Origin of the sequence: Thermomonas mangrovi (assembly GCF_028201335.1) — a bacterium.
Taxonomy (GTDB): domain Bacteria; phylum Pseudomonadota; class Gammaproteobacteria; order Xanthomonadales; family Xanthomonadaceae; genus Thermomonas; species Thermomonas mangrovi.
Genome location: NZ_JAPEVV010000008.1, coordinates 1 through 56,783, shown reverse-complemented (window position 1 = coordinate 56,783; position 56,783 = coordinate 1). Strand labels below are relative to the sequence as shown.

Below are 56,783 nucleotides of genomic sequence, written 5' to 3'. Positions count from 1 at the left end.
CTTCACCCACCTGTCGGCGTTGAAGCAGGACCAGGACGAAGTCCGCGAGGTCTACTACCACGCGCTGCTCAGCGGCTTCGTCGGCCAGTACTACTACGAGACCGGCGACACCGGCGAGCTGGGCAAGCTCAAGGAACTGCACGGCCGCCAGTTGCCGGTCGCGCCCGCGCCGATCCACACCCTGCGCGAGGAGAAGATCACGCCGCAGCCCTACGCGGTCGCCGATCCTTCCGGCCCGCGCCTGCCGCGCCAGTGGGACCGGCTGCTGCTGCGCATCGGCGCGCTGGTGGCGGTGCTGATCCCGTTGCTGTACCTGGCCTACCTGTTGCTCGCCGCGCCCAAGCCCAACATCCAGGTGCCGGTGGAGGAAGCGCTGGCCGCCTTCCCCTGCGCCGACCTCAAGATCGACGCGGTCGACGAGGATGCCGGCAGCGTGTCGGTCTCCGGCTACGTCTCGCGCGCCGACGACCTCGCCGCGGTGAAGCAGCGGATCGAAGCGGTGGACGGCGTGAAGCAGGCCAAGGCCGACGTGCAGTTGCGGATCTGGCCGCACTGCGAGGTGGTGAAGGTGCTGGCGCCGTACAAGGCGCGCAATGCGGATGCCGGCTTCGGCCTGGCGATCACCCCCAGCACCGGCCATTCCGACCGCTTCATCGAGGGTGAGAACGTCATCGTCAAGCTGCGCCAGGCCGGCTACGAAGGCTACCTGTACGTCGACTACTTCACGGTCAACGGTGATGTCGCCCACATCTACCCGAACACCGGCGAACCCGACAGCGGGCGCGTCCTGCGCGCGGCCGAGGAGTTCGAAGTCGGGGCGACGCCGGCGCGCACCTGGACTGTATGCCCGCCGTTCGGGCAGGAGCTGATCACGGTGATCGCCTCGCCGACGCCGCTGTTCCAGGAGGCGCCGGAGGAGATCCAGGCCGCGCAGGACTACCTGCCGCTGCTCAAGCGCACCCTGGACGCACAACGCGGCAACGCCAAGGTGGTCGCCTCCTACTTGTTCATGCAGACCGAGCCCGAGTCCGACCCGGCGAAGAAGCCGACCGCGCTCGCCGCCTGCCAAGCGCCCGCGCCGGCTGCAGACGCCGCCACCGCCGAGCCCGCCATGGAGCCCGCCCCATGAACCCGCTGGATTTCGTCGAACGCCTGTTCTCGAGCATCGGTTCGATCTTCTCGCGGATCGGTTCGCTGTACGCGCAGGGCGCGGACACCGCGAAGAAGCCCTGGTTGCGGCGCATCGTGGTCACCCTGGTGTTGCTGGTCGTCGTGGCCGGGCTCGTGTTCCTCGCGCTGGCGCTGCTGCCGCTGCTGCCGATGCGCTTCTGGCAGGTGCTGGGCCTGTGCGTGGTCGCGCTGGTGGTGCTGTGGTGGTTCATGGCCGGGCAACGCAAGGCTTCGCTGAAGGGGCGCACGCGCAAGCGGATCGGCGACCTCGGCCCAGGCAATGCCGAGGATGAACGCGAGCCGGTCGCACGGATGGCGGCCGCCATCGCAGAGGCCAAGCGCACGATCGCGCGCTCGCCCGACATCGACAAGGGCCGCACGCCGCTGTACCGGATCCCGTGGATGTTGTTCGTGGGCGATGCCGCCGCCAACGTCGACGGGTTGCTCCGCGCCGCCGCCGAGGTCTCGCCGTTCCCGGCCGCGGACAAGGCGGCGTTGGCGGCCGACGATGTCTGGCGCTGGTGGTTCTTCAAGTCGATGATCGCCATCGAGATGCATCCGCGCGTGGTCTGCGACGCCAATGCCCGGCTCGATCGCGGGCTCTGGTACCAGGCGCTGATGAAGCTCGCCGACGAGCGCGAGAAGCTGCCCTTGAACGGGATCGTGGTCGCGGTGTCGGCGCAGGCCCTGCTGGGTCCTGCGGATGCCCTGCGCGAAACCGCCACCCGCCTGCGCCGGCTGGTCGACGAGGCGATGGAGCACCTGCAGGTGCGGATGCCGGTTTACTTCGTGGTCACCGGGCTGGAACGCTTGCCCGGCCATGCGCAGGTGCGCGCGACGCTGCCGGCCGAGGCCTTCTCCCAAGCGCTGGGCCACCGGTTCGCCGCGGATGAAGTGGTCAGCGCGGCCAGTGGCGGACGCGTGGCCGAGGTGTTCGAACCGATCGCCGAACGCCTGCATGCGCTGCGCATGACCGCGTTGCGCGCCCAGGCGACGCCCACCCAGCGTCGCGCGGTCTTCGAGTTCGTCGAATCGCTGCGCCAGTGCGGCCCGGGGCTGGCCCTGTTCGTCGCGCAGATGCTGGAGGACAACCCGTTCCAGCGCACCCCGCGCTGGCGCGGCCTGTACTTCGCGGGCGGGGCGGAACCCGCGCATCCGGGTGGCGCTTTCGTCGCGGACCTGTTCACCCGCTTCCTGCCGGCCGACCAGCCCCTGGCCGGGGCCAGCCTGCGCGGCAACGCGGGTCGCATGGCCGTGGCTGGCCTTGGCGTGCTCGCCATGCTGGGCCTGTCGGCATCCCTGGCCTACGGCCTGAAGGCGGCGCGTCGCGATGATGGCGCGTTGCTCGCGCAGACCCGCAGCGCCTGCGCCGAGGTCGCCGACCGCACCAGCAGCGGGCGGATCGAGTGGGTGGCCGGGTGCGGTCGCACCATCGAGGCGCTGGAAGCGGCCGCCAGCGACACCCTGCTCAGTTTCGGCATCCGCCGCGCCGATGCCGACATCGCGGCGCTGCAGAAGCGCATAACCGACGATTTCGCCAACCTGATCCTCGCGCCCGAGGACCAGATGCTGGCCACCGACATCGAGCAACGCCGCGCCGGCATCGAACATGTCCTCGCGATCACCCAGCGCCTGCGCCTGCTGGACGAATGCCGCGACGGCGCCGCCGACTGCCGTGCGCGGGAACTGCCGAATAACGTGAGCTTCGATGCGCGCTCGCGCCTGTTCGCGCCGTTCGCCAGTCCCGACCACGACACCCGCCGTGATCGCGAGAACGCCGAGGCCTTGTTCGCCACCTACCTGGGCTACCTGCGCTGGCAAAAAAAAAACGTCCTTGATGCCGAACATGCCCGGCTGGAAGGCCTGCTGACGCGCTTGCTGGCCAACTACAGCCCGCGTGCCGCCGACTTGCGCGCGTGGGCGGACGCCCGCGGGCAGGGCATGGACCTGGGCAGCTACTGGTTGCCGGCGGGATCGGTGGTGGGCACCGACGGCGGCGAGCAGGCCGCGATTTCCGGTGCCTACACGCGTGGTGCCTGGGAGGGCATCGTGCAGCCGATGCTCGCGACCCTCCGCGCGCGTGCGCCGGACAGGCAGGCGCGCTTCGACGAATTGCGCACCGGCTACTTCCGCGACTACTTCGCGCAATGGGCGAAGTTCCAGGCGCGGTTCCAGGAGGGGCGGACGCTCTGGCGCGGCCGTTATCCCGAGTTGCTGGCCCGCGCCGGCGGGGCCGAGGATCCGTACGCACGTTTTTTTCGTGATGCCCAGCGCGACCTGTACGAGCTGCCGATCGACTGGCCGCTCGCCTCGCGCTGGGCGGCGACATGGGCGCAGATGAAGGCCAAGTGGCACTCCTCGTGGCGTCCGTTCGGCCGCTTCGTGGCGGATTCGTTCCGCTTCGGCGGCGACCGGGTCACTCCGCCGTCCTGGCTGCTGGCGATGCACGACACCCAGGCCCGGGTGCTGGCGGCGCAGCAGGCCGACTACGCCCGCGCCTACCTGCGCCTGCAGGCCGAGGGCTCCGGCGAGGACGCCTACCAGCTTGCGTCCGACCTGTTCGCCAGCAAGGGCAAGGCCGACCAGCCGCCGGCCAGCGAGTACACCGCGCTGATCGCGTCGGTGGACAAGCCCGGCGAGCGGTTCGCCACCGCGTTCAAGGGGGACGACCTCGCCGCATGGTCGATCGTGCAGGGGCCATCGCGCCTGTTGCTGTTCCTCACCGTGCACCGCGCCGGCGAGTTCGTGCAGGCCCGCTGGCGCGAAAGCGTGGTGAAGCCGCTCGCCGCGCTGCCACCGGAGCAGCAGGTGGAGGCGTTGTACGGGCCGCAGGGCAAGCTCGGCGCCTTCGCCAACGATTGGCTCAAGCCCTTCATCACCGAGAAGGAGCGGCTGCCGGTCAAGGTCGCCGGGGTGTCGATGCCGCTGACCGCCGCCTACCAGGGCATGGTCGCCTCGGAGCGCAAGTTCCTGCCGGTGCTCTCGGACGGCCCGCCGTTCCTGGCCGGCAGCTTCACCCTGACCCGGCCCAGCGAACTCGGGGCGCTGGACGAGGCCGAGGGCGGCACGGTGCTGGAGGTCGATTGCCGCGAACGCGTGTTCCGCGCCAGCTCCGCTGGCGAATCGCTGGCCGACGCGACCGCGCAGGTGTTCTGGTCGGCGAGCAGTTGCACCCAGGCGCGCATCCGCATCGCGATCGCGCCGCCGCCTGCTGCAGGCGAGGAAGCCGTGCAGGAATTCGATCCCGCGACCAGCGAGATGCAGCCAGCGGCCCCGGCCGCGGCGCCGATCAGCCTGACCGCGATCTACGACGGCCCCGAGGGATTCGCGCGCCTGATCGAGGATTTCGCATCGGGCGCGCACGCGTTCTCGCTGGAGGACTTCCGCGCCAGCTACAGCCCCGCGCAGTGGACCGAATTGCGCCAGCGCCTGGCCGAAGCCGGCTTCCGCGGCGCACGTGTCCACCTGCAGGTCCAGCTGTCCGACCAGATGCGGCAATTCCTCGGCGCCAGCACCGCGCGTGCCGAGGTCCCCAACGTGATCCTCGAGTGACCGACCCAGGAGCCTCGCCATGGCCATCGACGTCAATGAACTGCTTGCCCCCATCCCGGGTGGCGATCCGGCCGGCAGCGATGCCAGCTTCTCCGACCAGTTCGACCGCATCCGCGAAGCGCGGCGCGCGGACGACCCCAACCTGCCGCAAGGCGACTGGCAGACCGAACCGAAGGTGGCCGACTGGCGCGAGGCGCAAAGCCTCGCCGAGGACGTGCTGGTGCGCACCAGCAAGGACCTGCAGGCGGCGGTCTGGCTGGGCGAGGCGGCGATCTTCCGGCATGGGCTCGAAGGGGCACGCGACGGCTTCGACCTGCTGCACGGCCTGCTGGAGCAGTACTGGGACGGCCTGTATCCGCGCGCCGACGACGGAGACCTGGAAGAGCGTGCCGGCAAGCTGGCCTGGTTCGCGACCTGGGGGGCGCGCGCGCTGCAGCAGATGATGCTCAACGACGATCCGCAGGCGCCGCTCACCCTGGCCGGGTGGATCGATTCCCGCGACGTCGACAACCTCGGCCGGCAGAACGCCGAGGCCTACCAGGCCGCGCTGGACGAAGGACGCATCAATGGCGAGGCCTTCGATGCGCGCATGCTGGCGACGCCGGACGGCGTGGTCCGCGAGCGGATCGACATGGTCCAGGCGGCGCGCGAGGCGTTCGCGCGCTTCAGCGCCACCGCCGATGCGCGGATGGGTCGGGACGCGCCCAACCTCTCCGGCATCGACGATGCGCTCAAGAAGATCCAGCAGGTCTACGCCAAGGTCGGCGCCGCCAAGGGGATCGGCGGCGTGGCGGTGGAGCAGGCGGCAGGTGCCGAGGTCGGCCAGGTGGGCGGCAGCGTGGGCCATGCCGCGGGCATGGGCACGGCACCTGACCTGTCCGCGGGGTCGCTTGCTTCCAAGGAGGCCGCCCTGGCTTCGCTGGCGCAGATCGCGGCCTTCTTCCGCCGCACCGAACCGCACAGCCCCGTGGCCTACCTGCTCGAGCGGGCGGTGGCGTGGGCCAACATGCCGCTGGAGGACTGGCTCGCGGAAGTCGTGCGCGACCAGGGGACCCTGTCCTCGATCCGCGAGCGCGTCGGCCTGGCGCCCAGCTACTGAGCCGGGCCCGCGATGCGCGCGCGCCAGCCCACGTCGAACGGCATATGCCCAAGTCTGGCCGTCCGTCGGATGTTGCGCCGCAGGCGCCGTTCCTAGACTCGTTTCCATCCGCCGGACCGCGCTCCGGCCATCCACCGGGCGCCGCCCGACCACACGCAAGACGGGGAACCTCATGGCCAAGAAGGAAAGCACCCAGCACAAGCTCGACCGCGTGCGCGCCCCGCGCGTGCAACTGACCTACGACGTCGAGGTCGGCGACGCGATCGAGAAGAAGGAACTGCCGTTCGTCGCAGGCGTGGTCGGAAACTTCAGCGGCCAGCCCGCCGAGCCGCTTGCCAAGATGAAGGACCGCAAGTTCGTCAACGTCGACAAGGACAACTTCGACGACGTGCTCAAGGGCATGAAGCCGCGCGTGCAGATGCAGGTCGACAACAAGCTGGCCGACGACGGTTCCAAGCTGGGCGTCGAGTTGAACTTCCGCAGCCTGGAGGATTTCTCGCCGGAGCGGGTTGCCAACCAGATCGACCCGCTGCGCAAGTTGCTGGAGGCGCGGCAGAAGCTCGCCGACCTGCGCAACAAGGCGGCCGGCAACGACAAGTTCGAGGACCTGCTGAACGAGGTCCTGCAGAACACCGACAAGATCGCCCAGCTCAGCAAGGAAGTCGGGCCCAAGTCCGACGAATGAACGGCCGGTTGATCCGCGCCTGACCTGCAGACCACGACGACCAGACCAAGCGAGCTAAACACCATGGCCAATACCGAAACCCAGGCGGCGGGCGCCGCCACTGCCGAAGCCGTCGAAGGCGGATTGCTCGACCAGATCCTCACCCAGAGCAAGATCGCCCGCTCCGACAGCGAGCGCACCCGCGCCCGCGACCTGATCGCCGAGCTGGTCGCCCAGGTCAGCGACGGCGCGATGACCGTGTCGCAGGATGCGATCGCCGCGCTCGACGCGCGCATCGCCGAGATCGACCGCGTGCTCTCCGAGCAGCTCTCGGCGGTGATGCATGCGCCCGAGTTCCAGCAGCTGGAAGGCAGCTGGCGCGGCCTGAAGTACATGGTCGACAACTCCGAGACCAGCACCTCGCTGAAGATCAAGGTCTTCAACACGACCAAGAAGGAACTGGTCAAGGACTTCAAGAACGCCTCCGACTTCGACCAGAGCACCTTGTTCAAGAAGCTCTACGAAGAGGAATACGGCACCTTCGGCGGCGCGCCCTTCGCCACCCTGATCGGCGACTTCGAGTTCGGCCGGCACCCGGAGGACATGTACCTGCTCGAGGAAATCTCGCACGTGTGCGCCGCGGCGCACGCGCCGTTCCTGAGCGCCGCGTCGCCGGAACTGCTCGGCTTCGACGACTTCACCGAACTGTCCGGCCCGCGCGACCTGGCCAAGATCTTCGACACCGTCGAATACGCGAAATGGAAGAGCTTCCGCGCGTCGGAAGACTCGCGCTACGTCGGGCTCGCGATGCCGCACGTGCTGGGCCGCCTCCCGTACGGCCCTGACACCGCCCCCGTCGAGGCGTTCAACTTCGTCGAACGCACCGACGGCAGCGACCACAACAAGTACCTGTGGATGAACGCCGCGTATGCGCTGGGCACCAAGGTCACCGACGCCTTCGCCAAGTACGGCTGGTGCGCGGCGATCCGCGGCGTCGAGGGAGGCGGCCTGGTCGAGGGCCTGCCCACCCATACCTTCGCCACCGACGACGGCGAGGTCGCGCTGAAGTGCCCCACCGAGATCGCGATCACCGATCGCCGCGAGAAGGAACTCGCCGACCTCGGCATGATCCCGCTGGTGCATTGCAAGGGCACCGACTACGCGGCGTTCTTCTCCACCCAGTCCGCGCAGAAGGCCAAGGAATACAACACCGACGCCGCCAACGCGAACGCGCGCCTGTCCTCGCAGCTGCAGTACATCTTCGCGGTCAGCCGCATCGCGCATTACCTGAAGTCGATGATGCGCGACAAGATCGGCAGCTTCGCGTCCAAGTCCAGCGTCGAGCTGTTCCTCAACAACTGGATCTCGCAGTACGTGCTGCTGGACGACAACGCTTCGCAGGAGGCCAAGGCCCAGTACCCGCTGCGCGAGGCGCGGATCGAGGTCGCCGAGGTCCCCGGCAAGCCCGGTGCGTACAAGTCCGTGGCCTTCCTGCGCCCGCATTACCAGCTGGACGAACTGAGCGTGTCGCTGCGCCTGGTCGCCGAACTGCCCAAGTCGGCCCGCTGAGACCCGAATCCCTTTCCACACTGAGGAGAAACCATCGTGGCATCCGATTACCTGCTCGAGATCGACGGCATCAAGGGCGAATCCACCGACGAGAAGCACAAGGACAAGCTGGAGATCGATTCGTTCTCCTGGGGCGTCTCCAACTCCGGCAGCATGGGGCGCGGCGGCGGCGGCGGCACCGGCAAGGCCGAGTTCCAGGACGTGCACTTCACCAAGCAGACCGACAAGTCCAGCCCCTTGCTGATGAAGGCGGCGGCCAGCGGCGAGCACATCAAGAAGGCGGTGCTGACGGCCCGCAAGGCCGGCGGCAAGGGTGGGCAGGTGGATTACCTGAAGATCACCCTGGAAGACGTCATGGTCAGTTCGTTCCAGAGCGCGGGCAATGCGGGCAACAGCTCGATCCCGAACGACTCCTTCTCGCTCAACTTCACCAAGATCAAGTACGAGTACATGCCGCAGAAGGCGGACGGCAGCCTGGAAGGCGCGGTTCCCGCCCAGTACGACCGTTCGCTCAACAAGGCGACCTGAGCTTGCGTGACCGGCGACTGGCTCGCCCGCATGCCGGGCGGGCCAGCGCCACTGTCAGGAGGGGGTTCCGTCCATGCGCAGCCTGATGGATCGCCTGGTGGACGCGCCGCTCGCGGAGGATGGCGGCCGGCGTCCCGCCCTGCAGGACATCCGCAACGGCGTGTCCCGCGACCTCGAGCACCTCCTCAACACACGGTCCGAGGCGGCCCGCCTGATCCCCGAGGCGTTCAAGGAATGCCGGGGATCCTCGCTGACCTACGGCATCCTCGATTTCTCGTCCTACAGCCTGCTGAGCCCGCACGATCGCGACCGCATCCGCCGGTCGCTGGAGCAGGCGATCGCGTTGCATGAATCGCGCCTCACCCGTGTCCGCGTGGCCCTGGAGCCGCAGCGCGAACTGGATCGCGCGCTGCGCTTCCGCATCGATGCGCTGATGGAGCTGGGGGAACTCGGCGAGAAGGTGCAGTTCGACGCGGTGCTGCAGCTCAACACGCAGACCTACGTGGTCCGCTGAGCCGCGCCTGCCTCAGGCCACCAGCAGCGCCATCCGCGCGGTCTGGCGCAATCCGTCTTCCAGCATCCCGTCGAGCCGGGCCTCCCACCAGGCGGCATCGTGCGCGCTCGCGTCGGCCGCAGGCGCAGATGCCTCGCGTTCGACCATGCGCGCCGCGAGGTCGCGGCGCAGGGCGGCGCGATCGCGTTTGCCATCCAGCAGTCGGATCAACTCGATCGCCAGCACGCTGTCCACGCGTACCATCGACGGGCGCAGGCTGGTGAGCAGGTCGGATCCGGATTCCACCTGCATCCGCGCAAGCGCATTGACCTTGGGCTTGGCGCCGGCTTCGGTCGCGAAATCAGGCGGATCGCAGTGCAGGGTCAGCAAGCCCAGCTCGAACGCCGATAGCCAGGCGTGCGCCAACGCCTGCGCGTCCGCCTCGATGGAATGCGGGCTCCGGCTGGCCTCGCGTGCGGCAGCCAGCACGTCCTCGAAGCCGGGCGCCCCGGGGAACGCGTTGCCGATGATCGCCAACGCGGCCTTGATCACCGGATGGTCGGTGGTCAGCGCGGCGCCATCGCCGCTGGTGAAACAGGCGGCCACGCCTTGTGCGAGGTCGAGCGTGCCGCCGTCGGCCGCATCGATGCGGAGGTGGCCCACGGCGTGCAGCCCGCGCACCATCGCGCTGTCGGGCGCTTCGCGCATCGACGCTTCGGCATGGCAGAGCAGGGTCTGGCGGAACCGACGGCCCTTCAGGTAGTCCAGGTATTGCTCGCGCTGCAGGCGATCGCCGTTCGCGCGTGCCGCGAACCGTTCGCGGGCGCCTGGCGCCAGCCCGGCATCGCTCGCCTCGTGATAGTCGGCCTCGGCGAGATACCGTAGCCCGCTTGCCGCTGCATGCGCCGCGAAGTTGGTGATCGAGAACGGCTGGTTGATGTCGGCCAGATCGTCGTGGAACAGCACCGACATCTCGGTGCGGCGGAGCAGGTCGCGTGCCTCGCTGCGGATGATCTCGCCATAGAGCTTCGAACCCGCGACATCGGTGTCGAGGCATTCCAGCAAGGCGCATGCCGCCGCGATGCGTTCCCGTGGATCCTCGATGCCGCGGGTGTGGTGGCCCAGCATGTCCCACATCAGCCGCCGGAGGTGGCAGCCGGGCAGGGCGTTGTAGCTCACGTAGGCGATGCCATGCGCCGACAGCGCCTGCCGGCACAGCGCGAGCAGGCGCTCGCGCACGCAATCCGGGACCCACGAGTAGAACCCATGGGCGACGATGTAATCGAAGGGCGATGGACCCGGATCCCATTCGGCCAGGTCGGCCGCGACCAGCTGCAGGTTGTCCAGCCCGAGGGTTCGCCGCATGGCTTCCCCGCGCGCGATCGCCGCCCGCGACAGGTCGATGCCGACGAAGCGGCTACGCGGGTAGGCCATCGCCAGGGTAAGCAACTGCAGGCCATCGCCGCAGCCGACTTCCAGCAGGCGGCAGGCCGCGGGAGATGCGGAAGCCAGCCCGTGCAGCCGACCGATCGCGGCCAGGCGCGAGGGGTGCGCCTGCGGGTGCACGTGCGAGGGATATTCGAGCAGGTCGTAGCTGAAGGCGTCGGTCATGCGATGGGCATCAATGCGGCGCGGCGCGGTTGGCGAACACGGCGGCCAGCATCGCCTCGCGCAGCTTCTGCGGCGACACCGGCTTGAACAGCACCGGGATCCGGTGCGCGGCGATCTCGCCGATGCGGTCGCTGCGGGTTTCGCCGGTGACCAGCAGGCGCGCGAAGCCGGGGGCCGCCGGGTCCTGCCCGTGGTGCCGCGCCACCGCGCGCAGCACGTCCACGCCGCTGCGGCCCTCGCGCAGGCGCAGGTCGCTGATCACCAGGTCGGGCGGCTCGATCCAGCCCGCGATGGCCGCGAGTGCGCCGGCCTCGTCGGCCGCCGCTCGGATGTCGCAGCCCCATTCGGCCAGCAGGGCGCGCAGGCCTTCGAGGATGCTGGGTTCATCGTCGACCACCAGCACCCGCAAGCCGCTGACATCGAGCGGCAGGTCGGCGTCCGGCGGGTGCCGCGCGGGGGCATCCGGCGCCGCGGCGGGCAGCGTCAACGAGATGCAGGTCCCGCGGCCCGGGCGGGAACCGAGCGTGATCCGGCAACCCAACAAGTCGCCAAGCTTGCGCACGGTGGCCAAGCCCAGGCCCAGGCCGCGTTGGCGCTCGCCATCGCCCGGCGTCGGCGACGCCACCTGGTAGAACTCCTCGAACACCTTCGGCTGGTGTTCGGACGCGATGCCGCGGCCGCTGTCCCAGACATCGATGCGAACCTCCCCCGAGTCCTGGTGGCGGACGCCGAGCAGCACGCCCCCGGCATCGGTGTAGCGCAGCGCATTGCTGACCAGGTTGTTGAGGATCCGGGTGAGCATGGTGCGGTCGGTGCGCACCCAGGCGTCGGTCTTGCGGACCACCAGGCGCAGCCCGCTTGACTCGGCGAGCATGCGGAAGTTGCGGCTGACGTCGTCGAACACGTCGTCGACGTGGACGTCGCCGATCGCCGGATGGACCGCGCCAGTCTCGAGCCGGGACAGGTCCAGCAGCTCCGAGAACAGGTGGTCCAGCGACGCCACGCACTCCTCGATGCGCATGACCTGCGCCAGCTTGGCGGGATCGGATTCGCTGGCGCGCAGGGCCGACGAGAACAGGGTGAGCGCGTACAGCGGCTGGCGCAGGTCGTGGCTGGCGGCGGCCAAGAACCGCGCCCGCGACTGGCTGGCGGCCTCGAGCCTCGCATTCTTGTCGGCCAGCTCCACCATCGTCCTGCCGAGCGCGCTTTCCATCCGGTTGCGGCTGCGCGCCAACGCCTGCGAGGCGTCGTTGACGCCGCGCTGCAGGCGGCCCAGGAGCGGCCCTTCGTCGACATCGAGGCGCACCTGCTCGCCGCGGCCGAGCCGCTCGATGGCCTCGGTCAGCTGCACGATCGGGCGCGCGGCGCGGTGCGCGATCGCCAAGCCGGATGCCGCCACCAGCAACAGTCCGGCGAACAGGAAGCCGGCGATGCGCCACAGGGCCGCGCTGCGTTCCGGGCTGCCCGCGGGATCGTCCAGACAGGCTTCGTAGGCGAGCAGCCCGAACAGCACGAGCACCACCAGCGCCATCGGCAGCACCAGGCGCAGCGCGAGCGGGCGCAACACGGCCATGCCGAGCGTGGCGGGGCGACCGCCTTCGATGGGAGCGACTGGATCCTGCACGTACCACCCGGGCATGGTTCGTACCCGGGAAACGCGGCGCCCGACGCGGACAGGACACACGGCGGCGAAAACGAAAAAACCGCCCGGAGGCGGTTTTTCGCGGATCGATTGGTCGGGGAGACAGGATTTGAACCTGCGACTTCTACGTCCCGAACGTAGCGCTCTACCAGGCTGAGCTACACCCCGACGGCAGAGCAGCGCATTCTAGGGGGCGGCGGCGTTCCGGGCAAGTGGGGGCGGGCGCCCGGCCCGCGCCGGCGGTTAAACTGGCGGCTTCCCGCGCCGGAGTCCCCGCCTTGATCAAGCCTCGCACCCCGCCCGGGGTCATGGAGCTGTTGCCCCGCGACCAGATCGCGTTCCAGCGCATGCTGGACGCCATCCGCCGGACCTTCGAGGGCTTCGGTTTCCTGCCGGTGGAGACGCCGGTGATGGAGCTGTCCGAGATCCTGCTGACCAAGTCCGGGGGCGAGACCGAGCGCCAGGTCTATTTCGTGCAGTCGACCGGCGCGCTGGAGAAGCGCGACGAGGGCCTGCCCGAGCTCGCCCTGCGCTTCGACCTCACCGTGCCGCTGGCGCGCTACGTGGCGGAGCACGAGCACGAGCTCGCCTTCCCGTTCCGCCGCTACCAGATGCAGCGCGTGTACCGCGGCGAGCGCGCGCAGCGCGGGCGCTTCCGCGAGTTCTACCAATGCGACATCGACGTGATCGGCAAGGACGCGCTGTCGCCGCGCTTCGACGCCGAGGTGCCGGCGGTGATCGCCGCGGTGTTCGAGCGCCTGGCGATCGGCGACTTCACCATCCAGCTCAACCACCGCAAGCTGCTGCGCGGCTACTTCGAGGGGCAGGGCATCGAGGGCGAGGCGCAGTTCGCGGTCCTGCGCGAACTGGACAAGCTCGACAAGCGCGGCGAGGAGGCGGTGCGCGCGACCCTGGCCGGTGACGGGTTCGGCCTGGCCGATGCGGTCGTCGACCGGCTGATGGCGTTCTCGAAGGTGCGTTCGCAGGGGCACGACGATGCGCTGGCGAAGCTCGATGCGCTGGGCGCGGGCACCGCGCTGTTCGAGGAAGGTCGCGCGGAACTGCGGGCGATCCTGCAGCAGCTGCGTGCGCTGGGCGTCGACGAGGCCCGCTACGCCCTGAACCTGTCGATCGCGCGCGGGCTGGACTACTACACCGGCGTGGTCTACGAGACCACGCTCGATGCCTACCCGCAGATCGGCTCGATCTGCTCCGGCGGGCGCTACGACAACCTCGCCAGCCACTACACCAAGTCGAAGCTGCCGGGCGTCGGCATCTCGATCGGCCTGACCCGCCTGTTCTACCAGCTGCGCGAGGCCGGCCTGGTGGGCACCGCCGCGAGTTCGGTGGACGTGCTGGTCGCGCTGCTCGACGAGGCCGGCCTGGAGCATGCGCTCGCGCTGTCCCAGCGCCTGCGCGCGGCGGGCCTCAACGTGGAAACGCAACTCGAGGCGCGCAAGCTGGGCAAGCAGCTGCAGTACGCCGACAAAGCCGGGATCCGCTTCGTCGCCATCCGCGGCGAGGACGAGGCGGCGCGCGGCGTGGTCGCGGTGAAGGACCTGCAGCGCGGCGACCAGTTCGAGGTCGCCGATGGGGACCTGCCCGAGGCGCTGGCGCGGGCCCGCACGTTCCGCGAGGGCACCTTGGCATGAGCACCGACATCCTGCTGGACGGACAGTCGCTCGACCGTGCGCAACTGGTCGCGGTCGCGCGTGGCGCCACGGTGCGGCTCGATACCGGCGCCTTGCAACGGGTGGCCGCGGCCGCCGATTTCCTCGCCGCCCAGGTCGCCCGCGAGGAGCCGATCTACGGCGTCTCCACCGGCTTCGGCAGCAACGCCGACAAGCTGCTCGGCGCGCACCCGCTGCGTGACGAATTGCCGGGCGCGGCGCGCTCCGGGCGCTCGCCGCACATCGAACTGCAGGACAACCTGATCGTCACCCACGCCGTCTGCGTCGGCGAGCCGTTCGCGCCGGAGGTGGTGCGGGCGATGCTCTGCATCCGCATCAACACCCTGCTGCGCGGGCATTCCGGCATCCGCGTGCAGACCGTGCAGGCGCTGGCGGACATGCTCAATGCGGGCATCGTGCCGGTGGTGCCGCAGCTGGGCTCGGTCGGTGCCTCCGGCGACCTGGCGCCGTTGTCGCACCTGGCCATCGTCCTGCTGGGCGGCGGCGAAGCCTTCGTCGATGGCGAGCGCGTGCCCGGCCGCGACGCGCTCGCGCGCAAGGGACTGGCGCCGGTCGCGCTGTCGTACAAGGAAGGCCTGGCGCTGAACAACGGCACCGCGCAGATGCTGGCCACCGGCGTGCTGGCGGTGCAGGCGCTGGACGACCTGCTGGACACCGCCGACCTCGCCGCGGCGATGACGCTCGATGCGTTCGCCGGCCGGCTCGGCGCGTTCGCCCCCGAGGTGCACGCGCTGCGCCCGCATCCCGGCCAGGTCGGTACCGCCGCGCACCTGCTGCGCCTGCTGGATGGCTCCACCCTGGCCGACATCCCGTACCACCTGGTGCCGCGCTTCCGGCCGTGGTTGCCGGGCAGCTGGGACGATCCGGCGGCACGCGCGCTGACCTTCGACATCGGCTGGGACTGGGTGCCGTTCGGGCAACGCCACGGCCGCGAGAAGTTCTACCGCCGCTTCCGCCCGTTCCGCGGCGGCAAGAAGCACCAGCCGCAGGACAGCTATTCGCTGCGCTGCATCCCGCAGGTGCACGGCGCAGTGCGAGATGCGCTGGCCCAGGCCAAGCGCGTGCTCGACATCGAGCTGAACGCGGTCACCGACAACCCGCTGGTCTTCCCCGACAAGCAGGCGGAACACGTCGAGGAACAAGTGATCTCCGCGGGGCATTTCCACGGCATGCCGCTGGCGCTGGCGATGAGTTACCTCAAGGCCGCGATCCCGGTGCTGGCCTCGATCAGCGAGCGCCGCCTCAACAAGCTGGTGGACCCCGCCACCAACGACGGGTTGCCGGCGTTCCTGATCGGCAACGAGGACGGCACCGAGTCCGGGCACATGATCGTGCAGTACACCGCGGCGGCGATCGTCAACGACCTCGCCAGCCGCGCGATGCCGGCCTCGGTGTATTCGGTGCCCACTTCGGCCAACGCCGAGGACCATGTCTCGATGGGCGCCAACGAGGCGCGCCACGTGCTGGCGATGGCGCAGGACCTGGGCAAGGTGCTGGGCCTGGAGCTGTACACCGCCGCGCAGGCGCTGGACCTGCGCCGCGACATGATCAACGCCGCGCGCGAACTCGCCGGCCGCAGCGATGCCGATGCCTTCGCGGCGAAGGTGCAGGGCGGCCCGCTGCCGGACGCCGCCGAGCGCGCGGGCTTCCTCGCCGAAGTGGAAGGCCTGCGCGCCGAACTCGCGGCCTCGCCCGCGTTCCGCCCGGGGTGGGCGGTGGCGGCGGCGCATGCGGCGATCCGCGCGCGCATCCCGTTCCTCGACCGCGACCGCGCGATGGACGGAGAGGTCGCGGCCGCGGTGCGGATGGTGGCCGATGGCAGCGTGCTGGCGGCGGCGCGGGCGGTGATGCAGTAGCGACGGGGCGGCCTCGAGACGGGGCTGCGCCGCGCGGCGGCGCGCCATCCACGGCGCGCTTGGATCGGCTCAGGCCGCGCTGACCGAATGCCGCACGCAGTTGCGGCCATCGTCCTTGGCGCGGTAGAGCGCCTCGTCGGCGATGCGGATGATCTCCTCCGGTGCGTCGCCGCGGTCGCCGTCGATGGTGTGCAAGCCGATGCTGGCGCTGAGCCGGATCTGCATGCCGCCGGACTCCACCGGCAGCTGGTGGATGCGCAGGCGGATCGCCTCGGCGACCTGCAAGGCCTCCCGCGCGTCCAGCCCGGGCAGGACCACCACGAATTCCTCGCCGCCGAAGCGTGCGACCACGCCCCCGCGCGGTCCGGCGACTTCCTCGATCCGGCGCGCGGCATGGTTGAGGCAGTCGTCGCCGGCCAGGTGGCCGTGGTTATCGTTGATCCGCTTGAAATGGTCGAGGTCGAGCAGCAGCAGCGCCAACGGCCCGCCGCTGCCCTGGCGGGCGGCCAGCGCCTGCTCGAAGGCTTCGCGGAAGTGGCGGCGGTTGTACACGCCGGTGAGCGGGTCGCGGCGGCTGTATTCGCGCAATTGCACGTTCGCCTCGCCCAGTTGCGCCATCGCCGTGCGCAGCTGGCGGGTTCGGTCGATGACGCTGCGTTCCAGCTTCTCGTTGGTCTCCTGCACGATGCGGATGTTCTCGTTGCGCAGGCCGGCATAGCGCGAGCCCAGCGCCAGCGAGAGCAGCAGCATCTCCAGCGCGGAGCCGATCTGCACGCCGTTGAGGGTCCAGAAGTTGCGCGGGACGATGCCGAACGCCAGCAGGGTGAAGGCCGCGGTGCCGGCCAGGAACAGCGACCACGCGAGCAGGAACAGGCGCGCGGGCCGGTACCCCCGGCGAAGCATCACGATGGTGGCGACGATGATCCACAGCACGCCGAGCAGGACCATGCGCGAGGCCAGCGGCGTCGAGGTGCTGTAGGGCAGCCAGAACGAGGCGATGCCGAGCAGCACGAAGAAGCCGATCAGGGCCAGGCTGACCCGGTTGCCGGCAGGCCAGCGCTCGCGCAGCTCCAGGAAGCTGCGCGAGAACTGCTGCATGCCGATCAGCGCCAGGCAGATCGACAGCGGGACCGCGGCGTCGGCCATCCACGGCCAGTTCGGCCAGAAGTACTCGAAGCCGTAGCCATTGAGGGTGAACAGCACCAGCCCGAACGCGCCGGTGTGCAGCAGGTACCAGAAGTAGCCGCCGTCCCGCAGCATCACCCACAGCACGAAGTTGTAGAACAGCAACGCCAGCACGATGCCGTAGTACAGGCCGGTCGAGAACTGGGCGTCGCGCATCAGCTCGGCGAAGGCCTTCGGCGTGTACAGCACCAGCGGCACCTGCATCGAGCTTTCGCTCTGCACGCGGAACAGCACCTCCACCCGTTGGCCGGGCGGCAGGTCGAGGCGGAAGTTCGGGTAGCGGTAGCGGATGAAGCGGCTGTTGAACGGCGCGTGGTCGCCGCTCGACTCGTGTTCGATGCGCCCATCGGGATAGCGCAGGTAGAGGTCGACCTGGTCGCTGAGCGCGTATTCCTGCACCAGCAGCCAGCGCGGCTCCGCGGCGTCGCGGTTCACCAGCGGCAGGTAGAACCAGTAGGCACCGTCCTGGAAGCCGAAGGTGGGCGTGCCGTCGGGCAGCGGCTGGAATTCGCCGGCCTCCGCGCGGCGGAAGGCTTCGGTGGCGCCGTCGGCGGCACCGGCATCGTGGCGGTAGGCGATGCGCGGGCTGAGCGGGATCGAACTGGTTTCCGCGTCCAGCACCAGCGGCGCGACCGTCGCCGCCGCGGCCACGCCCGCGCCGGCGCACCACAGCGCCAGTCCCGCGAGCCAACTCCACCAATGGGCACGTGCTCCCCGCAACGTCGCCATCCCTTGCCCCGTTGCGCCCGATTCTAGAGCAGTTGGTCCCGCCCGGTGCTGGCACAATTGCCGGCCCGGAGGTGTGCATGCGGAAGCTGGCGGTCCTGGCGTTGCTCGTGGGCATGGCGTGGAGCGGTTCGGTCGATGCCGCCTGCGTCCCCGTGTTCGTGGAGGCGGGCGTGGCGATGCCGCGCGCCGGCGGCGACGGCCAGCCCGGCTGCCTGGACCTGCGGCGGGTCGCGGGCGGGATCGGCCGGGCGGACGCCGCCGAGGTGCTGGTGTTCGCCGATCCGCAGCCGCAGTCGCCGGAGGATGTCGACTACTACCGGCGCGACATCGTGGCGCCGCTGGTGGGGCGCCACCGCGCGCGGCTGGGCCTGTCGCTGGGCGACATCGTCGACGACGCGCCCGCGCTGTTCCCGGCGATGCGCGAGGCCACCGCGCGGCTGGGCGTGCCCTGGCTGCACGTGCCCGGCAACCACGACATCGATCCCGACGCGACCACCGACGAGGCCTCGCTGGGCGCGTACCACCGCGAGATCGGCCCGGACACGTACGCGCGCATGACCCGGCTGGCGACCTTCATCGGCCTGGACGACGTCATTTCGACGCCGGGGCGCAAGCCGGCCTACATCGGCGGCCTGCGCGAGGACCAGTTCGCCTTCCTCGCGCGCCTGTTGCCCAGCCTGCCGCGCGATCGCCTGCTGGTGCTGGCGGTGCACATCCCGCTGTTCGACGAGGCCGACAAGGACAGCTTCCGCGACGCGGACCGTGCGCGCCTGTTCGCCTTGCTGGCGCCGTTCCCGCACGTGCTGGTGCTGAGCGGCCACAGCCACACCCAGCGCCATGTCTACCATGGCGCCGCCGAGGGCTGGACCGGTGCCCGGCCGCTGCACGAATACAACGTGGGCGCCGCCTGCGGTGCCTACTGGTCGGGGGTGAAGGACGCCGAGGGCATCCCCGATTCGACGATGGCCGATGGCACGCCCAACGGCTACGCCGTGCTCGGCCTGGCCGGCGCCGGTCGCTACACCCTGGCCTGGCACAACGCCCGCGACCCGGACGACCGCCAGATCGGGCTGCACGCCCCGCGCGTGCTGCGGCGTGGCGCGTATCCGGCCTGGGGCGTGTTCGCCAACGTGTACATGGGCGACGACGCGACCCGGGTGGAGTTCCGGGTCGATGGCGGCGAATGGCGGCCGATGGCGCAGGTGCGCCGCCCCGATCCGCGCCTGTTGGTGGAGAACGCCCGCGACGACGAGGCGACGGCCCTGCGCGGCTACGACCGTTCGCCGGAAGCCGAGCCGTCGATGCACCTGTGGCGCGCGCCGCTGCCGACCATGCTGGCGCTGGGCGAACACCTCGTCGAAGTGCGCGCCTTCGATCGCTGGCGCGGCGAACAGCGTGCCGTTACCCGCTACCGGCTGGACGACGCGCAGCCCTGAGGTCGCGGTCCCGCGTCGCGCTCAGGGACGGATGTCGGCGAAGCTGGTGGCCCGGGCGTGGCCGTTGGCAGCATCGCCGGTGCGCGGCTGCGGGTAGTCCTCGAGGCGGTCCAGCAGCACCGTGCGCATCCCGGCCTCGCGCGCGGCATCGAGCTCGGCGACCACGTCGGAGAGGAACACCACGTCGCCGACGCTGCGGTCGAGGCGGTCGGCGATCAGGCGGTAACTGTCGGCGTCGCGCTTGTGCCCGACTTCGGTGTCGAAGAAGCCGCGGAACAGCGGGGTCAGGTCGCCGGCTTCGGTATGCGCGAACAGCAGCTTCTGCGCCGGCACCGAACCCGACGAATACACCGCCAGCCCGTGGCCCGCGGCGTGCCAGGCATGCAGCGCGGGCACCACGTCGGGGTAGAGCGGGGCGGTGAAGTCGCGGTGCCGGTAACCGGCTTCCCAGACCATGCCCTGCAGCGCCTTGAGCGCGGTGTGCTTGCGGTCCTGGTCGATCCAGCCCTGCAGCGTCTCGACGATGACTTCATCCTGGCAGATCCCGCCTTCCTCGGCGGCGACCTGGTCCAGCCAGCGCCGCACGCCTGGCTCCTGGCCATGCGCCGCGACGAAGGCCGGCAACGCGCGGCGCGCATACGGGAACAGCACGTCGCGCACGAAGGAGATGCTGGAGGTAGTCCCTTCGATGTCGGTGAGGATGGTCGTTTTCATGGTGCCTGCGTGGTCAGGATGCCGTCCGTGGCGCCGCATCATCGCACCACGATCGCCGGCCCGGCCATCCATGGCCCGGCGTTCGCCGGCGCGCGCGGCAGTGCCGCGCAGCGCGCCGCCTCACCCTTCGATGTCGGTGAGGATGGTCGCTTTCATCAGGCCGGGCGCGCCTGGCCGACTTCGTAGCGCGGGAACGCACGCGCGATGTCGGTGCCGGTGAAGTGGCCCACCCACCCGTCCGGCTCGGTGAAGAAGCGGATCGCGACGAAACTGGGCTCCGGCCCCATGTCGAACCAGTGGGTCATGCCGTCGGGCACCGAGACCAGGTCGCCGGCCTCGCACAGCAGTTCGTAGACCTTGTCGCCGACGTGCAGGGTGAACAGGCCCGAGCCGGCCACGAAGAAGCGCACCTCGTCTTCCTTGTGGAAATGCTCGTCGAGGAACTTGGCGCGCATCGCCTCCTTCTGCGGGTGGTCCGGCGCGATGCTGACCACGTCCACGCTGCGGAAGCCGCGGGCCTCGACCAGGCGGTCGATGTCGCTGCGGTAGGCGGCCATGATCGCCTCCGGCGGATCGCCGGGGACGACCGGGTGCGCAGGCACCCACTGCTCCAGCTGGACGCCGATCGCCGACAGGGCCTCGGCCATGCGCGCCGGGTCGCGGGTGGCCAGCAGCGGGGCGTCGGGGGCGTGGTCGTCGAAGATGCGCAGGCGGCTCATGGCAGGTCCTCAGCGGGCGCCCATGCGGCGCAGTTCAAGCTCGCAGCCGAGCATGAATTCGAAGGCGTCGAGGTGGCGGCGGGCCTCGGCGATGTCGCGGCCCCAGGCGTACAGGCCGTGGCCGGCGATCAGGTAGCCCCAGGTGTTGGGCTGGGTCAGCACCGCGTCGACGCTGGCGGTGAGCGTGTCCATGTCCTGCGAGTTCGGCACCACCGGCAGGTCGAGTTCGGCCTCGTGGGTGGTGTGGCCGCGCAGGGCCTTGAACAGTTCGTAGCCGCGCAGGCGCACCCGGCCCTGGTCGGCATACAGCAGGCCGGCGATGGTCTGGGTGGGCGAGTGGGTGTGCAGCACCGCGCCGACGTCCGGGAAGCGGCGGTACAGGTGGGTGTGCAGGGCGGCTTCCGCCGACGGGCGGTGGTGGGTGGCGACCGGGTTGTTGGCCATGTCCACCACCATGATGTCGGCTTCGGTCAGCCGGCCCTTGTCCTTGCCGGAGATGGTGATCGCGGCGTGCTCCGGGCCCATCCGCATCGAGAAGTTGCCGGCGGTGGCCGGCGTCCAGCCCTGCGCCGCGAGCTCGCGGGTGTGCTGGATGATCTGGGCGGCGCAGCCGGCGTACAGGGTGTGGTCGAAGGCGGGGGTCTGCATGCCGCGCAGTGTAGCGGCAGCGGCGCGTGGCCTACATGACGAAGTCGCCCGGATTCATGCCGGGTTGCCGGGTTCAGTCGTCCGAGCGCTGCTGGCCGTAGGTGCGGAATTTCTCGACGACGCGGGCCATCTCGTCGGCCGGCAGGTCGCGGGTCTCGCCCAGGCTGCGCGCCAGCATGTACTGGCGGGCGAGGTTCTCGACCTCCTCGGCCAGCGCGTAGGCCTCGGACAGGGTCTTGCCGGTCGCGACCTGGCCATGGTTCGCCATCAGGCAGGCGCGATAGCCGCCACCGAGCGCGTCCAGCACGTTCGCCGACAACGCCGGCGTGCCGAAGGTGGCGTAGGGCGCGCACGGGATGCGGTCGCCGCCGGCCACCGCCACCATGTAGTGGAAGGCGGGGATGCCGCGGCCCAGGCAAGCCAGCGCGGTGGCGTGGGTGGAATGGACGTGGACCACCGCATTGCAGGCGGGGAAGGCGTTGAGGATGTCGACATGGAAGCGCCATTCACTGGACGGGATCAGCTGCCCGGGCGGACAGGTGCCGTCGGCCTCCAGGTAGACGATGTCCTCCGGCTGCAGGCGGTCGTAGGCGCGGCCGGTCGGGGTGATCAGCAGGCCGCCGCCCCAGCGCAGGCTGGCGTTGCCGGACTTGTGCAGCGACAGCCCGCTGGCGTTCATGCCGATGCAGGTGTCGATCAGCGATTGCCGGGCGGCGCGTTCGTGGTCTTGCATGGGGCGGGCCGTCGGGGAAAGGCGCGTAGGATAGCCGGCGGGGACCGTCGGACCGGTTCCTGGCCCGGGCGGTGCATCCGCGCCGGACTTGTCGCATACTGGAGGGGGTATCACCCCGTCACTAGCCGAGACCTTGCCATGACCTTCGATCCCACCCGCCGTCGCTTCATCACCGTGGCTGCCGCCGCGGCCGCCGCCGCCCCGCTGGCGTTGCGCAGCCTGCCGGCCCAGGCCGCCGACCTGCCCAAGCTTGCGCCGACCGACACCAGCGCCAAGGCGCTGGCCTACACCGAGAACGGCGCCGCCGTCAAGCACCCCGCGCACAAGGCCGGTAGCGACTGTGCTAACTGCAACTTCTTCAAGGGTGCGAAGGGCGCGGCCTATGGCCCGTGCCAGCTGTTCCCGAAGAACAGCGTCGCCGCCAAGGGCTGGTGCAGCGCCTGGGCGAAGAAGGCCTGAGCCACCGCGGCGCACGCCCCACCGTGCGTCGACCGGCATGACGTGAACCAAGCGGCGCCCTCCAGGGCGCCGTTTTTTGTTGCCCGTTTGCCGCGCAAAGAAAAACCCGGCTTGCGCCGGGTTTTTCGTGTCGCATCGGACGTGGTCCGTCAGGCTTGCGGGCCTTCGTGGAACGGCGGTTCCGGATCCATCTTCGGTCCGCCGTGCGCGCCACCGCGGGCCAGTTCGCTGTTGCGGTAGCCATACAGGGCGTACACCACCAGGCCGATGAGCGCCCAGCCGAAGAACATCGCCAAGGTATACAGCGACAGGTTCAGGAACAGCAGCAGGCAGCCGGCGATCGCCAGCGGGCCGACCAGCCAGACCGCCGGCGTGCGGAACGGGCGATGGCGGTGCGGGTCGCGCTTGCGCAGGATCATCACGCCGGCGGCGACCGCCATGAACGCGAACAGGGTGCCGGAGTTCGAGATGTCGGCGAGGATGCCCACCGGGAACATCGCCGCGAACAGGGCGACGAACACGCCGGTGATCATCGTGACCACGTGCGGGGTGTGGTACTTCGGGTGCACCCGCGAGAGCACTTCCGGAAGCAGGCCGTCGCGCGACATGGTGAAGAAGATGCGGGTCTGGCCGTAGATCATCATCAGGATCACCGACGGCAACGCCAGCGCCGCCGCCAGGCCGATCAGGTTGCCCAGCCCGGCGAAGCCCATCATCTTCAGCACGTGCGCCAGCGGCTCCTTGCTGCACACCAGGGCGTCGGGGTTGGTCGCGGCGCAGGCCGCGGCGAGTTCTGGGGTGCCGGGGTGGATGGCCATGCCGTTGGCATCGAGCATCGGCTGCGAGCCGACCGCGCCGACCGCGCCGTAGCCCACCAGCATGTAGAACACGGTGCAGACCAGCAGCGAGCCGATCAGGCCGATCGGGATGTTGCGGTTCGGGTTCTTGGTTTCCTCGGCGGCGGTGGAGACCGCGTCGAAGCCGACGTAGGCGAAGAAGATCGACGCCGCCGCACCCAGCACGCCGATGCCGCCCAGCGGGCTGCCCCAGCCGGTCGGGAAGAACGGCTCGAAGTTGGCGTCCTTGGCCGCCGGCACTGCGACGATGATGAAGCCGGTCAGCGCGGCGACCTTGATCAGCACCAGGATAGCGTTGACCTTGGCCGACTTCGAGGTGCCGATCACCAGCAGCCAGGTGACCACCAGCGCGATCAGGAAGGCCAGCAGGTTGAACGCGCCGCCATCCATCGGGCCGGTCTTGAGCGCTGCCGGCAAGTCCATCCCGGCACTGGCCAGCAGGCCGTTCATGTACCCCGACCAGCCGACCGAGACCGCGCCCGCGGCGACCGCGTATTCCAGCACCAGTGCCCAGCCGACGATCCACGCCAGCGCCTCGCCCATCACGCCGTAGGTGTAGGTATAGGCGGAGCCCGACACCGGCACCATCGAGGCCAGTTCCGAATAGGCCAGGGCGGCCAGCGCACAGACGATGGCGGCGATGACGAAGGCCACCATCATCGCGGGCCCGGCCTTCTGCCCGGCTTCCGCGGTCAGCACGAAGATGCCCGTGCCGATGATCGCGCCGATGCCGAGCATCGTCAGTTGGAAGGCGCCGAGCTGGCGCTTCAGCGCCTTCTTCTCGGCCGTCTCGAGGATCTTGTCGAGCGGCTTGACTCGCTGGAACAGCATCAGGATCTCCCCATCGTGTGGTGCGTGGACGGCTTCGCCGGGGCGTGCCGCAAGCCAGCGACCTTAAACGCCGGGGCCAGCCCGCACAAGCGCCAAGCGCCACGCGGCGGGCGATAATCCGCGTCCCCTCGCATGCGGCGACGCAACATGAATCGGCTCGACCAGGACCTTGCGGCGGCCTTCGCCGGCTATGCGGCACGGCATCCCGACGAGGCCGCCACCGCGGCGCTGTTCGTCGATTTGCTCGGCGATGCGGACGACCCGTTCCGCCGCGAGCGCCTCGCCGGCCATTTCACCGCCTCGTGCTGGCTGGTGGACGCGGCCGGCCAGCGCGTGCTGCTGACCCACCATCGCAAGCTGGGCCTGTGGCTGCAGCTGGGCGGGCATGCCGATGGCGAACGCGACCTCGCGGTCGCCGCGATGCAGGAGGCGGCGGAGGAATCCGGCCTGTCCGGGCTGCGCCTGGAGCCCGGGATCTTCGACCTCGACCGCCACTGGATCCCCGAGCACAAGGGCGTGCCCGCGCACTGGCATTACGACGTGCGCTACGTGGTTCGCGCCGGCAGCGACGAAGCCTACGTGGTCAGCGAGGAATCGCACGACCTGGCCTGGCGCGCGATCGACGCGCTCGCCGACGACCCCGGCGCCGATGCCTCGGTGCGGCGCATGGCCGGCAAGTGGCTGGCGCGCGGGGGCTGACCCGCCGCCGCCTCAATACAGGACGCGGGTCCGCAGGGTGCCGGGGATCGCGGCCAGTGCCGCGCGCAGTTCGGTGGCCTGGGCATCGTTGGCGCTGACGTCGATCACCACGTAGCCCACGTTGGCATCGGTGCGCAGGAACTGGCCGTCGATGTTGATGCCGCGCTCGCCGAAGATCTCGTTGATCTTGGACAGCACGCCCGGCACGTTGCGGTGGATGTGCAGCAGCCGGTGGCTGCCGGCGTGCTCGGGCAGGGTGACCTCGGGGAAGTTCACCGCGCTCAGCGTGCTGCCGTTGTCGCTGTAGCGCACCAGCTTGGCCGCGACCTCGATGCCGATGTTGTCCTGCGCCTCCAGCGTGCTGCCGCCCACGTGCGGGGTCAGGATCACGTTGTCGATGCCGAGCAGCGGCGAGGCCAGCGGGTCGTCGTTGCCCTGCGGCTCCACCGGGAACACGTCGACCGCGGCGCCGCCCAGGCGGCCGTCGCGCAACGCGGCGGCCAGCGCGTCGATGTCGACCACGGTGCCGCGCGCGGCGTTGATCAGGTGCGCGCCGGGCTTCATCTTCGCCAGCTGCGGCGCGCCGATCATCCACTGGGTCGCCGGCGTCTCCGGTACGTGCAGGGTGACCACGTCGGCGCTGGACAGGAGCTCGTCGAGGTCGCGCGCGGCGCGTGCATTGCCCAGCGCGAGCTTGGTCTCGATGTCGTGGAACAGCACCTGCATGCCGAGCGCTTCGGCGAGCACGCCGACCTGGGTGCCGATGTGGCCGTAACCCACGATGCCGAGGACCTTGCCGCGCGCTTCGTGGCTGCCCGCCGCGGATTTGCTCCAGCCGCCGCGATGGCACTGCGCCGACTTCTGCGGGATCCCGCGCAACAGCATGATCGCCTCGGCCAGCACCAGCTCGGCGACCGAGCGCGTGTTGGAGTAGGGCGCGTTGAACACCGGGATGCCGGCGAGCTCGGCCGCCAGCAGGTCGACCTGGTTGGTGCCGATGCAGAAGCAGCCCACCGCGAGCAGGCGCCGCGCCTCGGCCAGCACGCCGGCGGTCAGCTGGGTGCGCGAGCGGATGCCGACGAAGTGCGCGTCGGCGATGGCCTCGCGCAGGGCGTCCGCGGGCAGGGCCTTGGCGTGGGTGACGATGTTGCTGTAGCCCGCCGCCCGGAAGGTCTCGACCGCACTGGGGCTGATGCCCTCGAGCAGGAGGATGCGGATGTCCTGCTTCGGGTACGACGTCTTCTTCATGGTGCGCGCGGGATACCGGGTGGGGTGCGGCGAGTGTGCCAGTTTCCGGGGCGGTTTTGCTGCGCTGCCGCACTGGACGCGCCGCGGGGTGGGTGGCAGGCTGGCAGGCCCTTGCCTTCGCCCGCGCCGTCGCCGCGGCCTCCCGAGCGCCCATGCCCGATCCACGCCTGCACGGCCTTGCCCGCGACCTGCCGCAGCTTCGGCTGAAGACCGATCTGGCCGACCTGGAACACTACGGGCGCGACTGGACCCGGCGCTGGACGCCGGCGCCGCTGGCGATCGCCTTGCCGGGCACCGTGGCGGAGGTACAGGCCATCGTGCGCTGGGCGAATGCGAACAGCGTGGCCATCGTGCCCTCGGGCGGGCGCACCGGGCTCTCCGGCGGCGCGGTCGCTGCGCACGGCGAACTGGTGGTCAGCCTGGAACGCATGAACCGGGTGCTCGGGTTCGATGCGGTGGACCGGACGCTCACGGTGGAGGCCGGCATCCCGCTGCAACTGGCGCAGGAGGCGGCGCGCGGCCATGGCCTGCAGTATCCGGTCGACTTCGCCGCGCGCGGGTCAGCCTCCATCGGCGGCAGCATCGCCACCAATGCCGGCGGCATCCGCGTGGTCCGCTACGGCAACACCCGCGAGTGGATCGCCGGCCTCAAGCTGGTGACCGGGACCGGTGAATTGCTGGACCTCGGCCGCGCGCTGGTCAAGGACTCCAGCGGCTACGACCTGCGCCACCTCGCGATCGCCGCCGAGGGCACGCTGGGGATCGTGGTCGAGGCCACCCTGCGGCTCACCGACCCGCCGCCGCCGACCAACGTGATGTTGCTGGCGCTGCCGTCGTTCGAGGCGCTGATGCGGGTGTTCGAGGCGTTCCGCGCGCGCCTGCAGCTGCAGGCGTTCGAATTCTTCACCGATGTCGCTCTGAAGCACGTGCTGGCGCATGGCGGGCAGGCGCCGTTCGCCGAGACGCATCCGTACTACGTGGTCACCGAGTTCGCCAGCGATGAAGCCAGCGAGGTCGAAGCGCTGGCGGCGTTCGAGCAGTGCATGGGCGAAGGGCTGGCGAGCGACGGCGTGATCAGCGCCAGCGACGCGCAGGCCCAGCAGCTGTGGCGGCTGCGCGAGGGCATCACCGAGAGCGTCGCCCGCTACGTGCCCTACAAGAACGACGTCTCGGTGCGGATCGCGGCGATGCCGGCGTTCCTGGCCGAGGCGCAGGCGCTGCTCGCCCGCGAATACCCGCAGTTCGAGGTGGTCTGGTTCGGCCACATCGGCGACGGCAACCTGCACATCAACATCCTCAAGCCCGACGGCATGGCGCAGGCGGACTTCGTGGCCGATTGCGAGCGCGTGACCAAGGTCCTGGCCGGCGCCTTGCAACGCCACGGCGGCAGCATCTCCGCCGAGCACGGCATCGGCCTGGTGAAGAAGCCTTACCTCGGCTGCACCCGCAGCGACGCCGAGATCGCCGCGATGCGCGCGATCAAGGCGGTGTTCGACCCGGCCGGGGTCATGAACCCGGGCAAGCTGTTCGACTGATCAGCCTGCCGCCAGCCGCGCGTCCAGGCGGGCGCGGATCGCCGGCCACTCAGGCGCGGTGATCGAGTAGGTGAAGGTGTCGCGCAGCGAGCCGTCCTTGTGCCGCCGGTGCGCGCGCAGGACGCCGTCCAGGGTCGCGCCCAGGCGCTCGATCGCCGCGCGCGAGCGCAGGTTGCGGTGGCTGGTGTGGAAGTACACCGACTGCGCGCCCAGCGCGTCGAAGGCATGGCCCAGCATCAGCCGCTTGTTGGCGGTGTTGACGTGGCTGCGCCACACCGAGGCGGCGTGGAAGGTGTAACCGATCGCCAGGGTCGGCACCGACAGGTCGATGTCGTAGAAGCGCGTGCTGCCGACCACGCGGTCGCCGGCGACGATGGCGAACGGCAGCTCGCGCCCGGCATCGCGCATCGCCAGCGCATGGTCGACCCAGGCCGGGATGCCGTCGCGGCCCGGCACGTTGACGTAGTCGATCGCGCCGATGTCGCCATCGGCCACCGCATCCTGGAGCGCGGCGACGTGCTCGCGCTGCAGGGGTTCGAGGCGGACGCCATGGCCCGACAGGGTGGTTGGCTGAATCATGCTGCGCCTCCGGAAAAGTCCGGTGAGGATGCCGTGCGCCTCCGGCAGCGGCTTCGTGCGAACGTCCTGTTCGAGGCGCCGACGCGCGCCGTCCTTGGCGCGCTCTGCACGGCGGCGCCCGGCATCCCGCCGGAACCCGCCGCGACTCGCTTACTCCGCGCGGCCGGCGAACTCGCCGGTGGTGGTGTTGACCCACACCTTCTCGCCGTTGCCGATGTATTCCGGCACCATGATCTCGATGCCGGTGCTCAGCTTGGCCGGCTTCGGGCGCTTGGTCGCGGTGCCGCCCTTCAGCTCCGGCGGGGTGTCGACCACTTCGATCGCCACCGACTGCGGCAGCTGGATCGCCACCGGCGCGTCCTCGATCAGCTGCACGTAGATGCCGGTGAGGTCGTCCACGATGTAGCCGGCGGCGTCGCCCACCGCGTCCGCATCCAGCGTGTACGGGGTGTAGTCCTCGTCGTCGAGGAACACGAAGGCCTCGCCATCCTTGTACGAATAGGTGCACTGGCGGCGGCTCATGTCGACCTCGCGCAGGTCGTCGTCGCCGTCGAAGCTGGCATCCAGCTTGTTGCCGCCGGGGATCGAATACATGACGAAGCGGAAGCGCACGTTGCCGCCGCGGCCCTGCGGGCTGCTGCGCTCGATGTCGCGGACCTGGTAGACGCCGCCGTTGTGTTCGACGACGTTGCCCTTCTTGATGTCGTAAGCCTTCATTGCGATCGCTCTTGTTGTGCCCGCTCCGCGTGCGGGAGCGGGTGGCCGACGGCCGGGAGAGGGGTTATTTCGGGGCGAGGCGGGTCGCGCCGTCGAGGCGGATCGTCTCGCCGTTGAGGTAGGTGTTGCCGAGGATGTAGGCGACCAGGTCGGCGAATTCCTCCGGCTTGCCGAGGCGCGCCGGGAACGGGATCGACGCCGCCAGCGACGCCTGCACGTCGTCGGGCATGCCGTCGACCATCGGCGTCCAGAAGATGCCCGGGGCGACGGTATTGACGCGGATGCCGAAACGCGCGAGTTCGCGGGCCATCGGCAGGGTCATGCCGACCACGCCGCCCTTCGACGCCGAGTAGGCGGCCTGGCCGATCTGGCCCTCGTAGGCGGCGACCGAGGCGGTGTTGACGATCACCCCGCGCTCGCCGTCGGTACCGGCCTCGTTGTGCTGCATGCGCTCGGCGCAGGCCTTGGCGACGTTGAAGCTGCCGACCAGGTTGACCATCACCGTGGCCTGGAACTGCGAGAGCTTCATCGCGCCGTCGCGGCCCAGCACGCGGCCCGCGCCGAGGATGCCGGCGCAGTTGATGCAGGCGTTGATCCCGCCCATCGCGGCGTGCGCGGCGGCGACGTTCGCGGCCACGCCGGCCTCGTCGGTGACGTCGGTGCGGAAGTAGCGGGCATTCGCCTCGCCGAGCTCGGCGACGGCGGCCGAGCCCTTGTCGTCGTTGACGTCGAACAGGGCGACCTTGCCGCCCTGGGCGACCAGGTGCCGGGCGACGGCCAGGCCGAGGCCGGAGACGCCGCCGGTGACCACGGCGCGTGCGGAAGCGAGTTGCATGGGGGATTCCTGCGGGCGGAAAACCGCGATTTTAGCGAAATGCGATGAGCACCGGTTCGCCGCCGGGGGCTGCGCGGAGTGCGCCATGGATGGCGTACGTCGGCAAGGTCGAACAGGACCTTCGCAGTGACCCGCAAGCAGCCCCCGGTGGCGGCCGGGTGCGGACTACGCCAGGGCAAGTTCCAGCAGGTAGAAGCGGTTGCAGCCGCCGTGACCGGTGGCGCCCATCGATGAGGCGATGCGACGGAAGCCGCTGCGTTCGTACAGCCGCATCGCCGCGTCCATGCCGGTCAGGGTTTCCAGGTAGCACTGGCGGAAGCCGAAGGCGCGCGCGGCGTCCAGGCAGCGCGCCATCATCGCCGTCCCGGCACCGAGCCCGCGCGCCTCGGGCAGGAAATACATCTTGCGCAATTCGCAGGTGCCGGCATCGCCGCCGGCCAGCGGCGCGACGCCGGCGCCGCCGAGCACGCGGCCATCGCGCACCAGCACGAAGTACCCATGCCGCGGCGCCGCATAGGCGCGGCTCATCCAGTCCACCTCGGGATCGTTGATCGCAAAGCCGTCGCCGCAGGCGCCGAACTCCGGCATGACCGTGCGGATCACCGTCGCCATCGCCACATCGTCCTCCGCCGTGATCGGGCGCAGCGCACATCCGGCGGGCAGGGTCATGCCTGCTCCTGCTGTGCGGCCACGCGCTTGGCGAACTGCCCGGGCAGCAGGCCCGGCGCGAACAGGAACCCCTGTCCGATGCGGACGCCAAGGCGCAGCAGGAAGTCCCGTTGCGCCTCGGTCTCGACGCCCTCGGCGACGATGCCCAGGCCCAGGCTGTTGGCGATGCCGGCTACTGCCTGGCAGATCGCCACGTCCGACGGCTTGCGCGGGACGCCGGCGAGGAAGGACTGGCTGAGCTTCAGCGAGTGGATCGGCAGCCGGCGCAGGTAGTTGAGCGCGCTGTAGCCCTCGCCGAAGTCGTCGATCGACAGCTGGACGCCCAGCTTGCGCAGCTGGTCGAAGACATGCAGCGTATCGGCGGTGTCGTCGACCAGCACGCGTTCGGTCAGCTCGAGCTCCAGCGCCGAGCCGGGCAGTCCGGCCTCGGCCAGGGCCAGGCGCACACTCTCGCCCAGATTGTCGCCGGTGAACTGGCGGTAGGACACGTTGATGGCGACGCGATGGATCGGCAGCGACTGCTCGCGCCAGCGGCGCATCTGGTCGCATGCTTCGCGCAACACCCAGTTGCCGATGCGGATGATGTCCCCGGTGGTTTCGGCCAGCTCGATGAAGCGGTCGGGTCGCATTTCCCCCAGCTGGGGGTTGTGCCAGCGCACCAGCGCCTCGGCGTAGAGGATGCGCCCGGAACGCAGGTCCACTTGCGGCTGGTAGACCAGGTGGAACTCGCGGTTGTCCAGCGCCCGGCGCAGTTGGGTCTCGGTCTGCAGGCGCTCGTTCTGGCGCGCGGCGAGCTCCGGCGAGAACGCCTGCCAGCCGTTGCGGTGCCGGCGCTTGCTGTCGTACATCGCCAGGTCCGCGCTCTGGATCAGCTGTTGCGACGCCGTGCCATCGGTGGGCGCCTGGGCGATGCCGATGCTGGTGGTGACGTTGAACTCGTCGCCGTCCAGCCGGAAGGGCGGGTCGAAGGCTTCCTGGATCCGCCGCGCCAGCCGCTTCGGACGCTCGCCATCGTCCGCCGTCGGGCAGACCACCACGAATTCGTCGCCGCCGAAGCGCGCGACCAGGCCTTCGCTGCCGACCGCCTCGCGCATCCGCTGGGCCGCCGCGACCAGCAATTGGTCGCCGGCGCCGTGGCCGAGCACGTCATTCACGATCTTGAAGCGGTCGAGGTCGATGTAGAGCAGGGCGACGCGGTGTTTCGCGGGGTCGGCGAGCCGCGCGTCGAGCTGGGCGAGGATCGCGTCGCGGTTCATCAGGCCGGTCAGCGCATCGGTCTGCGCCTGCACCCGCAGCGTCTCTTCCGCGCGCTTGCGGTCGGTGATGTCCTGCAGGGTGCCGGTGAGCACGTCGGCGGCATGGCCCTCGGATTCGGACTCGCCGATCAGGCGGATCCAGAACGGCGCGCCATCGGCTTGCGCGCCCTGCAGTTCAAGTTCGAAGCCGGTGCCGCTGTCGACTTCGGACAGCAGGTTCCGCACGCGTTGGCGGTCGCCCTCGCGCAGGCAGGCCAGGAAGCCGGCGATGTCTTCCGGCGGCGAACTCGCGCCGAGGATGCGCACCGCTTCCTCGGTCAGGTAGAACTCGTCGGTGCCGCGGTCCCACTGCCAGCCGCCGATGCGCGCCAGCGCCTGCGCGCGATCGAACCAGGCGCCGTCGCGCTTGAGCTCGGTGACGTCGCTGAACAGCGACAGGATCTGCCCGGGGCGGTCGCTGCCCGGTGCGTACTGCGGCACCGCCGTGACCGCCAGCCACAGCAGTTGGCGGCGCATCAGGTGGTACAGGCCGATCACCGTGCTTTCGACGATGCGGCCGCCGCGCAGCGCGCGCACGGTGGGGAAGTCGTCGTAGGCCATCTCGTGGCCGCTCTCGTGCAGCACCTTCCAGCGGCCGTTGCCCATCGCCTCCGCCAGCGACTCGCCCGAGCGCAGGCCGAGGATGCGCATCGCCGCCGGGTTGCCGTACACGAAGCGGCCCTGCGCGTCCTGGATGATGATGCCCTTGTCGATCGACTCCATCAGCTCGCGGTAGCGGACTTCCGCTTCCTGCCGCTTGCTGAGGTCGCGCGCCACCGCGACGATCGCGTCGCGCCCGTCGTAGGCGAGGTTCGCCGAATGCACCTCGACCGGGAAGCGGGTCCCGTCCGCTCGCATGTTGGTGACTTCGATGACGTAGGTGCCGCCCCGGTCCAGGGTCTCCAGCACCGGCGCCAGGTGGTCGCGCGGCAGGTCCGGGTTGAGCACCTCGATCGGCTTGCCGACGATGTCCTCGCGCGGGCGGTTGTAGGCCTGCATGCCCGCGCGGTTCAGGTCCAGCACGGTGCCGTCGCGGGCGATGATGCTGACCGGGTCGGGCACCGCGTCGAACAGCGCGCGGTACTTGTCGTGCTCGGCGGCGATCGCCTCGCGCGCCTGCAGCAGCGCGGCGCGCACGTCGTCCATCATCCCGAGGCAATGCTGCGGGAATTCGGGATCGCAGCTGGCCTGCTCGAGCGCCGCCAGGGTCTGGTCGATCCGCTGGATCGTCCCGCTCCCCGAGGGCGCCTCGGTGCTCATGCGGCGAGCGCCCGCCCGACCTTGCTGCCGGTCTCGCGGCCCAGCAGGCCGGCAAGCCAGCGCCCGGTCTCGGCCAGCAGGGGCAGGTCCACCCCGGTGCGGATGCCCAGCCCGTGCAGCATGTACACCACGTCCTCGCTGGCGACGTTGCCGCTGGCGCCCTTCGCGTACGGGCAGCCGCCGGCACCCGAGACCGCGCTGTCGACGACAGCCACGCCGTCCTCGAGGCAGGCCAGCACGTTGGCGAGGGCCTGTCCGTAGGTGTCGTGGAAATGGATGGCGAGCGCCGCCATCGGCACCTCGCTGGCGACCGCCTGCAGCATCGCGCGCGCCTTCGCCGGCGTGCCCACGCCGATGGTGTCGCCCAGCGAGATCTCGTAGCAGCCCATCGCGTGCAGCGAACGCGCGACCCGGACCACGTCGGCCAGCGGTACCTCGCCCTGGTAGGGGCAGCCGAGCACGGTCGAGACGTAGCCGCGCACCCGCACGCCATCGGCGCGGGCACGCTCCAGCACCGGAGCGAAGCGTTCCAGCGACTGCGCGATGCTGGCGTTGGTATTGCGCAGGTTGAAGGCCTCCGACGCAGCGGTGAACACCGCCACCTCGTCGGCACCGGCGTCGCGCGCGCGTGCGTAGCCCTGTTCGTTCGGCACCAGCACCGGATAGGCGATGCCCGCCATGCGCTGGATGCCGGCCAGCACCTCGGTGGCGTCGGCCATCTGCGGCACCCACTTCGGGCTGACGAAGGCGGTGGCTTCGATGCTGCGCAGGCCGGTCCGCGAGAGTCGGTCGACCAGTTCGACCTTGGCCGCGGTGCCGATGTCCACGCGCTCGTTCTGCAGGCCGTCGCGCGGGCCCACTTCGACGATGCGCACCTCGGCCGGCATCGCCATGCTCAGGGCTCCAGCGCGGCCAGGATGGCGTCGGCCTCGACGAACTCGCCGACCGCCACGCGCACCTCGGCGACCACGCCGTCGCGCGGGGCCTTGAGCGCCAGTTCCATCTTCATCGCCTCGATCACCAGCACCACGTCTCCGCCCTGGACCGCGTCGCCGGCGGCGGCCTGCACCAGCACCACCCGGCCCGGCATCGGCGCGCGCAGCCGATGTTCCGCCGCGCCGCCTTCCGCATCCCCGCGACGATACACCGGCTCCGACGCGAGGCGCAGCCGCGCGTTGCCGTCGTGGACCAGCACCGTGTCGCCATCGACGCGCGCGGCGAAGCGCTGCATCGCACCGTCGATGCGGGCGCTGAGCACGCCGTCCCGCCAGCGTGCCCCGGCGATCGCGTGCGAGGCATCGTCGAGGTCCAGCCGGTAGTCGCCGCCATGCCCATGCGCGACCAGCTCGATCCGCCGGCCCGCGTGCGCGAACGCCAGCCGCCGCGCACCCGCGTGGCCCAGCCGCCAGCCGTCCGCGGACGCCCACGGCGAGGTCGGGTCGTCGCTGCCGCGGGCGCGCTCGCTTGCATCGGCTTCGGCCGCCAGCAGTGCGACGGTTGCCGCGGCCAGCAGCAGCGAGGCCTGCGCCTGCGCGGGGGCGAGGAATTCGTCGAGGTGGCGGTCCAGGTAGCCGGTGTCGATGCTGCCGCCGGTGACCGCGGGATGCCGCACCAGCCGCTCGAGGAAGCCGATGTTCGACTTCGGCCCGTCGATCTCGCAGTCGGCCAGCGCCTCGCGCAGGCGGGCGAGCGCGCGCGGACGGTCCTCGTCCCACACGATCAGCTTGGCGATCATCGGGTCGTAGAAGATCGTCACCGTGTCGCCCTCGACCACGCCGGCGTCCACGCGGACATGCCGCGACGGCGCGGGCAGGCGCAGCGTCCCGAGCGTGCCGGAGCCGGGCAGGAAGCCGGCATCCGGGTCTTCGGCGTACAGCCGCACCTCGATCGCGTGGCCGCGCTGCACTACCTCGTCCTGCGCCAGCGGCAAGGGCTCGCCGGCGGCGATCCGCAGCTGCCACTCGACCAGGTCCAGCCCGGTGACTTCCTCGGTGACCGGATGCTCGACCTGCAGCCGGGTGTTGATCTCCATGAAGTAGAAGCCGCCGTCCTGGCCCACGATGAATTCCACCGTGCCGGCATTGGCGTAGTCGATCGCGTGCGCGGCCTGCACCGCCGCCGCACCCATCGCCGCGCGCAGCGCCGGGGTGAGGAAGGGCGAGGGCGATTCCTCCAGCACCTTCTGGTAGCGGCGCTGCGCCGAGCATTCGCGTTCACCGAGGTGGATCGCGCGGCCGTGCGCGTCGCCGAACACCTGGATCTCGATGTGGCGGGGATGCTCGATGTAGCGCTCCAGCAGCACGCGGTCGCGGCCGAAGGCGTTGGCGGCCTCGCGCTGGCAGCTCTGCAGGTTGGCGGCGAACTCGCCGGCGCTGCGCACGATGCGCATGCCCTTGCCGCCGCCGCCGTGCGCGGCCTTGATCATCAGCGGGTAGCCGATGCGGTCGGCCTCGCGCTGGAGCACATCCGGCGACTGGTCCTCGCCGGTGTAACCGGGCACCACGGGCACCCCGGCCGCGGCCATCAGGTCCTTGGCGCCGGCCTTGCTGCCCATCTTGCGCATCGAGGCGCCCGACGGCCCGACGAAGGCGATCCCGGCGGCCAGCACCGCGTCTGCGAAGTCGGCGTTCTCGGACAGGAAGCCGTAGCCCGGATGGATCGCCTGCGCGCCGGTGCGCGTCGCCACCTCGAGGATCGCGTCGCCGCGCAGGTAGCTGTCCTGCGGGCGCGGGCCGCCGATGCAATGCGCCTCGTCGGCCAGGCGCACGTGCTGCGCGTCGGCATCGGCCTCGGAGAACACGGCGATGGTGCGGATGCCGAGGCGGCGGGCGGTGCGGATCACCCGGCAGGCGATCTCGCCGCGGTTGGCGATGAGCAGGGTGTCGAACATCAGGCGTCGGCTCTCATTCGGCGATCCACGCGGGCTTGCGCTTGTCGAGGAAGGCGGACAGGCCTTCCTGCCCCTCGGGCGAGACCCGCAGGCGGGCGATCAGGGCGGCGTTGTCGGCATCGTGGCGGGCGCCGTCGGCATGGGCGACGACATCGCGGACCAGCGTCTTCGCGCTGGCGCTTGCGACCGGCCCGGCCTTCAGCAACAGGTCGACCTGGCGCTGCACCGCGGCGTCGAGCTGGTCGGGCGCGACGACCTGGTGCAGCAGGCCGATGCGCAGGGCTTCGGCGGCATCGAACAGCTCGGCGGTGGCGAAGTAGCGGCGGGCGTTGCGCGCGCCGATCGCGGCGATGACGTAGGGCGAGATCACCGCGGGCAGCAGCCCGAGCTTCGATTCGGTCAGGCCGAAGGTCGCGGCCGGCACGCCGATGGCGATGTCGCAGCAGGCGACCAGGCCCACGCCGCCGCCGAACGCCGCCCCTTGGACGCGGGCGATGGTCGGCTTGGGCAGCGTATCCAGGGTGCGCATCAGGCGGGCGAGGGCGAGGCTGTCCTCGCGGTTGTCGGCTTCGCTGGCGGCGGCCATCCCGCGCATCCAGTTCAGGTCGGCGCCGGCGGAGAACGAGGCACCCTCCGCCTCCAGCACCAGTACGCGCACCCCGGGATCGGCCGCGATCGCCTGCAGCGCCGCGGTGAGGTCGGCGATCAGGCCGGCGTCGAAGGCGTTGTGCACGGCGGGGCGGGTGAGGCGCAGGCGCGCCACCGCGCCTTCGAGCCTCGTTTCCAGGGACGGCGGCATGGCGGGATCCGGTCGGCGGGCCTCGCATGATAGCGGGCGGGCGAGGGGCGGTTGGCTTGCGCTCGGTCAATGCAGCGGGCCCGCGCGATGATAGAATGAGAACAATTCCCATTTGTCGTGCGCCCACCGTGACCGGCATGACCCTCGTGCAACTCCCGCGCCGAACCCCGGCCTTGGTCGACGCGGTGCTCGACCAGACGCCCAACGACGGCATCGCGCAGCGCCTGCGCGAACTCGGCTTCGTCGCGGGCGAACAGGTCGAAGTGGTGGCGGCCGGGCCGGTGGGCGCGGAACCGCTGCTGGTGCAGATCGGCTTCACCCGCTTCGCCCTGCGCCGCGCCGAGGCCGCGCGCGTCCGCCTGCGCGCGCCGGCAGGGGCTGCATGAACGCGGCCTCCGAGCTCGCGCGGGTCGCCCTGGTCGGCAATCCCAATTGCGGCAAGACCGCGCTGTTCAACCTGCTGACCGGCAGCCGGCAGAAAGTCGCGAACTACGCCGGCGTGACCGTCGAGCGCAAGGAAGGGCGCCTGCGCACGCCCGGCGGCAGGCCGGTGGCGGTGCTCGACCTGCCGGGCGCCTACAGCCTCAACGCGGCCAGCCTCGACGAGGCGGTGACCCGCGACCTGATCCGCGGCTTCTACCCGGGCGAACCGGCGCCGGACCTGCTGGTCTGCGTGGTCGATGCCACCAACCTGCGCCTGCACCTGCGCTTCGTGCTCGAGGTGCGCGGGCTGGGTCGCCCGATGGTGGTCGCGCTCAACATGATGGATGCCGCCCGCCGCCGCGGCATCGAGATCGATGTCGACACGCTTGCCCGCGAGCTCGGCGTGCCGGTGGTGGAAACCGTGGCGGTCCGTCGCGACGGCGCGCGCGACCTGCTGGCGCAGCTCGATGCGATCGGCGATGCCGCCCAGCAACCGCGCCAGGCGTTGCCCGGCACCGGCGACCCCGGTGTCGACCCGGGCGCCGCGCTGCATGCAGAAACCCGACGCCTGCTCGCGTTGGCGGTGGCGATGCCGCGCCGTACCGCGGCGGTCGACGACGCGCTGGATCGCTGGCTGCTGCACCCGGTGTTCGGCCTGCTGGCGCTGGCCCTGGTGATGTTCCTGGTGTTCCAGGCGGTGTACGCCTGGGCGACGCCGCTGATGGACGCGATCGAGGCGGCCACGGGCTGGCTCGGCGCCACCGTCGGCGCGACCCTGCCCGAGGGCCCGTTGCGCGGCTTGCTGGTGGATGGCGTGATCGCCGGGCTCGGCGGGGTGGTGGTGTTCCTGCCGCAGATCCTGATCCTGTTCGCCTTCATCCTCGCGCTGGAGGAATCCGGCTACCTGCCGCGCGCCGCCTTCCTGCTCGATCGCGGCATGGCCGCCGCGGGGCTGTCCGGCCGCAGCTTCATCCCGCTGCTGTCGAGCTTCGCCTGCGCGGTGCCGGGGATCATGTCCACGCGCTCCATCCAGGATCCGCGCGATCGCCTCGCCACCATCCTGGTCGCGCCGCTGATGACCTGTTCGGCGCGCCTGCCGGTGTACGCGCTGCTGATCGGGGCGTTCATCCCGCAGCGCGCGGTGGGCTGGTTCAACCTGCAGGGGCTCGTGCTGTTCTCCCTGTACGTTGCGGCGATCCTCAGCGCGCTGGCCGTCGCGTGGGTGATGAAGCGCTGGCGCCGCGACCGCGGCGAGCATCCGCTGCTGCTGGAGCTGCCGTCGTACCGCCTGCCGCACCTGCGCGACGTCGCCATCGGCCTGTGGGAGCGCGCGCTGATCTTCCTCAAGCGGGTGGGCGGCATCATCCTTGCCCTGACCATCCTGTTGTGGGTGCTGCTCAACGTGCCGGCCGGGGTCGGCATCGAGGACACCCTCGCGGGCCGCATCGGCCGCGCGCTGGCGGTGCTGTTCGAGCCACTCGGCTTCGACTGGCGGATCAGCATCGCGCTGATCCCGACCATGGCCGCGCGCGAGGTGATGGTGTCCTCGCTGGCTACCGTCTACGCGGTGGCGGCCGCCAACGACGACGCGGCCAGCGACGTGCTGCGCGGGATGATCGCGCAGGATTGGTCGGTCGCGACCGGGATCGCGCTGCTGGCGTGGTTCATCTACGCGCCGCAGTGCATCTCCACGCTGGCCACGATCCGCCGCGAGACCCATTCGTGGAAGCAGACCGCGTTCGCGACCGGCTATCTGTTCGGCCTGGCCTACCTGGTGGCGTTCGTCGCCTACCGCATCGCGCTGGCGATGGGCCTGGGATGAGCGCCGGGCTGCTGCTGCAGTACGCGGTGGTCGCGCTCGCGGCCACGGCAAGCGTGCTGGTGGTCCTGCACAAGCGTTTCCCGGGCACCACGCGCCGCCTGCGGGTGGCGCTGGCGTTGCCGTTGCTGCGTGCGGGACGGCCGGGTTGGATGCGCGCGCTCGGTCGTTGGCTGGCGCCGGCACCGACGACGACCGGCAAGGACTGCGGCGGTTGCGACAGCTGCGGCTGAGCGCCGTCCCTCAATGCCTAAGGCGCCGCTTGCTGCCAGGTGGCGCGCGCGTGGCTTCGACGCTCACCTCGAAACTGCGTGCCTCGCCCGGGAACACCGCACCGACGGCCGCGACATGCCGACCGATTTCCTCGCCGCGTTCATTGCGGACCACCACGACCAGGGTGTACTCGAACGCGCCTTCCTCCTGCGCCCCCACCGTGCCTTCCACACGCAAAGGCACGAAGCGCTGCGCGGCGTCCACGGCCGGCGCATCGAAGCGCAGGTGGCCGCGGCACGCCGGGCATACCGCCGCGCTTTCGAGGATCGTCGACTTGCAGTGCGGGCAGGTGCGGGTGGCACCCGTCTCGCCCGGGCGCATGGCGCTCATGCGGCGGCGCCGGTCTCCGGCTTGGCCGCGGCCTTGGCCTCCTTGTCCCAGCCGCATTCGACGTGGCCGCGGATGCGCGAGCCGGCGGCGACGGTCAGCGAACCGGCCTTGAGGTCGCCGTTGATCACGCCGCTCTGCTGCAGTTCGACCTGCTGCGCGGAGGCGATGTTGCCTTCGAGTTCGCCGGCCAGGGTGACTTTGTGCGCGATCACGCCGCCGGACACCTTCGCCCCCTGTTCGATGGTGAGGTTGCCCTGCACCTTGACGTCGCCCTTGAACTTGCCGGCGATGCGGACGTGGCCGCTGCCTTCGATCTTGCCCTCGATCTGCAGGTCGGCGGCGATCACCGATTCGCGGGCGGCGCTGTCGACCGCACGCACCGGCGACTGGGCGTGGACAGGATCGGCGGCGGGCGGTGGTGCATCGAAGCGCACGGGTTCGGCGGGCTTCGGGGGTTGGACCGGATCTTTCCAGATGGCCATGGACGTGGGTTCCTTGGGGTGAAGAACACCCGAGGCTAGCACCGTCGTGTGCGAAATTCCCGCATGAATGCGTCTCGCGGCCCGTGCCCGGCGCCGACCGCGAAGCGCGTCACATCCTGAACACGCCGAAGCGCGTGCGGTCCTCGATCGGTGCGTTGAGCGATGCCGACAGCCCCAGCCCGAGCACGCGACGGGTGTCGGCCGGGTCGATGATGCCGTCGTCCCACAGTCGTGCGGTGGCGTAGTAGGGATTGCCCTGGTCCTCGTACTGCTGGCGGATCGGCGCCTTGAACGCGTCTTCCTCGTCGGGCGTCCACGCGCCGCCGCGCGCCTCGATGCCGTCGCGCTTCACCGTGGCCAGCACGCTGGCCGCCTGCTCGCCGCCCATCACGCTGATGCGCGCGTTCGGCCACATCCACAGGAAGCGGGCGCCGTAGGCGCGGCCGCACATGGCGTAGTTGCCTGCGCCGAAGCTGCCGCCGATCACCACGGTGAACTTGGGCACATGGCTGCACGCCACCGCGGTCACCATCTTGGCGCCGTCCCTGGCGATGCCGGCCTGCTCGTACTTCTTGCCGACCATGAAGCCGGTGATGTTCTGCAGGAACACCAGCGGGATGCCGCGCTGGTTGCACAGCTCGATGAAGTGCGCGCCCTTCAGCGCGCTCTCGGCGAACAGGATGCCGTTGTTGGCGACGATGCCGACCGGGTAGCCATGCAGGTGGGCGAAGCCGGTGACCAGGGTCTTGCCGTAGCGCGCCTTGAATTCCTGCAGCTCGCTGCCGTCGGCGATGCGCGCGATCACCTCGCGGATGTCGAACGGGCGGCGCGCATCCTTCGGCACGATGCCGTAGAGCTCCTCGGCCGGGAACAGCGGCTCGCGCGCGGGTTGCGTGGCCACCGGCACGACCTTCTTGCGGTTGAGCGAACCGACGATGCCACGCGCGATCTCCAGCGCGTGGCGGTCGTCCTCGGCGAAGTGGTCGGCCACGCCGGAGATGCTGGTGTGGACGTCGGCACCGCCCAGCGTCTCGGCGTCCACCACTTCGCCGGTGGCGGCCTTCACCAGCGGCGGGCCGCCGAGGAAGATCGTGCCCTGTTCCTTGACGATCACCGACTCGTCGCACATCGCCGGCACGTAGGCGCCGCCGGCGGTGCAGCTGCCCATCACCACGGCGACCTGCGGGATGTTCTCGGCGGAGAGCCGCGCCTGGTTGTAGAAGATCCGGCCGAAGTGCTCCTTGTCCGGGAACACCTCGTCCTGCAGCGGCAGGAAGGCGCCGCCAGAATCGACCAGGTAGACGCAGGGCAGGCGGTTCTCGCGCGCCACTTCCTGCGCGCGCAGGTGCTTCTTTACCGTCATCGGGAAGTAGGTGCCGCCCTTGACGGTGGCGTCGTTGGCGACGATCACGACTTCCTGGCCCATCACCCGGCCGATGCCGCAGACCATGCCGGCGGCCGGCGCGGCGTCGTCGTACATGCCCTCGGCGGCCAGCGGCGCAATCTCCAGGAACGGCGAGCCGGGATCGAGCAGGGCATCGATGCGTTCGCGCGGCAGCAGCTTGCCGCGCTCGACGTGCTTGGCGCGGGCTTTCTCGCCGCCGCCGTCGGCCGCACGGGCCAGCCGCCGGTCGAGCTCGGCAACGAGTTCGCGGTGGAAGGCTGCGTTGTCGAGGAAGTCCTGCGAGCGCGGGTCGAGTTGCGTGGTCAGCGCGGGCATGCGGCGGGCCTGGCGATGGCAAACCGCAAGGATACCCGCTGCGGCTGGCAGCGCTGCGCGCGTGGCGTGGCGCAAAAAAGAAAGGCCCGCCGAAGCGGGCCTTCCCGGTGCATCGCGAGCCGGAATTACTTCTTGGCTTCGGCGGCAGCGGCGTCGGCCTTGTCGGCGACGTTCTGCGCAGCATCGGCGGTCGCCTGGGCGGCGTCGGCGGTCGCCTCGGCAGCGGCGCTGGCAGCGGCGTCGGTGGCCTGCTCGACGTTGGCGGCGGTTTCGGCAACGGCTTCGCCGGTGGCGGCGGCAGCGGCTTCGGCGCCCTGCTGGGCGGCGTCGCCCGCGGCAGCGGCGGCGTCGGCGGCAGCGGCACCGGCCTGGTCGGCGGCGGTGGCGGCTTCGGCGGCTTCGTTCTGGGCAGCAGCGGTTTCGTTCTTGCAGGCCGACAGAGCGAGGACGCCAGCGGCGAGGAGCACGTAGAGCTTGGTGTTCATGGGTCTCTCCTGAGGAGTTGTCTGAAATGACGCGTGGTTGGATCAGGCAACGCCAGTGCGCTTAGCGATCCGGCACGGGCCGGCGGGTCGTTCACTGACTGCGTACTGCGTGGACAGCGGTTTACAACGAGCCCCGTGGAGGGGACATGAAAAAGCCGTCGGCGTACCGACGGCTCCTTCAATCTTACAGCAATCCTGAAGGGCGCGTGGCCCCGGTCGGATTACTTCTTCTCGGTCGCAGCTTCGGCGGCGTCCTTGGCAGCGTCGGCAGCCTGGCCGGCAGCGTCGGCAGCGTTCTCGGCGGCGTCGGCAGCGGCGTCCGCACCGGTCGCGGCAGCAGCGTCGGCCGAGGTGGCAGCGGCGTCAGCAGCGGTGGCGGCGGTGTCGGCGGCAGCCTGGGCGGCGTCGGCAGCGGCGGTGTCGCCGGCAGCAGCAGCCTGGTCGGCAGCGGCCTGGGCGTCAGCGGAAGCGGCGGTCGCGTCAGCGGCGGCGTCGGCAGCCTGCTCCTTGTTGCTGCAAGCGGTCAGGGCCAGGCCCAGCGCCATCGCCAGCAGGATCTTGTTGATCGACATGATACGGATTCCTCGTCGTGTGGTTTTTAAGAACGCGCAAGTGCGCGCCGGTAACATGATGACAAGCCCTTGTCGCGTGTCAAGCGGTTGTTGGGCTTTTTTCCAATTTAGCTGAATAGGTTCACGCAAGTTCCAGGGCGATGGCGGTGGCTTCGCCGCCGCCGATGCACAGCGAGGCGACCCCGCGCCGGCCGCCGCGGGCCTTGAGCGCATTCAGCAAAGTAACGATCAGGCGCGCCCCGGAGGCGCCAATCGGATGGCCCAGGGCCAAAGCGCCGCCGTGGACGTTCAGCTTGTCGGCGGGGATGCCGAGGTCGGTCATCGGCGCCATGGCGACGCAGGCGAAGGCCTCGTTCACCTCGAACAGATCGACGTCGGCGACGGTCCAGCCGGCCTTGTCGAGGACGTTGCGGATCGCCGCGACCGGGGCGGTGGTGAACCATTCCGGGGCCTGCGCGTGGCCTGCGTGGGCGACGATGCGGGCGATCGGGGTCGCGCCGGCGGCGGCCGCAGCCTCGGCGGTGGTCACCACCAGTGCGGCGGCGCCGTCCGAGATCTTGGACGAGGAGGCCGCGGTCAGCACGCCTTCCTTGCCGAACGCCGGGCGCAGCTCGGGGATACGCGAGACATCGATCTTGCCGGGTTCCTCGTCCTTGTCGACGACGACCTCGCCCTTGCGGGTCTTGACGGTCACCGGGGCAATCTCGGCGGCGAAGGCGCCATCGGCCTGCGCGGCCTGGGCACGGCGGGCGCTTTCGGCGGAGAACGCATCCACCGCCGCGCGGTCGTAGCCGTACTTGGCGCAGGCGGCATCGCCGAACACGCCCATCGCCTTGCCGTCGTAGGGGTTGGTCAGGCCGTCATACGACATGTGGTCGAGGAACTCGGCGCTGCCGTAGCGGATGCCGGTGCGCGAGCCGTTGAGCAAGTGCGGGGCATTGGTCATCGACTCCATGCCGCCGGCCACCACGACCGTCGCCGAGCCGGCCTTGACCAGGTCATGGGCCAGCATCACCGCCTTCATGCCGGAGCCGCAGACCTTGTTGATGGTGGTGCAGCCCGCGGCATCGGGGATGCCGGCACCGCGCGAGGCCTGGCGGGCGGGCGCCTGGCCGAGGCCGGCCGGGAGCACGCAGCCCATGATGACCTCGTCGACCTGCTCGGCGGCCAGCCCAGATTCCGCCAGCGCAGCGGAGATCGCGGCGCTGCCGAGGGTCGGGGTGGGAACGCCGGTGAACTGGCCGAGGAAGGAACCGATGGCGGTGCGCTTGGCACCGACGATGACGATCTCGCTCATGGGGGCTCCGTGCAGCGTGCGATGGGCCCCGGCGGATCCGGCGCCCGATGGCCCGATTATGGCGCGAATCCGGGCCGTCTGCTGCGCTGCGGCAAACCCCGCCGATTCAGGTTTCCGGCGTTGCCAAGAGGGCAGCGGCGACATACAACGGTGCCTCGCGGCAGGGCGGGCCAAGGGGGTCGCGCCGCCGCTGGCCAGGGAAGCCCTCCACATGACGACGCACTTTTTCCACCGCCGCCCGGTCCTGACCGCGCTCCTGCCCACCGCCATTGCCTTGGCGCTTGCCGCATGCGGTGGCGGCGGGGGAGGCGGCAACGTGCGGCCGACGCCGCCTCCGGTCACCCCCAGCGGCCCGGGCTTCACCCCGACGGTGGCCACCGACACCACCCTGTCCCAAGTCAATCCGCCCTCGATACCGACCCAGGGTGCCGCGGTCAGCTGGAGCGCGGCCAACCTCAATCGCCACCTGTCGCTGACCAACGCCGGTGGGGCACTGGGTGCGGGCTTGAAGGGACAGGGTGTGACCATCGGCTTCGTCGATTCGGGGGTGAATCGCAGCCATCCCACCCTCAGCGGTCGGGTGACGCGCAACTTCATCCATGTCTCGTCGCCCCCCAACGACACCAGCGTCGACGACAAGGTGGGCCACGGCACCACCGTTGCATCCCTCGCAGCCGGTGCGCCGGCTGTGGGCGTCTACAACGCTGGCGGCAGCGATCTGTGGGGCGGCGGCATCGCGCAGGCGGCCACCGTAGTCTCCTCCCGCATCATCAGCGATGCGCCGCCGGTGGATGACGGGTCCGGCGAGGGCAACGAGATCCGCGCCGGCGAGGGCTACGGCGAGTTCTTCGCGGCGATCAACGGCGAGCTGGCCGATGCCGGGGCCAAGGTCATCAACAATTCCTGGGGCGGGCTGTACTGGAACGATCCACTGTTGAGCGTCGAACTAGCGGATGCCTGGAAGCAGTTCGTGGTCGGGCGGGGCGGCATCGTGGTATTCGCTAACGGCAACAGCGGCGACGACCCTCGCTACGCAGGCAATCCCTCCGACAACGCCGCGCTGCCTTCGATCGCCAACGATCCCGTCCTCGAGCGGGGCTGGCTCACCGTCGGCGCGCTGGATCCCGCGAATCCGACCCGACTCACCAGCTACTCGCAGCAATGCGGCATCGCAATGAACTATTGCCTGGTCGCACCCGGCAATGTCGTGTTCATCGATCCCGACGCGACCACCCAGGCCAACAGCATCCTCTATCAGGGCGGTGGCACCTCGTACGCTGCGCCATTGGTCTCGGGTGCAGCGGCGGTGGTGTGGTCCGCCTTCCCCTACCTCAGCAATGACCAGGTGCGCCAATTGATCCTGGGCGGCGCCAAGGACCTCGGCGCGCCCGGCGTGGACGCCGTCTTCGGCTGGGGCCTGCTGGACGTGACCAAGGCCGCGAACGGGCCGAGCAACTTCGCCTGGGGCGACTTCAGCGTGTCCTTCACCGGCAACTCGGTGTGGCGCAACCCGATCATCGGCAGCGGCGGCCTGGTCAAGGCCGGTAGCGGCATCCTGACCCTGGCCGAGGCGGCCAGCTTCACCGGCGCGACGCGGGTCGATGCGGGCGGCCTCGACATCCGCAAGGGCCTCAAGTCCGACCTCACCGTCGCCAGCGGCGCCACGGTATGGGCCAGCGGCGCCTTCGGCGGCAATGTCGACAACCGCGGCGCGTTCTTCAACGGGGCCAGCACGCCGGCCACGATCGCCGGCAACTTCATCCAGTCGTCCACCGGCAACCTCGGCGTATGGCTGGGCAGCACACTGAAGGTCACCGGAACCGCCACCGTCGGCGGGCAGATGTCGATCCTCGGCGTGCGCAGCGGGTACACCACCGCGTCGAAGGAAACCCTGCTCAACGCGACCGGCAGCGTGAGCGGCACTTTTGCGTCGCTCAAGGCCGCACCGAACGTGTTCCTCGACGCGACCCTCGGCTACGACCCCAACAACGTCTTCCTCAACATCAACCGCATCGACGTGAGCAAGGCGGTGGCCGGGATGGGCCTGTCGCTGTCGACGCAGGCCTCTGCGCAGCGGGTGGAGTCGGCGATGCAGGCGATCGACCGCCAGCTGGCCGGCGCCTTGCCGGTCACCGTCGGCGCCCGCTTCCTCGATGCCGCCGGTGCCTTGCAGCAGGCGTCCAGCATCGAGAACGCGGACTGGTCGCTGCGCAGCCTGTCCGGCGGCCTGCATGCCGCGTCCACCGCGATGACCCTGGATGCGATCGATGCCGGGCGCCGCGCGCTCAACGGCCGCATCGACGGCCTGTCGCGCAGCCGCGATGCAGCCGGTGGCTGGTATCGCGACCTGACCCGCAGCGGCACGCTGGCGCAGGCCGGCTTCGACGGGATCGGCACCGAAAGCAGCGGCGAGCTGGTCGGCAACGACTGGCGGGTGGGCCGCGACGCGGTGGTCGGCATCGCGATGAACAAGCAGTTCCAGTCCAGCTGGCTCTCCGCGTTCGGCGACCGCAGCCGCGGCATGCAGCGCGAACTGCAGCTGTACGCCGCGGCCTGGCAGGGCGACTGGTACGGGCAGGCGCAGCTGACCACCGGCAGCTTCGACCGGCAATTGCAGCGCAACCTGTTGCTCGGCGCGCTGCGCGACGCGGTCGCCACCGAGGTCTCCGGCCGCTACGACAGCGCCTTCGTCGAGGCCGGGCGTCGCTTCGACGTCGCCGGCGCCAGCCTGGTGCCCTATGTCGGCACCCAGTTCGTGCAGGTCCGCAACGACGGCTTCGCCGAGCAGGGCCAGACCGGCTTCGGCCTGCGCGCCCAGGCTTGGGATAGCCAGCGCTGGCAGGGCTTCGCCGGCCTGCGCGCCAGCCGCGGCTGGCGGGTCGGCGGCCTGCTGCTTGCGGCGGATGCGCGCGCCGAATGGCAGCAGACCCTCGCCGCGCGCGGCGAGCTGTTCGAGGCGAGCTTCACCGGGCTGGAGCAGTGGTCGCCGCTGCAGGGCATCGGCCTGGCCCAAGACAGCCGCCTGCTCGGGGTGGGGCTGTCGGCGATGCCGTCGGCGCACACGGTGTTCCGTTTCGACCTCAGCCGTCGCCAGAGCGACGTCGGCAGCAGCACCATGGCCGCGCTGCAGGCGCAGTTCCGGTTCTGAGCCAGGCCGGTACGCGGGCGCTTGGCCCGCATGCGACAACGCCGCCCTCGGGCGGCGTTGTCGTTCCTGGCCCCGCGACGCGGTTCAGCTGTTGCCGTTGAACAGCTCGCGGCCGATCAGCATGCGCCGGATCTCGTTGGTGCCGGCGCCGATCGCGTAGAGCTTGGCGTCGCGCAGCAGGCGGCCGGTCGGGTATTCGTTGATGTAGCCGTTGCCGCCGAGCGACTGGATCGCCTCCAGCGCCACCTGCACCGCGGCTTCGGAGGCATGCAGCAGGCACGATGCCGCGTCGATGCGGCTCTTGTGGCCGGCGTCGTAGTCGCGCGCCACCTGGTAGGCGAACGCGCGCGCGGACTGCAGCGCGGTGTACATGTCGGCGACCTTGGCCTGCATGATCCCGAAGGTGCCGATCGGCTCGTCGAACTGCCGGCGTTCGCGCACGTAGGGCAGGGTGATGTCCATCGCCGCCTGCATGATGCCGAGCGGGCCGCCGGTGAGCACCAGCCGCTCGGTGTTGAGGCCGGACATCAGCACCTTGACGCCGTTGTTGACCTCGCCGAGCACGTTCTCCGGCGGGATCTCGCAGTCCTCGAACACCAGCTCGCAGGTGTTGCTGCCGCGCATGCCCAGCTTGTCCAGCTTCTGCGCGGTGGAGAAGCCGCGCATGCCGCGTTCGACCAGGAAGGCGGTCATGCACTTGCTGCCCGCCTCCTTGCCGGCGGTGCGCATGTAGACGATGAGGACGTCGGCCTCGGGGCCGTTGGTGATCCACATCTTGTTGCCGTTGGCGATCCACTTGCCGTCGCGGAGCTCGGCGCGGCAGCTCATCGAGCCGACCACGTCGGAGCCCGCGCCGGGCTCGCTCATCGCCAGCGCGCCCTTCCACTCGCCGCTGCACAGCTTCGGCAGGTACTTCGCGCGCTGCGCGGCGTTGCCGTTGGCGTACAGGTTGGAGACGCAGAGGTTGGAATGCGCGCCGTAGCTGAGGCCGATCGACCCCGAGGCGCGGCTGATCTCCTCCATCGCCACCAGGTGCGCGAGGAAACCCATCTCGCTGCCGCCGTACTCGCCGGGCACGGTCATGCCCAGCAGGCCCATCTCGCCGAGCTTCGGCCACAGCTCCTGCGGGAACCAGTTGGCTTCGTCGACCTCGGCCGCGCGCGGCGCGATCTCGGCTTCGGCGAAGCGGCGAACCGCGTCGCGCAGCGCATCGAGGTCTTCGCCGAGGGGGAATGGACGCATGGGGGCCTCTGGGAATCGGGGGCCCGCACGCACGGGCCGAAGGTTGCAATTGTAACCAGCCGCCATCGCCCACCGCCCCCACGCAACGAAAACGCCCGGCAAGCCGGGCGTGACAGTCGGATGTTCCAGTACGAAGGGTTGCCCAGCCCCCTTGAGTCAAGGGGGGCGCCGCGACAGCGGCGGGGGTTGTGGGGGTCCTGCGCACGGGGCCCGCGCTTTGCACCGCAAAGCGTGGGTGATCCACTGCGCAGCAGTGGATCAATGCCCGCGGATCCGCCCCTGGAAGCGCGGCGTGCCGCGGCCCATCGGCAGCTTGAGCTTGCCGATCTTCTCGATGCGCTCCTCGGCCAGGCGGTCGGCCGCCATGTAGGTCGGGATGCCGTCGCGGTCGGCGATCTCGTAGATGCGGCCGAGGTTGTGGTAGATCGTGCGCATCATCCGCATCGCGCGCTCGCGGTTGTAGCCGTCGATCTCCAGCGACACGTTCATCACGCCGCCCGCGTTCACCGCGTAGTCCGGCGCATACAGGATGCCGCGCTTGGCCACTTCGTCGCCGATCGCGTTGTTGGCCAGCTGGTTGTTGGCGGCGCCGCAGATGACCTTGGCCTTGAGGCGCGGCAGGGTCTGCTCGTTGACGGTGCCGCCCAGCGCGCACGGCGAGTACACGTCGGCGGGGACGTCGTAGATCTCGTCCAGGCCCACCGCCTCTGCGCCGTACTCGTCGACCGCCTTCGCCACCAGCTTCTGGTTGATGTCGGTCACGAAGATCCTGGCGCCGCGCTCCTTCAGCAGCTTCACGAACTCCATGCCGACGTGGCCCAGGCCCTGCACCGCGTAGGAATACTTGCCGACTTCCTCGTCGCCGAACTTCTTGCTGAGGGTGGCCATCAGCCCCTGCAGGGTGCCGTAGGCGGTGAACGGCGAGGGATCGCCGGAGCCGCCGTGCACCTGGTGCACGCCGGTGACGAACTCGGTTTCGCGGTACACGTATTCCATGTCGTTGACGTCGATGCCGACGTCCTCGGCGGTGATGTAGCGGCCGCCCAGCGACTCCACGAAGTGGCCGAAGGCGCGGAACAGCGCCTCGGACTTGTCGCTGGCTGGGTCGCCGATGATCACCGCCTTGCCGCCGCCCAGGTTCAGGCCGGCGACCGCGTTCTTGTAGGTCATGCCGCGGCTCAGCCGCAGCACGTCGTTGAGGGCTTCCGCCTCGCTCTTGTACGGCCACATGCGGGTGCCGCCGAGGGCAGGACCCAGCACGGTGTTGTGGATGGCGATGATCGCCTTCAGGCCTGCGTCCTTGTTGTGGCAGAACACGACCTGCTCGTGGCCGTAGGTGTCCAGGGTCTCGAAGATCATTGCGGAAGCTCCAGCGAAGACAGCCGCGGTGGGCGGCGTGGTTCGCGGTTGGTGGGGTGGATGCGACAGTGCCCGGCCCCGGCCGGGGCGCGCATTCTAGTCCATCCCCCGTCGGGGTCCTGAATACGCCCGGGTACGGCGCTTCAGCCCTTCGGCGGCGTCGGCGCCTTGAAGCCGGCGCAGGGATCCGGGCGCTCGGTGGCCGGGATGCGCTCGACCGCGTCGAACGCGGCGGCGTCGGAGGCCGGCTCGAGGAAGCCCACGGCGCGTGGGGCCAGGCCGTCGCGGCGCAGCCAGTACGGCACCGCGATGTCCTTGCGCACGTGGCCGTTGCCGGCGATCAGCACCACCCCGCGCTGCGCATGCGCCTGCATGGTCAGCGCCATCACCACGTCGCGGGCGATTTGCGCCCTCGCCATCGGCGCCACCATCGGTTCCGGCAGCGCACCGCAATGGCTGTCGCGGACTTCGGTCTCCTGCGGCCCCATCACGTCGGCGGGAAGCACGTCCAGTCCGTAGCGGGCGATGACGTCCGCCGGCAGCGAGGCCGCGAACCCGTCCTTGACCACCTTCGATGCATCGGTCCGCGACAGGTTGGCGGCCAGCAGCGGCAGCTTGTACTCCAGCGCCAGCGCGATCACCGGCTTGTAGAAGTGCCAGGTCCAGCTGGACTTGCCGGTCACCACCTTGTCGACCACGCAGTCGGCGGTCGCGCAGTCGCGCATCGCCGCGTCCAGCAGCGGCTGCTGGCCGGTGTCGAACTGCTCCATCGCGATGGCGGGGCGCCAGCCGGCTTCCACTTCCTTGCGCAGCAGCGCGGCACGCGCGGCATGGCCGGCGGCGCTGTCGTGGACCTCGCCGAGCAGCAACACGCGCGGCGCGGACGCCGTGGCCACGGCCGACGCGGGCGTCGTCGCGGCATGCTGGCAGGCGGACAGGGCGAGGGCGAGCGGGAGGCAGGCGAACAGGGCGCGAGGCGGCATGGGCAGTGTCATCGGGAGCGGTCCGGGCATGGTAAGGCCGCGCGCTACAATCCCGTATCACCTGAAACCATGTGGACGCGACCCATGAGCACCCCGGCCGCCAACCTCACCGCGCCGCAGGCGGAGACCACCCCGCTGCGCTTCGTCACCGCCGCCAGCCTGTTCGATGGCCACGACGCCGCGATCAACATCATGCGCCGGCTGATCCAGGCGCAGGGCGCGGAGGTCATCCACCTGGGCCACAACCGCAGCGTCGAGGACGTGGTCCGCGCCGCGCTGCAGGAAGACGCCGACGGCATCGCGCTGTCGTCCTACCAGGGCGGGCACGTCGAGTACCTGAAGTACATGGTCGACATGCTCAAGGAGCGCAACGCCTCGCACATCCGCGTGTTCGCGGGCGGTGGCGGCACCATCACCCCGGAGGAGATCCGCGAGCTGGAGGCCTACGGCGTCGAGCGCATCTACCACCCCAACGACGGCATGCACATGGGGCTGGTGGCGATGATCGAGGACGTGGTGCGCCGCGCCGCCGCCGCGCGCCAGCAAGCGAAAGGGGGTCAGGTTCACTTTTCGACCCCGCTCAAAAGTGAACCTGACCCCCTTTCGAACGAGATCGAGATCGGCCGCATGCTCTCGGCGATCGAGGAGTCCGCGCTCGACGAGCCGGAACTCGCCCACCTGCGCAAGCAATGGCAGCTGGCCGGCGGCAAGACCCCGGTCGTCGGCATCACCGGCACCGGCGGCGCCGGCAAGTCGTCGGTGACCGACGAGCTGCTCAACCGCTTCCTGTCCAGTTTCCCGGACATGCACATTGCGGTGATCAGCGTCGATCCCACCCGTCGCCGCACCGGTGGCGCGCTGCTCGGCGACCGCATCCGCATGAATTCGCTGCGCTCCAAGCGCGTGTTCATGCGCTCCATGGCCACCCGCCGCCAGCACATGGCGACCAACGTGGTGCTGAAGGACTGCATCGCCTTCCTCAAGTCGCTGGGCTACGACCTGGTCATCGTCGAGACCGCCGGCATCGGCCAGAGCGACTCGGAGATCGTCGACCTGGTCGATTTCCCGATGTACGTGATGACCAGCGACTTCGGCGCGCCCAGCCAGCTCGAGAAGATCGACATGCTGGACTACGCCGAGCTGGTGGTGCTCAACAAGTTCGACAAGCGCGGCGCCGAGGACGCCCTGCGCGACGTGCGCAAGCAGTGGAAGCGCAACCGCGTCGCCTTCCAGACCCCGGACGAGGACGTCCCGGTCTATCCCACCATCGCCAGCCAGTTCAACGACCCCGGCATCAGCTGGATGTTCGTGAACCTCGTTCGCCTGCTGAAGGAGAAATGGGCCGAGAAAGGGGGTCAGGTTCACTTTTCAGGTACTGATGGTGGGAGTGGTGAGGGCAATGGTTCGAAAAGTGAACCTGACCCCCTTTCCGTTTCCCTCAAGGAGCCCCGCGCCACCGTCCTCATCCCCGGCAACCGCGTCCGCTACCTGGCGGAGATCGCCGAGCAGGGCCGCGGCATCAATGCCCGCATCGAATCGCAGGCCGAAATCGCCGACCGCGCGCAGTCGCTGTGGGAGGCGCTGAAGGAACTCGGCGACGCCGCGCTGCCGAAGGCGCTGGATCTCTACAGCGCTGACGCGCTGCTACCCCTCTCCCCAACCCCTCTCCCGCAAGGGGAGAGGGGCTTTAACCCCACCTCTCCCCTCGCGGGAGAGGTCGACGCGCGCAGCGCGGCGGGAGAGGGGGCGGCGGTCGACCGCACGCTCCTCACCCTCCGCCAGCGCTACAACGACGCCCTCCAGTCGCTGGATGCCGAAGCGCTGAAGCTGCTGCGCGAGTGGCCCGCCCGCCTGAAGTCGATCACCGAGCCGGTCAACGAGTACCAGGTCCGCGACAAGACCATCCGCGTCGAGAACTACCGCGAGTCGCTGAGCCACCAGCAGATCCCGAAGATCGCCGCGCCCACCTACAAGAGCTGGGGCGAGCTGCTGGTGTTCCTGCAGAAGGAGAACCTGCCGGGCGCCTACCCGTACACCGGCGGCGTGTACCCGTACCGGCGCACCGGCGAGGACCCGATCCGCATGTTCGCGGGCGAGGGCACCCCGGAGCGCACCAACCGCCGCTTCCACTACCTCTCGCTCGGCCAACCCGCCGCGCGCCTGTCCACCGCCTTCGATAGCGTGACGCTGTACGGCGAGGACCCGGCGCCGCGCCCGGACATCTACGGCAAGATCGGCAATTCCGGCGTCAACGTGCCCACGCTGGACGACATGAAGAAGCTGTACTCCGGCTTCGACCTGTGCGCGCCCACCACCAGCGTGTCGATGACCATCAACGGCCCCGCGCCGATCATCCTGGCGATGTTCATGAACACCGCCATCGACCAGCAAGTGGAGAAGTACCTGCGCGCCGACCAGTCGCGCTGGGATGCCGCCCACGACACCATCGAAAAGCTGTTCGCAGGCCGCAAGCGCCCGGAATACGAAGGCCCGCTGCCCGACGGCAACGACGGCCTGGGCCTCGGCCTGCTGGGCGTGACCGGCGACCAGGTGGTCGATGCCGAGACCTACGTCCGGATCAAGGCCGAGACCCTGCGCACCGTGCGCGGCACCGTGCAGGCGGACATCCTCAAGGAAGACCAGGCGCAGAACACCTGCATCTTCAGCACCGAGTTCGCCCTGCGCATGATGGGCGACATCCAGCAGTACTTCGTGGACCACGCGGTCCGCAACTTCTACTCGGTCAGCATCTCCGGCTACCACATCGCCGAGGCCGGGGCGAACCCGATCAGCCAGCTCGCCTTCACCCTGAGCAACGGCTTCACCATCGTCGAGTACTACCTGGCGCGCGGGATGAAGATCGACGACTTCGCGCCCAACCTGTCGTTCTTCTTCAGCAACGGCATGGACCCGGAGTACACCGTGATCGGCCGCGTGGCCCGCCGCATCTGGGCCCGCGCCATGCGCGAGCGCTACGGCGCCAGCCCGCGCAGCCAGATGATGAAGTACCACATCCAGACCAGCGGCCGCTCCCTGCACGCGCAGGAGATCCAGTTCAACGACATCCGCACCACGCTGCAGGCCCTGTACGCGCTGTTCGACAACTGCAACAGCCTGCACACCAACGCCTACGACGAGGCCATCACCACCCCCACCGAGGAATCGGTGCGGCGCGCGGTGGCCATCCAGATGATCATCAACAAGGAGCTGGGGCTGAACTTCTGCGAGAACCCGTGGCAGGGCAGCTTCATCGTGGACAAGCTCACCGACATCGTGGAAGAGGCGGTGTACAAGGAGTTCGAGGCGATCAGCGAGCGCGGCGGCGTGCTCGGCGCGATGGACACCATGTACCAGCGCGGCAAGATCCAGGAAGAAAGCCTGTACTACGAGCACAAGAAGCACGACGGCAGCCTGCCGCTGGTCGGCGTCAACACCTTCCTGCCGAAGGAGCACGGCGGCGACATCGTCACCGAGATCGAGCTGATCCGCTCCACGGAAGCGGAGAAGGGGCAGCAGATTGCGAACGTGGCCGCGTTCCAGGCGAACCGGAACGCCGTACTTCTCCCTCTCCCCTCCGTGGGAGAGGGTGGCCGCAGGCCGGGAGAGGGGGCGCCGCGCAGCGGCGAGGGGTTGCGTTCACTGCAGGCGACGGCGCGGGAAAGGCGGAATGTGTTCGCGAGTCTGATGGAGGCGGTGAAGACGCATAGCCTCGGGCAGATCAGCCATGCGTTGTACGATGTGGGTGGGGAGTATCGGCGGAATATGTGAGTTCGCTGTGTCTTTGACGACAAAGGGGTTTGAATGAAAAGTGAGGTGATCGGGCGCTTTAGAGACGCTCAGAACAGCTTGGTAGTTCAAGCATCCGATTTGTCCCTAGCGTCAATCACCGAAATGGTGTTTGCGCAAGCAATTGACCTCAACCCACACTATCAACGGCGCGAACGCTGGGGTCCCGAGAAGCAATCACTTCTCATCGAGTCGTTCTTGCTCAACGTTCCGGTGCCTCCTCTATATCTTGCAGAGGAGGACTACGGCCATTACTCGGTAATCGATGGCAAACAGCGGATAACTGCAGTTCACGATTTTGTGAGCGGACGCCTAAAGCTTAGAGGCCTTGAGCGCTTCCCAGAAATTAATGGCGCATCGTTCGCTGATTTGCCATTCGAGCTACAAAACACGCTAAAAGTAAGGCCGTTTCTTCGCGTTGTAACTCTTTTGCGTCAATCCGATCCGACCTTGAAGTACGAGGTCTTTCTGCGCCTAAACACGGGTGGCGATCGCCTCCTTCCACAGGAGGTGCGCAATGTTGCTTACTCCGGACCCTTCAATGACTTGCTAATACGCTTGGCCGAGAATGAGTTCCTTCGAGAAAAACTGAAGATCGAGGGTGCGAAATCGCCCGCCTTCATGGCCATGGCTGATGTCGAGCATGTGTTGCGATTTTTAACGACTCTGAATTGGTGGCGAAACATGGGTGGATCGCTGGCCACCCAGATGGATGAATTTATGAGGGCCAATCGAAACATCAGTCCTGGCGAGGCTGAGGCGTTCGAAGAAGCATTCACGACAGCAATTCAGTCTTGCGAAAGCATATGGGGCACTCATGCATTTGAAAGACCGCTTGGCGCGAATACCTGGCGAAATCAAATGATTTCACCTTTGTATGACGCGCAAATGGTCTCGGTTTCTGTGTTGAACGACCAAGAGCGAGCAATTGCCGTTCAACGCCGCGATCAAATTCTTGAGGGGACGCGGGAATTATTCGCGAATGAGGACTTCGCAAAGTCGGTAACTAGAGCTACGAATAATGCCGGTTCCATAAGATTTCGCGTATCGGCATTTATCGAGTTCTTATCCGAAGTTGTTCGATAAACCATGTCTCGCGCGAGGCAGGATTTCCTGCAGAGATTCGCAACGTTTGAGCAGACTCTGGGCGAAGCGACCGTTCAAGATGGCGCGTTGCACGAGACGGATCGTAATGCGAAGGCAAGACTTCTCAGGAATGGTTTGGCAGTCGCTTCCTTCGCATTCCTTGAAGATTTCATTCGGCAGCGATCTGGGGAGGTTCTTGCCAATATTGCAGCTAGCGGTGTTCCTTTTTCGGTTTTGCCGGACAAGGTGAGAAGTGCCACGACTTTTGGCCTTCTTCGTTCGCTAGAAAGTCGCATGAAATTTGAACCAGACGATGCTGCCAAAATTTCCTTTGTGCAGAACCACGCGGGATTTGTGGCCAGCACGACAACGATGCCGTTTCAGTTGTCTGAACTGTCTTTTGGATACAAAAGTTCTAACATCTCGGAGGATGAGGTAGCGGACATTCTCCGTGCGTTTCGTGTGCAAGGCCCATGGCAGGCGGTTGGTTTTCTTGCCAGTAGGGTTGGTTTAGGAAGCTTGGTTCTCATGGAGGCTTTCAAGAATGCGGCAAAGCGTCGACACATGGCCGCGCATGTTGCTGGCGCGACTACTCCGCTGAATGATCTTGAAAACTACGTTCGTGAAGCAAAGGCAATCGCGTTCGGATTCGATGTGCTTCTGTCCGCGCCTGCGCTTCAAATTCGACGGCGAGACGTATCCTATTTGGGAGGTGGCGTCCTTGATCCAGCGAAGATTCCGATCCACTTGCTGTATCAGGAGCGCGGGCGGTTTAAGGAGCGCGTTTTCGGGTCTGGGCGCGCTAGGGCAACAGCTCCCGATGTAGCGGGTATCGAGGTCGTTGCGTATCCGAGGGCTATCGCTTCGGGCGCGGCCATTGCGTATTTGAATCCCTCGGGACAGCTTGAAAAGTGGGACTTCCCGGCGTTGTAAACAGAAAACAGGGCTCACCATTTCGCCGCCGTGGTCAATAGGCACGAAGAAAGATCTCCCGCATCCGGGCTGAAGGCATCGCCTTGACCTGTCCACCGGCTTCCGCAGTGTTTCTGATGCGAGGCGGGTCACC

General features: G+C 69.4%; 46 protein-coding genes and 1 tRNA gene (1 of these 47 running past the window's edge). 20 read left to right on the top strand and 27 right to left on the bottom strand.

The genetic code is table 11. The features are described 5' to 3' along the window. The 7 genes from ON759_RS11995 to tssE form a co-directional block, all read left to right on the top strand. A protein-coding gene (locus tag ON759_RS11995) for a DotU family type IV/VI secretion system protein (RefSeq protein ID WP_271680628.1) crosses the window boundary here: on the top strand, positions 1-1,129 show its 3' portion. Its footprint begins 305 nt before the window's first position; only the last 1,129 of its 1,434 coding nucleotides appear in the window; its start codon lies beyond the left edge, outside the window; the stop codon is at positions 1,127-1,129. After that, on the top strand, positions 1,126-4,722 hold the full coding sequence (locus ON759_RS11990) for a type VI secretion protein IcmF/TssM N-terminal domain-containing protein (RefSeq protein WP_271680627.1): 3,597 nt from the start codon (positions 1,126-1,128) through the stop codon (positions 4,720-4,722). Before ON759_RS11995 ends, ON759_RS11990 begins: the two co-directional genes overlap by 4 nt. 19 nt (positions 4,723-4,741) lie before the next feature. Then, positions 4,742-5,821, top strand: coding sequence for a type VI secretion system protein TssA (tssA, locus tag ON759_RS11985; protein ID WP_271680626.1), 1,080 nt, complete (start codon positions 4,742-4,744; stop codon positions 5,819-5,821). Positions 5,822-5,993: 172 nt separating this feature from the next. After that, positions 5,994-6,506: a type VI secretion system contractile sheath small subunit gene (gene tssB / locus ON759_RS11980; RefSeq protein WP_271680625.1), complete on the top strand. Its 513-nt coding sequence runs from the start codon at positions 5,994-5,996 to the stop codon at positions 6,504-6,506. Positions 6,507-6,569: 63 nt separating this feature from the next. Beyond that, positions 6,570-8,054 carry a type VI secretion system contractile sheath large subunit gene (gene tssC / locus ON759_RS11975; protein WP_271680624.1) on the top strand — a complete coding sequence of 495 codons (1,485 nt, stop codon included), beginning with the start codon at positions 6,570-6,572 and terminating at the stop codon, positions 8,052-8,054. Between the two features lie 36 nt (positions 8,055-8,090). Continuing rightward, the gene (locus tag ON759_RS11970; RefSeq protein WP_271680623.1) at positions 8,091-8,582 is read left to right on the top strand and encodes a type VI secretion system tube protein Hcp; all 492 of its coding nucleotides are present in this window, start codon (positions 8,091-8,093) and stop codon (positions 8,580-8,582) included. Between the two features lie 73 nt (positions 8,583-8,655). Next, entirely contained in the window at positions 8,656-9,096 is a 441-nt protein-coding gene (gene tssE, locus ON759_RS11965) for a type VI secretion system baseplate subunit TssE (protein ID WP_271680622.1), read from the top strand. A 12-nt stretch (positions 9,097-9,108) separates the two neighbouring features. Here the strand turns inward: tssE and ON759_RS11960 are convergent, their stop codons facing one another. From ON759_RS11960 to ON759_RS11950, 3 genes are all read right to left on the bottom strand, one after another. Further along, positions 9,109-10,686 carry a methyltransferase regulatory domain-containing protein gene (locus tag ON759_RS11960; protein WP_271680621.1) on the bottom strand — a complete coding sequence of 526 codons (1,578 nt, stop codon included), beginning with the start codon at positions 10,684-10,686 and terminating at the stop codon, positions 9,109-9,111. 10 nt (positions 10,687-10,696) lie between these two features. After that, positions 10,697-12,325, bottom strand: a complete 1,629-nt coding sequence (locus ON759_RS11955) for an ATP-binding response regulator (RefSeq protein ID WP_271680620.1) — start codon at positions 12,323-12,325, stop codon at positions 10,697-10,699. A 94-nt stretch (positions 12,326-12,419) separates the two neighbouring features. Further along, positions 12,420-12,496: transfer RNA gene (locus ON759_RS11950), tRNA-Pro, on the bottom strand. Between the two features lie 110 nt (positions 12,497-12,606). On the opposite strand from ON759_RS11950, the gene hisS reads away from it, so the two are divergent. Further along, positions 12,607-13,980, top strand: a complete 1,374-nt coding sequence (gene hisS / locus ON759_RS11945; RefSeq protein WP_271680619.1) for a histidine--tRNA ligase — start codon at positions 12,607-12,609, stop codon at positions 13,978-13,980. Next, positions 13,977-15,875 (top strand): HAL/PAL/TAL family ammonia-lyase, encoded by a 1,899-nt coding sequence (locus ON759_RS11940; protein WP_271680618.1) that lies wholly within the window; start codon positions 13,977-13,979, stop codon positions 15,873-15,875. Before hisS ends, ON759_RS11940 begins: the two co-directional genes overlap by 4 nt. Positions 15,876-15,944: 69 nt before the next feature. Here ON759_RS11940 and ON759_RS11935 read toward each other — a convergent pair whose 3' ends face one another. Continuing rightward, positions 15,945-17,780: a sensor domain-containing diguanylate cyclase gene (locus ON759_RS11935; protein ID WP_271680617.1), complete on the bottom strand. Its 1,836-nt coding sequence runs from the start codon at positions 17,778-17,780 to the stop codon at positions 15,945-15,947. 86 nt (positions 17,781-17,866) lie between these two features. Between ON759_RS11935 and ON759_RS11930 the strand changes: the two genes are divergently transcribed. Then, positions 17,867-19,225 (top strand): calcineurin-like phosphoesterase C-terminal domain-containing protein, encoded by a 1,359-nt coding sequence (locus ON759_RS11930; RefSeq protein WP_271680616.1) that lies wholly within the window; start codon positions 17,867-17,869, stop codon positions 19,223-19,225. Between the two features lie 21 nt (positions 19,226-19,246). On the opposite strand, the gene mtnC is transcribed toward ON759_RS11930, so the two are convergent. The 4 genes from mtnC to ON759_RS11910 form a co-directional block, all read right to left on the bottom strand. Next, entirely contained in the window at positions 19,247-19,939 is a 693-nt protein-coding gene (mtnC, locus tag ON759_RS11925; protein ID WP_271680615.1) for an acireductone synthase, read from the bottom strand. Between the two features lie 155 nt (positions 19,940-20,094). After that, complete coding sequence (locus ON759_RS11920) at positions 20,095-20,658, bottom strand: 1,2-dihydroxy-3-keto-5-methylthiopentene dioxygenase (RefSeq protein ID WP_271680614.1); 564 nt, start codon at positions 20,656-20,658, stop codon at positions 20,095-20,097. A 9-nt stretch (positions 20,659-20,667) separates the two neighbouring features. After that, positions 20,668-21,306 (bottom strand): methylthioribulose 1-phosphate dehydratase, encoded by a 639-nt coding sequence (locus tag ON759_RS11915; RefSeq protein WP_271680613.1) that lies wholly within the window; start codon positions 21,304-21,306, stop codon positions 20,668-20,670. A 73-nt stretch (positions 21,307-21,379) separates the two neighbouring features. Beyond that, the gene (locus ON759_RS11910) at positions 21,380-22,039 is read right to left on the bottom strand and encodes a class II aldolase/adducin family protein (protein ID WP_271680612.1); all 660 of its coding nucleotides are present in this window, start codon (positions 22,037-22,039) and stop codon (positions 21,380-21,382) included. A gap of 138 nt (positions 22,040-22,177) precedes the next feature. On the opposite strand from ON759_RS11910, the gene ON759_RS11905 reads away from it, so the two are divergent. After that, positions 22,178-22,498 carry a high-potential iron-sulfur protein gene (locus ON759_RS11905; RefSeq protein WP_271680611.1) on the top strand — a complete coding sequence of 107 codons (321 nt, stop codon included), beginning with the start codon at positions 22,178-22,180 and terminating at the stop codon, positions 22,496-22,498. Between the two features lie 149 nt (positions 22,499-22,647). Here ON759_RS11905 and ON759_RS11900 read toward each other — a convergent pair whose 3' ends face one another. Continuing rightward, entirely contained in the window at positions 22,648-24,186 is a 1,539-nt protein-coding gene (locus tag ON759_RS11900; protein ID WP_271680610.1) for an amino acid permease, read from the bottom strand. A gap of 147 nt (positions 24,187-24,333) precedes the next feature. Between ON759_RS11900 and ON759_RS11895 the strand changes: the two genes are divergently transcribed. Beyond that, entirely contained in the window at positions 24,334-24,885 is a 552-nt protein-coding gene (locus tag ON759_RS11895) for an NUDIX hydrolase (protein WP_271680609.1), read from the top strand. A 12-nt stretch (positions 24,886-24,897) separates the two neighbouring features. Here the strand turns inward: ON759_RS11895 and serA are convergent, their stop codons facing one another. After that, entirely contained in the window at positions 24,898-26,133 is a 1,236-nt protein-coding gene (gene serA, locus ON759_RS11890) for a phosphoglycerate dehydrogenase (protein WP_271680608.1), read from the bottom strand. A gap of 152 nt (positions 26,134-26,285) precedes the next feature. Here serA and ON759_RS11885 point away from each other — a divergent pair, with 152 nt between their 5' ends. Continuing rightward, positions 26,286-27,668 carry an FAD-binding oxidoreductase gene (locus ON759_RS11885; RefSeq protein WP_271680607.1) on the top strand — a complete coding sequence of 461 codons (1,383 nt, stop codon included), beginning with the start codon at positions 26,286-26,288 and terminating at the stop codon, positions 27,666-27,668. Here the strand turns inward: ON759_RS11885 and ON759_RS11880 are convergent, their stop codons facing one another. The 8 genes from ON759_RS11880 to ON759_RS11845 form a co-directional block, all read right to left on the bottom strand. Further along, entirely contained in the window at positions 27,669-28,247 is a 579-nt protein-coding gene (locus ON759_RS11880; RefSeq protein WP_271680606.1) for a GNAT family N-acetyltransferase, read from the bottom strand. Positions 28,248-28,397: 150 nt separating this feature from the next. Then, positions 28,398-28,964, bottom strand: a complete 567-nt coding sequence (yeiP, locus tag ON759_RS11875) for an elongation factor P-like protein YeiP (protein WP_271680605.1) — start codon at positions 28,962-28,964, stop codon at positions 28,398-28,400. A 64-nt stretch (positions 28,965-29,028) separates the two neighbouring features. Beyond that, positions 29,029-29,799, bottom strand: coding sequence for an SDR family NAD(P)-dependent oxidoreductase (locus ON759_RS11870; protein WP_271680604.1), 771 nt, complete (start codon positions 29,797-29,799; stop codon positions 29,029-29,031). Positions 29,800-29,964: 165 nt separating this feature from the next. Next, on the bottom strand, positions 29,965-30,468 hold the full coding sequence (locus ON759_RS11865; protein WP_271680603.1) for a GNAT family N-acetyltransferase: 504 nt from the start codon (positions 30,466-30,468) through the stop codon (positions 29,965-29,967). Further along, a complete protein-coding gene (locus tag ON759_RS11860; RefSeq protein ID WP_271680602.1) occupies positions 30,465-33,023 on the bottom strand; it encodes a sensor domain-containing protein in 2,559 nt (852 codons plus the stop codon). The genes ON759_RS11865 and ON759_RS11860 overlap by 4 nt, the downstream gene beginning before the upstream one ends. Next, positions 33,020-33,910 (bottom strand): hydroxymethylglutaryl-CoA lyase, encoded by an 891-nt coding sequence (locus tag ON759_RS11855; RefSeq protein ID WP_271680719.1) that lies wholly within the window; start codon positions 33,908-33,910, stop codon positions 33,020-33,022. Before ON759_RS11855 ends, ON759_RS11860 begins: the two co-directional genes overlap by 4 nt. A gap of 8 nt (positions 33,911-33,918) precedes the next feature. Then, positions 33,919-35,913, bottom strand: a complete 1,995-nt coding sequence (locus ON759_RS11850) for an acetyl/propionyl/methylcrotonyl-CoA carboxylase subunit alpha (protein WP_271680601.1) — start codon at positions 35,911-35,913, stop codon at positions 33,919-33,921. A gap of 13 nt (positions 35,914-35,926) precedes the next feature. Next, positions 35,927-36,712 (bottom strand): enoyl-CoA hydratase-related protein, encoded by a 786-nt coding sequence (locus ON759_RS11845; RefSeq protein WP_271680600.1) that lies wholly within the window; start codon positions 36,710-36,712, stop codon positions 35,927-35,929. Between the two features lie 137 nt (positions 36,713-36,849). Between ON759_RS11845 and ON759_RS11840 the strand changes: the two genes are divergently transcribed. Genes ON759_RS11840 through ON759_RS11830 form a run of 3 tightly spaced genes read left to right on the top strand, consistent with a single transcriptional unit; the run spans position 36,850 to position 39,187 of the window. Then, positions 36,850-37,098: a FeoA family protein gene (locus ON759_RS11840; protein WP_271680599.1), complete on the top strand. Its 249-nt coding sequence runs from the start codon at positions 36,850-36,852 to the stop codon at positions 37,096-37,098. Continuing rightward, the gene (feoB, locus tag ON759_RS11835; protein ID WP_271680598.1) at positions 37,095-38,957 is read left to right on the top strand and encodes a ferrous iron transporter B; all 1,863 of its coding nucleotides are present in this window, start codon (positions 37,095-37,097) and stop codon (positions 38,955-38,957) included. The genes ON759_RS11840 and feoB overlap by 4 nt, the downstream gene beginning before the upstream one ends. Then, positions 38,954-39,187: a DUF6587 family protein gene (locus tag ON759_RS11830; RefSeq protein WP_271680597.1), complete on the top strand. Its 234-nt coding sequence runs from the start codon at positions 38,954-38,956 to the stop codon at positions 39,185-39,187. The genes feoB and ON759_RS11830 overlap by 4 nt, the downstream gene beginning before the upstream one ends. 10 nt (positions 39,188-39,197) lie before the next feature. On the opposite strand, the gene ON759_RS11825 is transcribed toward ON759_RS11830, so the two are convergent. From ON759_RS11825 to ON759_RS11800, 6 genes are all read right to left on the bottom strand, one after another. Beyond that, complete coding sequence (locus tag ON759_RS11825; protein WP_271680596.1) at positions 39,198-39,557, bottom strand: hypothetical protein; 360 nt, start codon at positions 39,555-39,557, stop codon at positions 39,198-39,200. Next, positions 39,554-40,039 carry a bactofilin family protein gene (locus ON759_RS11820; RefSeq protein WP_345780551.1) on the bottom strand — a complete coding sequence of 162 codons (486 nt, stop codon included), beginning with the start codon at positions 40,037-40,039 and terminating at the stop codon, positions 39,554-39,556. Before ON759_RS11820 ends, ON759_RS11825 begins: the two co-directional genes overlap by 4 nt. Before the next feature lie 109 nt (positions 40,040-40,148). After that, positions 40,149-41,759 carry a carboxyl transferase domain-containing protein gene (locus ON759_RS11815; protein WP_271680595.1) on the bottom strand — a complete coding sequence of 537 codons (1,611 nt, stop codon included), beginning with the start codon at positions 41,757-41,759 and terminating at the stop codon, positions 40,149-40,151. 125 nt (positions 41,760-41,884) lie between these two features. Then, positions 41,885-42,244 (bottom strand): hypothetical protein, encoded by a 360-nt coding sequence (locus ON759_RS11810; protein ID WP_271680594.1) that lies wholly within the window; start codon positions 42,242-42,244, stop codon positions 41,885-41,887. Between the two features lie 221 nt (positions 42,245-42,465). Continuing rightward, on the bottom strand, positions 42,466-42,816 hold the full coding sequence (locus ON759_RS11805; RefSeq protein ID WP_271680593.1) for a hypothetical protein: 351 nt from the start codon (positions 42,814-42,816) through the stop codon (positions 42,466-42,468). A 121-nt stretch (positions 42,817-42,937) separates the two neighbouring features. Next, the gene (locus tag ON759_RS11800) at positions 42,938-44,113 is read right to left on the bottom strand and encodes an acetyl-CoA C-acyltransferase (RefSeq protein ID WP_271680592.1); all 1,176 of its coding nucleotides are present in this window, start codon (positions 44,111-44,113) and stop codon (positions 42,938-42,940) included. A gap of 211 nt (positions 44,114-44,324) precedes the next feature. Here ON759_RS11800 and ON759_RS11795 point away from each other — a divergent pair, with 211 nt between their 5' ends. Continuing rightward, on the top strand, positions 44,325-47,261 hold the full coding sequence (locus ON759_RS11795) for a S8 family serine peptidase (protein WP_271680591.1): 2,937 nt from the start codon (positions 44,325-44,327) through the stop codon (positions 47,259-47,261). Between the two features lie 84 nt (positions 47,262-47,345). Here the strand turns inward: ON759_RS11795 and ON759_RS11790 are convergent, their stop codons facing one another. The 3 genes from ON759_RS11790 to ON759_RS11780 form a co-directional block, all read right to left on the bottom strand. Further along, positions 47,346-48,503 carry an isovaleryl-CoA dehydrogenase gene (locus tag ON759_RS11790; protein ID WP_271680590.1) on the bottom strand — a complete coding sequence of 386 codons (1,158 nt, stop codon included), beginning with the start codon at positions 48,501-48,503 and terminating at the stop codon, positions 47,346-47,348. 258 nt (positions 48,504-48,761) lie between these two features. Further along, positions 48,762-49,862, bottom strand: coding sequence for a Glu/Leu/Phe/Val dehydrogenase dimerization domain-containing protein (locus tag ON759_RS11785; RefSeq protein WP_271680589.1), 1,101 nt, complete (start codon positions 49,860-49,862; stop codon positions 48,762-48,764). Between the two features lie 143 nt (positions 49,863-50,005). After that, positions 50,006-50,845 carry a ChaN family lipoprotein gene (locus tag ON759_RS11780; protein WP_271680588.1) on the bottom strand — a complete coding sequence of 280 codons (840 nt, stop codon included), beginning with the start codon at positions 50,843-50,845 and terminating at the stop codon, positions 50,006-50,008. A gap of 84 nt (positions 50,846-50,929) precedes the next feature. On the opposite strand from ON759_RS11780, the gene ON759_RS11775 reads away from it, so the two are divergent. From ON759_RS11775 to ON759_RS11765, 3 genes are read left to right on the top strand one after another with little or no spacing between them, the layout of a single operon-like run. Next, positions 50,930-54,613 carry a methylmalonyl-CoA mutase family protein gene (locus tag ON759_RS11775; protein WP_271680587.1) on the top strand — a complete coding sequence of 1,228 codons (3,684 nt, stop codon included), beginning with the start codon at positions 50,930-50,932 and terminating at the stop codon, positions 54,611-54,613. Positions 54,614-54,646: 33 nt separating this feature from the next. Beyond that, positions 54,647-55,717, top strand: coding sequence for a DUF262 domain-containing protein (locus ON759_RS11770; protein ID WP_271680586.1), 1,071 nt, complete (start codon positions 54,647-54,649; stop codon positions 55,715-55,717). Between the two features lie 3 nt (positions 55,718-55,720). Next, complete coding sequence (locus ON759_RS11765) at positions 55,721-56,650, top strand: hypothetical protein (protein WP_271680585.1); 930 nt, start codon at positions 55,721-55,723, stop codon at positions 56,648-56,650. Positions 56,651-56,783: the final 133 nt, after the last annotated feature.

Coding starts and splice junctions, on each gene's coding strand:
- ON759_RS11990 (WP_271680627.1), top strand. CDS start 1,126: ATGAACCCGCTGGATTTCGTCGAACGCCTGTTCTCGAGCATCGGTTCG.
- tssA (WP_271680626.1), top strand. CDS start 4,742: ATGGCCATCGACGTCAATGAACTGCTTGCCCCCATCCCGGGTGGCGAT.
- tssB (WP_271680625.1), top strand. CDS start 5,994: ATGGCCAAGAAGGAAAGCACCCAGCACAAGCTCGACCGCGTGCGCGCC.
- tssC (WP_271680624.1), top strand. CDS start 6,570: ATGGCCAATACCGAAACCCAGGCGGCGGGCGCCGCCACTGCCGAAGCC.
- tssE (WP_271680622.1), top strand. CDS start 8,656: ATGCGCAGCCTGATGGATCGCCTGGTGGACGCGCCGCTCGCGGAGGAT.
- ON759_RS11960 (WP_271680621.1), bottom strand. CDS start 10,686: ATGACCGACGCCTTCAGCTACGACCTGCTCGAATATCCCTCGCACGTG.
- ON759_RS11955 (WP_271680620.1), bottom strand. CDS start 12,325: ATGCCCGGGTGGTACGTGCAGGATCCAGTCGCTCCCATCGAAGGCGGT.
- ON759_RS11940 (WP_271680618.1), top strand. CDS start 13,977: ATGAGCACCGACATCCTGCTGGACGGACAGTCGCTCGACCGTGCGCAA.
- ON759_RS11930 (WP_271680616.1), top strand. CDS start 17,867: ATGCGGAAGCTGGCGGTCCTGGCGTTGCTCGTGGGCATGGCGTGGAGC.
- mtnC (WP_271680615.1), bottom strand. CDS start 19,939: ATGAAAACGACCATCCTCACCGACATCGAAGGGACTACCTCCAGCATC.
- ON759_RS11920 (WP_271680614.1), bottom strand. CDS start 20,658: ATGAGCCGCCTGCGCATCTTCGACGACCACGCCCCCGACGCCCCGCTG.
- ON759_RS11915 (WP_271680613.1), bottom strand. CDS start 21,306: ATGCAGACCCCCGCCTTCGACCACACCCTGTACGCCGGCTGCGCCGCC.
- ON759_RS11910 (WP_271680612.1), bottom strand. CDS start 22,039: ATGCAAGACCACGAACGCGCCGCCCGGCAATCGCTGATCGACACCTGC.
- ON759_RS11905 (WP_271680611.1), top strand. CDS start 22,178: ATGACCTTCGATCCCACCCGCCGTCGCTTCATCACCGTGGCTGCCGCC.
- ON759_RS11900 (WP_271680610.1), bottom strand. CDS start 24,186: ATGCTGTTCCAGCGAGTCAAGCCGCTCGACAAGATCCTCGAGACGGCC.
- ON759_RS11895 (WP_271680609.1), top strand. CDS start 24,334: ATGAATCGGCTCGACCAGGACCTTGCGGCGGCCTTCGCCGGCTATGCG.
- serA (WP_271680608.1), bottom strand. CDS start 26,133: ATGAAGAAGACGTCGTACCCGAAGCAGGACATCCGCATCCTCCTGCTC.
- ON759_RS11885 (WP_271680607.1), top strand. CDS start 26,286: ATGCCCGATCCACGCCTGCACGGCCTTGCCCGCGACCTGCCGCAGCTT.
- ON759_RS11880 (WP_271680606.1), bottom strand. CDS start 28,247: ATGATTCAGCCAACCACCCTGTCGGGCCATGGCGTCCGCCTCGAACCC.
- yeiP (WP_271680605.1), bottom strand. CDS start 28,964: ATGAAGGCTTACGACATCAAGAAGGGCAACGTCGTCGAACACAACGGC.
- ON759_RS11870 (WP_271680604.1), bottom strand. CDS start 29,799: ATGCAACTCGCTTCCGCACGCGCCGTGGTCACCGGCGGCGTCTCCGGC.
- ON759_RS11865 (WP_271680603.1), bottom strand. CDS start 30,468: ATGACCCTGCCCGCCGGATGTGCGCTGCGCCCGATCACGGCGGAGGAC.
- ON759_RS11860 (WP_271680602.1), bottom strand. CDS start 33,023: ATGAGCACCGAGGCGCCCTCGGGGAGCGGGACGATCCAGCGGATCGAC.
- ON759_RS11855 (WP_271680719.1), bottom strand. CDS start 33,910: ATGCCGGCCGAGGTGCGCATCGTCGAAGTGGGCCCGCGCGACGGCCTG.
- ON759_RS11850 (WP_271680601.1), bottom strand. CDS start 35,913: ATGTTCGACACCCTGCTCATCGCCAACCGCGGCGAGATCGCCTGCCGG.
- ON759_RS11845 (WP_271680600.1), bottom strand. CDS start 36,712: ATGCCGCCGTCCCTGGAAACGAGGCTCGAAGGCGCGGTGGCGCGCCTG.
- ON759_RS11840 (WP_271680599.1), top strand. CDS start 36,850: ATGACCCTCGTGCAACTCCCGCGCCGAACCCCGGCCTTGGTCGACGCG.
- feoB (WP_271680598.1), top strand. CDS start 37,095: ATGAACGCGGCCTCCGAGCTCGCGCGGGTCGCCCTGGTCGGCAATCCC.
- ON759_RS11830 (WP_271680597.1), top strand. CDS start 38,954: ATGAGCGCCGGGCTGCTGCTGCAGTACGCGGTGGTCGCGCTCGCGGCC.
- ON759_RS11825 (WP_271680596.1), bottom strand. CDS start 39,557: ATGAGCGCCATGCGCCCGGGCGAGACGGGTGCCACCCGCACCTGCCCG.
- ON759_RS11820 (WP_345780551.1), bottom strand. CDS start 40,039: ATGGCCATCTGGAAAGATCCGGTCCAACCCCCGAAGCCCGCCGAACCC.
- ON759_RS11815 (WP_271680595.1), bottom strand. CDS start 41,759: ATGCCCGCGCTGACCACGCAACTCGACCCGCGCTCGCAGGACTTCCTC.
- ON759_RS11810 (WP_271680594.1), bottom strand. CDS start 42,244: ATGAACACCAAGCTCTACGTGCTCCTCGCCGCTGGCGTCCTCGCTCTG.
- ON759_RS11805 (WP_271680593.1), bottom strand. CDS start 42,816: ATGTCGATCAACAAGATCCTGCTGGCGATGGCGCTGGGCCTGGCCCTG.
- ON759_RS11800 (WP_271680592.1), bottom strand. CDS start 44,113: ATGAGCGAGATCGTCATCGTCGGTGCCAAGCGCACCGCCATCGGTTCC.
- ON759_RS11795 (WP_271680591.1), top strand. CDS start 44,325: ATGACGACGCACTTTTTCCACCGCCGCCCGGTCCTGACCGCGCTCCTG.
- ON759_RS11790 (WP_271680590.1), bottom strand. CDS start 48,503: ATGCGTCCATTCCCCCTCGGCGAAGACCTCGATGCGCTGCGCGACGCG.
- ON759_RS11785 (WP_271680589.1), bottom strand. CDS start 49,862: ATGATCTTCGAGACCCTGGACACCTACGGCCACGAGCAGGTCGTGTTC.
- ON759_RS11780 (WP_271680588.1), bottom strand. CDS start 50,845: ATGCCGCCTCGCGCCCTGTTCGCCTGCCTCCCGCTCGCCCTCGCCCTG.
- ON759_RS11775 (WP_271680587.1), top strand. CDS start 50,930: ATGAGCACCCCGGCCGCCAACCTCACCGCGCCGCAGGCGGAGACCACC.
- ON759_RS11770 (WP_271680586.1), top strand. CDS start 54,647: ATGAAAAGTGAGGTGATCGGGCGCTTTAGAGACGCTCAGAACAGCTTG.
- ON759_RS11765 (WP_271680585.1), top strand. CDS start 55,721: ATGTCTCGCGCGAGGCAGGATTTCCTGCAGAGATTCGCAACGTTTGAG.